This window comes from Aromatoleum toluolicum (assembly GCF_012911005.2).
GTDB lineage: Bacteria > Pseudomonadota > Gammaproteobacteria > Burkholderiales > Rhodocyclaceae > Aromatoleum > Aromatoleum toluolicum.
In genome coordinates, this window is the sequence record NZ_WTVS01000046.1 from 1 (window position 1) to 46,384 (window position 46,384).

The 46,384-nt window shown below is 66.5% G+C and carries 33 protein-coding genes and 1 pseudogene; 7 read left to right on the forward strand and 27 right to left on the reverse strand.

The genetic code is table 11. The features are described 5' to 3' along the window. Positions 1 to 53 precede the first annotated feature (53 nt). Positions 54 to 218 carry a rubredoxin gene (locus GPA27_RS19170; protein WP_169142093.1) on the reverse strand — a complete coding sequence of 55 codons (165 nt, stop codon included), beginning with the start codon at positions 216 to 218 and terminating at the stop codon, positions 54 to 56. Between the two features lie 47 nt (positions 219 to 265). Beyond that, a complete protein-coding gene (locus GPA27_RS19175) occupies positions 266 to 751 on the reverse strand; it encodes a rubrerythrin family protein (RefSeq protein ID WP_169142094.1) in 486 nt (161 codons plus the stop codon). A 285-nt stretch (positions 752 to 1,036) separates the two neighbouring features. On the opposite strand from GPA27_RS19175, the gene GPA27_RS19180 reads away from it, so the two are divergent. Next, entirely contained in the window at positions 1,037 to 1,483 is a 447-nt protein-coding gene (locus GPA27_RS19180; protein ID WP_169142095.1) for a c-type cytochrome, read from the forward strand. 66 nt (positions 1,484 to 1,549) lie between these two features. Here the strand turns inward: GPA27_RS19180 and GPA27_RS19185 are convergent, their stop codons facing one another. From GPA27_RS19185 to GPA27_RS19285, 21 genes are all read right to left on the reverse strand, one after another. Next, complete coding sequence (locus GPA27_RS19185; protein WP_169142096.1) at positions 1,550 to 1,906, reverse strand: toxin-antitoxin system TumE family protein; 357 nt, start codon at positions 1,904 to 1,906, stop codon at positions 1,550 to 1,552. Next, positions 1,903 to 2,175: an MJ0235 family protein gene (locus tag GPA27_RS19190; protein WP_169142097.1), complete on the reverse strand. Its 273-nt coding sequence runs from the start codon at positions 2,173 to 2,175 to the stop codon at positions 1,903 to 1,905. Before GPA27_RS19190 ends, GPA27_RS19185 begins: the two co-directional genes overlap by 4 nt. Before the next feature lie 9 nt (positions 2,176 to 2,184). Then, on the reverse strand, positions 2,185 to 2,721 hold the full coding sequence (locus GPA27_RS19195; RefSeq protein WP_169142098.1) for a nitrous oxide reductase accessory protein NosL: 537 nt from the start codon (positions 2,719 to 2,721) through the stop codon (positions 2,185 to 2,187). Then, entirely contained in the window at positions 2,718 to 3,533 is an 816-nt protein-coding gene (locus GPA27_RS19200; protein ID WP_169142099.1) for an ABC transporter permease, read from the reverse strand. The genes GPA27_RS19195 and GPA27_RS19200 overlap by 4 nt, the downstream gene beginning before the upstream one ends. A gap of 11 nt (positions 3,534 to 3,544) precedes the next feature. Beyond that, positions 3,545 to 4,486, reverse strand: coding sequence for an ABC transporter ATP-binding protein (locus GPA27_RS19205; RefSeq protein ID WP_169142100.1), 942 nt, complete (start codon positions 4,484 to 4,486; stop codon positions 3,545 to 3,547). After that, on the reverse strand, positions 4,458 to 5,756 hold the full coding sequence (locus tag GPA27_RS19210) for a nitrous oxide reductase family maturation protein NosD (RefSeq protein ID WP_169142101.1): 1,299 nt from the start codon (positions 5,754 to 5,756) through the stop codon (positions 4,458 to 4,460). The genes GPA27_RS19205 and GPA27_RS19210 overlap by 29 nt, the downstream gene beginning before the upstream one ends. A gap of 1 nt (position 5,757) precedes the next feature. After that, a complete protein-coding gene (locus GPA27_RS19215) occupies positions 5,758 to 6,192 on the reverse strand; it encodes a transcription regulator (protein WP_169142102.1) in 435 nt (144 codons plus the stop codon). Positions 6,193 to 6,209: 17 nt separating this feature from the next. Next, a complete protein-coding gene (locus tag GPA27_RS19220) occupies positions 6,210 to 8,390 on the reverse strand; it encodes a NosR/NirI family protein (protein WP_169142103.1) in 2,181 nt (726 codons plus the stop codon). Positions 8,391 to 8,614: 224 nt separating this feature from the next. Further along, positions 8,615 to 10,573: a TAT-dependent nitrous-oxide reductase gene (nosZ, locus tag GPA27_RS19225; protein ID WP_169142104.1), complete on the reverse strand. Its 1,959-nt coding sequence runs from the start codon at positions 10,571 to 10,573 to the stop codon at positions 8,615 to 8,617. A gap of 204 nt (positions 10,574 to 10,777) precedes the next feature. Then, positions 10,778 to 11,287, reverse strand: a complete 510-nt coding sequence (locus tag GPA27_RS19230) for a hypothetical protein (protein WP_169142105.1) — start codon at positions 11,285 to 11,287, stop codon at positions 10,778 to 10,780. Positions 11,288 to 11,309: 22 nt separating this feature from the next. Further along, complete coding sequence (locus GPA27_RS19235) at positions 11,310 to 11,999, reverse strand: response regulator (protein WP_169142106.1); 690 nt, start codon at positions 11,997 to 11,999, stop codon at positions 11,310 to 11,312. Then, positions 11,999 to 13,945, reverse strand: coding sequence for a type IV pili methyl-accepting chemotaxis transducer N-terminal domain-containing protein (locus tag GPA27_RS19240; protein ID WP_169142107.1), 1,947 nt, complete (start codon positions 13,943 to 13,945; stop codon positions 11,999 to 12,001). The genes GPA27_RS19235 and GPA27_RS19240 overlap by 1 nt, the downstream gene beginning before the upstream one ends. A gap of 85 nt (positions 13,946 to 14,030) precedes the next feature. Further along, positions 14,031 to 14,738 carry a respiratory nitrate reductase subunit gamma gene (gene narI, locus GPA27_RS19245; RefSeq protein ID WP_169142108.1) on the reverse strand — a complete coding sequence of 236 codons (708 nt, stop codon included), beginning with the start codon at positions 14,736 to 14,738 and terminating at the stop codon, positions 14,031 to 14,033. A 9-nt stretch (positions 14,739 to 14,747) separates the two neighbouring features. Then, positions 14,748 to 15,290: a nitrate reductase molybdenum cofactor assembly chaperone gene (gene narJ / locus GPA27_RS19250; protein WP_169142109.1), complete on the reverse strand. Its 543-nt coding sequence runs from the start codon at positions 15,288 to 15,290 to the stop codon at positions 14,748 to 14,750. Between the two features lie 11 nt (positions 15,291 to 15,301). Then, positions 15,302 to 16,852, reverse strand: coding sequence for a nitrate reductase subunit beta (narH, locus tag GPA27_RS19255; protein ID WP_169142110.1), 1,551 nt, complete (start codon positions 16,850 to 16,852; stop codon positions 15,302 to 15,304). A gap of 192 nt (positions 16,853 to 17,044) precedes the next feature. Continuing rightward, the gene (locus tag GPA27_RS19260; RefSeq protein ID WP_169142111.1) at positions 17,045 to 20,800 is read right to left on the reverse strand and encodes a nitrate reductase subunit alpha; all 3,756 of its coding nucleotides are present in this window, start codon (positions 20,798 to 20,800) and stop codon (positions 17,045 to 17,047) included. Between the two features lie 57 nt (positions 20,801 to 20,857). After that, positions 20,858 to 22,555 (reverse strand): MFS transporter, encoded by a 1,698-nt coding sequence (locus GPA27_RS19265; protein ID WP_211165109.1) that lies wholly within the window; start codon positions 22,553 to 22,555, stop codon positions 20,858 to 20,860. A 38-nt stretch (positions 22,556 to 22,593) separates the two neighbouring features. Next, positions 22,594 to 23,847 carry an MFS transporter gene (locus tag GPA27_RS19270; protein ID WP_169142112.1) on the reverse strand — a complete coding sequence of 418 codons (1,254 nt, stop codon included), beginning with the start codon at positions 23,845 to 23,847 and terminating at the stop codon, positions 22,594 to 22,596. A 216-nt stretch (positions 23,848 to 24,063) separates the two neighbouring features. Further along, complete coding sequence (locus tag GPA27_RS19275; protein ID WP_169142113.1) at positions 24,064 to 25,326, reverse strand: GumC domain-containing protein; 1,263 nt, start codon at positions 25,324 to 25,326, stop codon at positions 24,064 to 24,066. Beyond that, on the reverse strand, positions 25,323 to 25,538 hold the full coding sequence (locus tag GPA27_RS19280) for a DUF2249 domain-containing protein (RefSeq protein ID WP_050415893.1): 216 nt from the start codon (positions 25,536 to 25,538) through the stop codon (positions 25,323 to 25,325). Before GPA27_RS19280 ends, GPA27_RS19275 begins: the two co-directional genes overlap by 4 nt. Next, a complete protein-coding gene (locus GPA27_RS19285; protein ID WP_169142114.1) occupies positions 25,538 to 25,981 on the reverse strand; it encodes a hemerythrin domain-containing protein in 444 nt (147 codons plus the stop codon). The genes GPA27_RS19280 and GPA27_RS19285 overlap by 1 nt, the downstream gene beginning before the upstream one ends. A gap of 300 nt (positions 25,982 to 26,281) precedes the next feature. Here GPA27_RS19285 and GPA27_RS19290 point away from each other — a divergent pair, with 300 nt between their 5' ends. Both GPA27_RS19290 and GPA27_RS19295 read left to right on the forward strand, forming a co-directional pair. Then, entirely contained in the window at positions 26,282 to 30,064 is a 3,783-nt protein-coding gene (locus GPA27_RS19290) for a DUF748 domain-containing protein (RefSeq protein ID WP_169142115.1), read from the forward strand. A 37-nt stretch (positions 30,065 to 30,101) separates the two neighbouring features. Then, positions 30,102 to 30,404: pseudogene (locus GPA27_RS19295) on the forward strand (4a-hydroxytetrahydrobiopterin dehydratase); the annotation flags it as partial. A gap of 38 nt (positions 30,405 to 30,442) precedes the next feature. Here the strand turns inward: GPA27_RS19295 and GPA27_RS19300 are convergent. Then, positions 30,443 to 31,714 (reverse strand): bifunctional O-acetylhomoserine aminocarboxypropyltransferase/cysteine synthase, encoded by a 1,272-nt coding sequence (locus GPA27_RS19300; RefSeq protein ID WP_169142117.1) that lies wholly within the window; start codon positions 31,712 to 31,714, stop codon positions 30,443 to 30,445. A 249-nt stretch (positions 31,715 to 31,963) separates the two neighbouring features. On the opposite strand from GPA27_RS19300, the gene GPA27_RS19305 reads away from it, so the two are divergent. After that, complete coding sequence (locus GPA27_RS19305) at positions 31,964 to 32,326, forward strand: hypothetical protein (RefSeq protein WP_169142118.1); 363 nt, start codon at positions 31,964 to 31,966, stop codon at positions 32,324 to 32,326. Here GPA27_RS19305 and pabB read toward each other — a convergent pair. Then, positions 32,323 to 34,107, reverse strand: a complete 1,785-nt coding sequence (gene pabB, locus GPA27_RS19310) for an aminodeoxychorismate synthase component I (protein ID WP_169142119.1) — start codon at positions 34,105 to 34,107, stop codon at positions 32,323 to 32,325. The genes GPA27_RS19305 and pabB overlap by 4 nt on opposite strands. A 47-nt stretch (positions 34,108 to 34,154) precedes the next feature. Between pabB and GPA27_RS19315 the strand changes: the two genes are divergently transcribed. Then, on the forward strand, positions 34,155 to 35,576 hold the full coding sequence (locus GPA27_RS19315) for a sensor domain-containing diguanylate cyclase (RefSeq protein WP_246261262.1): 1,422 nt from the start codon (positions 34,155 to 34,157) through the stop codon (positions 35,574 to 35,576). A gap of 32 nt (positions 35,577 to 35,608) precedes the next feature. Here GPA27_RS19315 and GPA27_RS19320 read toward each other — a convergent pair whose 3' ends face one another. Beyond that, positions 35,609 to 38,788 carry an error-prone DNA polymerase gene (locus GPA27_RS19320; protein WP_169142120.1) on the reverse strand — a complete coding sequence of 1,060 codons (3,180 nt, stop codon included), beginning with the start codon at positions 38,786 to 38,788 and terminating at the stop codon, positions 35,609 to 35,611. A gap of 157 nt (positions 38,789 to 38,945) precedes the next feature. Here GPA27_RS19320 and GPA27_RS19325 point away from each other — a divergent pair, with 157 nt between their 5' ends. Both GPA27_RS19325 and GPA27_RS19330 read left to right on the forward strand, forming a co-directional pair. Next, positions 38,946 to 42,785 (forward strand): CHASE domain-containing hybrid sensor histidine kinase/response regulator family protein, encoded by a 3,840-nt coding sequence (locus GPA27_RS19325; protein ID WP_169142121.1) that lies wholly within the window; start codon positions 38,946 to 38,948, stop codon positions 42,783 to 42,785. 350 nt (positions 42,786 to 43,135) lie between these two features. After that, positions 43,136 to 44,947 carry a M61 family metallopeptidase gene (locus GPA27_RS19330; RefSeq protein ID WP_169142122.1) on the forward strand — a complete coding sequence of 604 codons (1,812 nt, stop codon included), beginning with the start codon at positions 43,136 to 43,138 and terminating at the stop codon, positions 44,945 to 44,947. 41 nt (positions 44,948 to 44,988) lie between these two features. Here GPA27_RS19330 and GPA27_RS19335 read toward each other — a convergent pair whose 3' ends face one another. Continuing rightward, the gene (locus GPA27_RS19335; RefSeq protein ID WP_373322784.1) at positions 44,989 to 46,353 is read right to left on the reverse strand and encodes an MATE family efflux transporter; all 1,365 of its coding nucleotides are present in this window, start codon (positions 46,351 to 46,353) and stop codon (positions 44,989 to 44,991) included. Between the last annotated feature and the right edge of the window lie 31 nt (positions 46,354 to 46,384).

The following is a 46,384-nucleotide window of genomic DNA, read 5'->3' on the forward strand; positions in this document are numbered from 1 at the left end:
GGGCAGGCTTGAGGGGGCTTCAAGCGTAGACCGCAGCGCGGTCTCGGGGCGGGTCAGATCGCGACCATCTCGAAGTCGGCCTTGGCGACACCACAGTCGGGACAGGCCCAGTCGGCGGGGATGTCTTCCCAGCGCGTGCCCGGGGCGATGCCCTCGTCGGGGAGGCCGGCCGCTTCGTCGTAGATGAAGCCGCAAACGATGCATTGGTAGGTCTTCATGATGTTCTTCCGTTCTTCGTGGGTTGTTGGGGGGAGGGCGGTTCGGGTCAGGCCGAGATCTTGTCCAGGACCTGCTGGTAGTGGTTGGCGTGGCGCTCTTCCACCTTGGCCAGCGCGGCGAAGCGCTTGGCGGCCTTTTCCAGCACGGCCCTGAACTGTTCCGCGTGTTCCTTCGATTCGGTGATCTGTTCGTCGATTTCCTTCACTGCAGCCTCGTTGCCTTCGGCAACTGCGACGTGGCGGAAGTTCGGGTACATCTCGGTGTATTCGTAGGTTTCCCCTTCGATCGCGAATTGCAGGGCGCGCGCCGGGGTCATCCTTTCCTTGGGGAAGAGCAGATCGAGGTGTCCGAAGGCGTGCATCACTTCCTGGTCGGCGGTCGCTTCGAAGGCCTTGGCGGTTTCCTCGTCGCCCATCTCGCGGCACAGCTTGGCGAAGTAGCGGTACTTGATGTGCGCCATCGATTCGCCGGCGAAGGCCGATTCGAGGTTCCTGATCGTGAGCGACTCGGGGTTGTGGAAGGGGCTGGCCATCGTTTCTCTCCTTGTGTCGTTGATGTTGCGTTGAGTGAATGCTACGCACCGACGTATGATTATAAAAATTGAACGTTTCGATGCTATGAATAGTGTGTGGCTATTTATTCGTCCGTAGGAGGTTTCGAGCGTCGCCAACGTCGGTCACCAACGTCGACGAAGTGAAAGGATTTGTAGTCGCGCAAATATTTGGCAGGGCGTTCGCGTCAACGGAGTACATGCTCCCCGAACTGCATGACTTGATGCGGCACGCGGGCGTTCGAATTGATGACGAGGAGATCGAACATGATCAAGACCACCGCAATGAGCGCGATCGCGCTGGCTGTCCTGCTGTCGGCGTGCGGCAAGAGTGGGGAATCCACGCCCGCGGCACCTGCAGCGCCGCCTGCGCCTCCGAGTCCGGCCACTTCCGCTGCGCCGACCCCGGCGCCTGCGCCCGCGCCACCCTCTGCGCCCGCAACGACGGCCGCGGCGGACACTGCGCCGGGGATGAGTACCTACAACAAGGTATGTGCGCTGTGCCACGCCGCCGGCGTGGGCGGGGCACCCAAGCCAGGCGACAAGGCGGACTGGGGGCCGCGCATCGGACAGGGCAAGGACGTGCTGTACAAGCACGCCCTGGAAGGCTTCACCGGCCAGAAAGGGATGATGCCGCCGCGCGGGGGCAGCCCGGCGCTCAAGGACGACGAGGTCAAGGCTGCCGTCGACTACATGGTTTCGAAGTCGGAATGACGCTGTCGGCCTGAAGCGAGCGGGGCGCACGCGCGCCCCGCTGCCGTTCGGTGGGCTGGCGCTTAGCTAGCGCAGACCCAGGCTCGGGTCGGCAAGCAGCGCCTCGATCACGCGTGAGACGTTGGCGACCGGCGTGTCGTCGGGGTGGGTGAGCGGGTCGGGGCGCACCTGTCCGTCGATATCGTGGAGGTGGTTGGGGAAGGTCGCCAGCTCGCGGTGCAGCGGTGCGGTGTCGATGCCCAATTCGGCGTCGCCGAAATTCCAGCGCAGCGAGTAGGCGTCGTTGGCGGCGTAGCGGACCGTCAGCGTCACGCCGTTTCCGAGGTGTACGACGAGGGCGTCCTGCTTGTGCTCGACCGGCTGCGGCAGGCGTGCGCCGAATGTGCGGTCGATGCGGTCGGCGAGTTCGATGTGCAGGCTCATGTCCGTCTGGCCTCCTTCAGGCATTCGGTCAGCATCGCGCGCACGGTCTCGCGCGTGTCGGCGAGGATGCGGGCGCTGAGGTAGTGCTCATACGAGGGATGCTCGGGGATCGCGCCGGTGTAGATCCGCTCCAGCAGTTCGATCTCGTCGGTCGCGCCGTTGGCCTTGAGGATGGCGTCGCGGTTCTCGCGCAGTTCGAAGACCAGCCGCGACAGCTGCTCGAGCTGTTCGGCGTCGGTCGGTTCCACGTTCTCGAAGAAGTTGGCCATGGTCGTCGCTCACATTTTGCTGTCGTGGAGGGCTCCGCCGTCGAGCACCGCCATGTCGGGGGTGATGGCGTCGAAGGCGAGGACCTTGCCGCCGTGCGCCTGGGCGAATTTCTGGGCGTCCGCCTGCTGCGCGAAGGATCCGATCGTCGGTCCCATCGAGCCGTGGCGGGAGCTGCCGATGACGTACCAGGCCGTCTTCGCGTCGATCCACGCGCCGCGCGGCTGCTCCCAGTCGGCCTTGCCCATGTCCTGAACGAAGATCGCCTTCACCGGGCGAATTTGCTCGGGCTTGAGGTAGATGCCGAACATTTCGACCGTGTCGCAGAAGAACTCGGGTTCCGGGCGGTCGGCGTAGACGATCTGCGCCTTCGGGCCGGGGTAGTCGGCGAGCAGCATGCCGTCGAGGGAGCAGGCGGTGCTCTGGTCGATCTCGACCGCGGCGAGCTTGTTGCCGCCGTCGCTGCCGCCCGGCCCGCAGGCGGCGAGGAGGCCGGCCGCGAGGGCCGCCAGCAGGGTCGTTCGGAACGGAAGGATGGGGGACATCATTTACGGAATCTCCATGCGGCAACGCCCAGGGGGGCTGCGATCCACGCGGCCATCACGAGGCTGAGTAGCCAGGGTTCGGCCAGCGCGCGGGGGAATACGGTCGCGAGCCCGTACAGCGTGCGGACGTCGTCGAGGGTGAAGATGTTGAGGATGCGGAAGACGTCGGCGGGGTTGAGCAGCAGCAGGTAGGGGAAGATCTCGCCACCGTACTTGCCGCCGGTGACGACAAGGCCGCCGAGCAGCAGCAGGTCGAACACCAGCACGAAGAAGAACCACAGCGCGATCGCCATGCCGGAGGCGCGCGTGCGGTCGGCGGCGAAGGTGGACACCATGACCGCGAGGCTGAGGAAGGCGAGGCCGAGCAGCACCGAACTCAGCATGAAGCCGAAGAAGTGGAACAGGGCGGTGAGATCGAGTTGCGCGGAGAGCACGACGGCGACGAGGCCGAAGCCGGCAATGGTCGAGAACGCGAGCGCCGCGGCGAGCCCGAGGTACTTGCCGAGCAGCAGTTCGAAGCGCGTGATCGGCATCGACAGCAGCAGGTCGAGCGAGCCGCGTTCGCGCTCGCCGACGATGGCGTCGAAGCCGAGCACGAGCGCGATCAGCGGGACGAGGTAGATCACCAGCGAGACGAGGCTCGCGATCGTGAACTCGATCGAGCGGAAGCCCACCGTGCCCTGCTGCGCGCCGCCGAAGTAGGCGATCACGAGCGCGAAGGCGGTGAACACGAGGGCCACGGCGAGCACCCAGCGGTTGCGGATGCGGTCCCAGAATTCCTTGCCGGCGAGGGTGGCGATCTGGCGGATTTCCATGTGCGTCGCCCTTAGTCTGAAAAGCCGAAGAACACGTCCTCGAGCGAGGGTTCGTGCACGTGCAGGTCGAGCACCTTGTCGCCGAGCGAGGCGAGCGCCTGCATCACGACCATCTTCGATTCGCGTTGGCATTCCACGGCGACGTGGTCCTCGCGTGCCTCGATCGCGAGGACCGGCAGGCCGCCGAGTACCGCGCGGACGTGATGGAAGTCCTCGTGCGCGAGGCGGACGCGGAACCACAGCGGAAGATCCATCTGCTCGCGCAGATCCTGCACGGTGCCGACGGCCTGGACCTTGCCGGCGGCCATGATCGCGAGCCGATCGACGCGCTCCTGGATCTCCGCGAGGATGTGCGAGGTGAGGATCATCGTCACACCGTCGGCCTTGAGGCCGCGCAGGATCAGGTAGAACTCGCGGATCGCCTCGGGGTCGAGGCCGGTGGTGGGTTCGTCGAGGAACAGGATGCGCGGGCGGCCGAGCAGCGCCTGCGCGAAGCCGAGGCGCTGGCGCATGCCTTTCGAGTACTCCCGCACCCGCCGGCGTGCTGCGCTGGAGAGACCGACGCGTTCGAGCGCAGGACCGCACTCGCTTGCCGGGGCTCCCTTGAGGCGGGCGAAGAACTCGAGCGTCTCGTGGCCGGTGAGGTTGTCGTAGAGGACGACGTTCTCCGGCAGGTAGCCGATCTTGCGGCGCACTGCGCGGAAGCCGCTGCCGGTGACGGGCGAGCCGCCGATGCGGATGTCGCCCGCGGTTGCCGGGATCAGGCCCAGCATCATCTTGAAGAGGGTGCTCTTGCCGGCGCCGTTGTGCCCGATCAGGCCGAACAGCTCGCCCGGCGCGACCTCGAGGTCGACGCCATCGACGGCGCGCACGGCGCCGTAATGCTTGGTCGCGCCGCGCACCGCGATCACCGGTGCGGCGCGTTCAGCGGGAGCCTGGGAAGTATCTGCCAAGCCATTCTCTCCAGTTTTCGTTCTTCGGCTGCATGCGCGGTTTCGGGTCGACCACGCTGGGCGCGCGCAGCAGCGGGAACTGCTGGCCGACGAGGCGCAGCGTCTGTATTGCGGGACTTGCGAGCAGCAGTTTCAGCATCGGGTGTTGCCAAGACAGACGGTCGACGAGATCGTTGGCCTGGTAGGGCACGTCTCCCACGGCGTCGCCGTTGCGGTCCCAGCCAAGATAGTTGCTCCAGTGGTTGCCGTCCTTGACGCCCCACAATTCGTCCTTGGCGCCGACGTAGCGGACCTGTTCGCGGTTGGCGATGAAGTCGTTGTTCTCGACTTTGTTGTTCTTGGAGCCGGCCCACAGGTGAGTGCCGACGACGTTGTCGACGACGAGGTTGCCGCGCAGCGTGTTGTACTCCGCGTCGTAGATGAAGAAGCCGCGGTTGTTGCCGGCGATCACGTTGTTCTCGACGATGGCGTCCTGGATGGTGCGCAGCATGATGCCGTGGTCGGAATTGGCCCACACGCGGTTGTTGCGCACCAGCTGGTCGCGCACTTCCATCAGCGCGAGGCCGCCACGGTTCATGTAGACGTCGTTGTCCTCCCACACATTGCGGTAGGAGTTCATGTAGTGGGTGCCGTAGCGGGCATGGTGCAACCGGTTGCTGCGGAAGACGGCGTCATGCGAGACGTCGACATAGAGGGCGTCGCGCACGAAGCTGATCTCGTTGCCGATGATCCGGGCGCCGGTGGTGTTGTACAACTGGATGCCGTTGCCGCGCTGCGACGAGCGGTATTCGCGCTTGCCCGTGATGATGTTGTGTTCGATGCGGACGTCCTTGGCCTTCTCGATCCACAGGCCGAAGAGGTTGTAGGTGAGCTCGCAATTGCGCACGACCGCGCGGTGCGCGCCGGGCCACAGGTAGATGCCGGCGTTCTGCCTGAGGAGGCTGTCGCCGGAGTCGCGCACGATCAGGCCCTCGATGACGACGTCGGGGGCGGTGACGCGGATCGTGTCGTCCTGCATGCCGCCGCTGAGCGTGGGGCGCTCGACCCCGCGCAGCGTGAGCGGCTTTGCGATCAGCAGGTTTTCCGTGTATTTGCCGCGCGCCACCTCGATGACGTCGCCCGCGGCGGCGCGCTCGATGGCGGCCTGGATCGATTCGCCCGGAGCGACCTTCAGCGTCGCGGCGAGGGCCGGCAGCGCGCACAGCAGCGCCGCCACGGCCAGAAAGGCGTGCCGGAACGTCAGTGTGCGCCCTGCCCCGAATATCGGCATGTCACCCCTGGATGATAAGGAAGCCCAGCGATTTCAATGCGATGAAGAGCGTTGCGCCGATCAGCAGGTTCTTGAAGCCGACGTAGCACACCATGTCCATCGCGTTTGCGACGCGGTAGCGGCGACCCCACCACGGGCCGTCCTTGACGTAGGGTTTGGAACCGAGGCGCACGAAGACCTCGAACACGCTCCAGCCGAACCACCAGCCGATCACTGCGCCGACCTGCATCTGACCCATCGCCGCCAGCACCCACACGAGGGTGGCGGCGAGGGCGAGCGCCATGCCGGCGGCCTGCAGTGCGCGTTGGCGCTGGAAGCCGTGATGGCTCCACGGCCACAAATGGTCCCACGCTTCGGCCGCAACGAGGCGCACGAGGCTCGTCGTCTGCGCATAGGGCGGGTTGGCGGGATCGGTCGGCATCGTCGGATTGACCATGTCTTTCTGCTCCGAAATCAGTTCTTCGCCGCGGCGTCCGCGCGGACGGGCACCAGCTTGATCGGGATGTAGTAGCCGTCGGGACCGATCGGCGTGAGCGGCAGGCCAGCCTTGGTGCGGCGCTTGCGTTCCTGCGCGAGCGGCGGGCAGGCGTGATCATCCGTATACAGGACCATGCAGTCGAGGCAATGCAGGCATTCGCGGTGGTCGATGCGGCCGTCCTCGTCGATCGCCTGCGAGCCGCAGCCGACCGCGCAGGCCTTGCAGCTGTCGCATTCCTGCTTTCGCTTGAGGCCGAACCAGCGGAAGGTCGAAGGCATCGCGAGCGACGCGCCGAGGGGGCACAGGTACTTGCAGAACGGCCGCTCGGTGAAGATCGACAGCCCCAGCAGGCCGGCGGCGAACAGCGTGTAGGGCCAGCTGCGGTTGAACAGGCCGACGAGGAAGGTGGTCTTGAACGGTTCGACCTCGGCGAGCTTCTCGGCCAGCCCCATCGAGAAGAAGGACACCGCGAGCAGGCCGAAGAACACGCCGTACTTCACCCACTTCAGGCGGTCGTGCCAGCGCCGCGGCAGCTGGAACTGGAAGCGCTTGAGGCCGACGGCGCCGCCGACCTTGTACAGCAGCTCCGACAGCGAACCGAACGGGCACAGCCAGCCGCAGAACAGTCCGCGTCCCCAGACGAACACCGTGACGATGATGAAGATCCAGAACAGGAAGATGAAGGGGTCGGAGAGGAACAATTCCCACTGCCAGTGGAACAGCAGCGCGTGGAACCACGTCAGCACTTGCGTGATCGACGGTTGCGCGAGCATGCCGAAGCCGACGAAGCCGATGCTGATGACCCACGCGCTGTACTTGAAGGCGTTCACCGGCCACTTGTTCTTGCGCGTCGCGCGGCGCGTGAGCTTTTCGCGAAAGGCATAGACGGTCGCGACGGCGACGAGCAGCGCGGCGAAGAGCGCGATCTCGACTGCGCGCGTCTTCCATACGCGCACCCACGGTGCATCGGGCTTCACGACTTCCGGGCGGCCGCCTTCCAGGTACTGATCCGGGAGCCAGTACTCGACGTCGAAGTTGGCGAAGCTGCGCGCGCCGGTGGCGCGATCGACGCGGTTGCCCAGGAATACGAACTTCCACGGATAGGCGCCGGAGAAGGCCTTCGAGCGGATGATGAAGATCGAGGATTCGCTGTAGGCGGGCGCGCCGGCAGCCTCAATGCCATAGAGGTTGACGGCGTCGAGGTCGCGGAAGGTGAAGGAATCCGCGCCCTGGCGCACCTGCACGCGGTCATAGATGCCGCCGCGCACGAAACCCGAGCCCTTGAAGGACTCTTTCCCGCCGCTGCGGATCACGAAGAGGGCGTGTTCGCCTTCATGCAGGCGCGCCATCAGGTTGCGCCAGGCGCCCTCGCCGAGGATCGCGCGGCCGAGGTCGGGGTGATTGAGGTAGCCGAACCACAGTTCGATGAAGGGCTCGCCGCCGCGTTCCAGGCCGACCTGCTCGGGCTTGACGATGAGGCGCCGCACGGCGCCTTCCTGCACCAGGGCTGCCCAGTCGGGCTTTGCGCCGGTTTCGCGGAATTTCGCCTGCTCGCGGATCGTGGGCTTGAGGATGCCGACCTGGCGGGCGACCGCCGTGCCGGAGGTCATCATCACCTGGTTCTGCGCGATGACCGTCACGGTCGCGCCCGAGATCGCGTCGAGTCCGATGATGTTTTCCTCGGGACGGGACTGGCCGATCTCGATGTTGTTGCCGACGAACTGGCCGAGGTATTGCTGGTTGAAGCGGGTCAGCGCCGACTCGGGGATGCCCAGCAGCAGGATGGGCTCCGAGTGCTTCAGGATCTTCACGCCGACGAAACGCCCGCCGGTGTCCATGCCGATCAGCGTGATGACCGGTTTGCCGGAGTAGGCGGGGGTGTCGGTGATGTCGGTCGAGAGCATCACGTAGCCGATGAGCTTCTTCTTGCCGGCTTCCTCCGCATAGCCCTCGACGTAGCGGGGCTGGCCCTTGCGTTCGGAGAAGGACGTGGCGCCGGGCAGGACCTCGGCGCACGGGGCGTACTTGCACAACTCGGGGGCGGTGTTGATCTCGTCGGGCAGCTTCGCCTCGTAGGTATCGGCGAGCGCGAGCGATGCGGTCGACGTAAGCGCGACGGACAACAGGATATTGCGGAGTGCAGCCAGAAATTTCATGACACTTTCCGATTCGGCGGGACTGGAGACAGTCTACGAACCAGACCTCGTGACGTAATTGTTTCCGATCAATTGGTGCAAATTCATCTGCTGCGCTGCACACATAGTGAAAAAAAGGAGGGGCGCACGGCCCCTCGAATATCACCCATCGTTGCCCCTTTGCAGGGGCGGGATAACCGCGCCGAAACCGTTACGGGTCCGGCGCAGTCCTTGCCGAGAACCCGTCAGGCCTCGACGATCATGCGGCTGCGCATCTCAAGGTGCAGGGCGTGGCAGAAGTGCGTGCAATAGCACCAGAACACGCCCGGCTTGTCGGCCTTGAAGGTGACCGATGCGGTTTCCTGCGGGTTCACGATGAAGTTGACGTTGTACTTCGGGATCGCGAAGCCGTGCGTCAGGTCCTCCACCTTGTCGAGGTTGGTGAGGATGAGGGTGACCTCGTCGCCCACCTTGAGCTTGAACTCGGTGAGGCTGAACGCCGGGGCCATCGAATACATCTTCACCGTGACCTTCTTGCCGTCGCGGAACACGCCGGAGTCCTTCGGATCCTTGATCGCGAGCGGGAAGTCGTCGATGTTGTAGACCTGCTTCGGATTGACCAGCTCGCGCTTCAGGATGATGAAGTCGTGCGGCTCGGGGCGGACCGGGTGGTCGGCCACCAGCACCATCTTCTCGCCCGAGATGTCGATGAGCTGCTCGTTCTCCGGGTGCAGCGGGCCGACCGGCAGGTAGCGGTCCTTCGAGAACTTGCAGCCGACGCACAGCCACTTGCCGTCGGCAGCCGCGGTTTCGGACTGCGAGGCGTTGATGTGGCCCGGCTGGTACTGCACGTCGAGGCGGTCGACGACGTACTGCTGGGTGTTGTCGCCGGCGGAAAACTTGATCGCCTTGTCGACATTCCACTTCACGACCTGGCTGTCGAGGAACAGCGTCGTGTAGGCGTTGCCGCGGCCGTCGAAGGCGGTGTGCAGGGGGCCGAGGCCGATCTCGACTTCGGCGACGATGGCCTTGTCCGCGCTCTCGAGATTGCCTTCGAACCACTCCAGCACCTTGGTGAGTTCGATGACCGTTGCGGTGGGCGAGAGCTTGCCGGCGCAGATGAAGTACTTGCCGTCCGGACTGGCGTTTACGCCGTGCGGGTTCTTCGGCACCGAGACGGTGCAGGTCAGGGCGGTCTTCGGATCCTTGTTCGATTCGCGCGTACCGTCGACCACCGGCACCTTGGAGTCGCCGTAGGTCTTGAACTTGCCGTCCTTCACCGCCTGCTCGATGCGGGCGACGTTGAAGAACAGGCACGCGTCACGCTCGGCCGACATCATGTCGGGGTAGAGCACGCCGCCTTCGGTGTTGTACTGGTTGGTCGCGACGAGCTTGCCGTCATAGGACGTGGCGGCGAGGTCGCAGTTGCCGTCGATCAGCACCTGCCAGCGCACTTCCATCGTCTCGGCGTCGACGCAGGAGAACATCGAGCGGTACTTCGACGGGTCGTTCACGTCCTTGCCGGCATTCGGCAGCGGGATCTGGAACTCCGAGCCGCAAAACACGCGCGTCGTGTAGTTGATCGCGGGATCGACCGGGTCGCGCTTGTCCGGGAAGATGCCGTGGAAGCCCTGCACGTTCGGCAGCTCGGTGATCTTGTCGCAGATGAAGTAATCGAGGCGGATACGGGCCAGGCGACTGTTGATCTTGTCGTTGATCCACGCGTAGCGGCCGTCGTAATTGCCGTCCTTGTACGAGGCGTGGGTATGGTGCGTGTCGGCGACCGTGTACTTCAGGCTGCCGTCGGGCTTGGTGCCCATGATCTTCTTCGATTCGTTCGTGATGCCCCAGCCGGTCAGCGCGTCGGGCACGAAGCACGGCACGCGGGTGATTTCACGACCGGAGGGCAGCCCGAGCACGCGGAAGTCGCCGGTGTGGCCGCCGCTCCAGAAGCCGTAGTAGGTGTCGAGTTCGCCGGGTTTCAGGTGGATGCCGGCCGGGGCGGCGTGGGCCGCCGGTGCAGCCGCGGGGGCAGCAGGGGCTGCCGGAGCCGGAGCGGGTGCCTGCTCCTGCTTGCAGGCGGAAAGGCCGACCGACAGGCCGGCGCCGGCGAGACCGGCGAAGGCTGCGGTGTTGAGGAACTTGCGGCGGCTCGGGTCGGGCTGGCCGTCGAGGTTGTGATCCTTGTTGTGGTCCTGGCTCATGTAATGGGCTCCGTTGTTCAAGCGTCGAGTGATCTGCCTGTGTTCTGCCGTTGCGGGCGGGCCGGGATGACGATCCACCCATGCAGCGCAGCCCGAAGTGGGCGGTAACGTAACTGTATGGACCCGGCCGTGCGGACTCCTTGATCTCGGATAAGGAAAAACGCGTGGCGGTTATGTCGGAGGCACAGCCCCTGCGGCCGGCGTTCAGGCGGGCGACAGCGAGACGAAGATCAGCACGAAGATCGGCGCCCACACTACGGCGGCGACGCTGTAGGCCATGTAGGTGATGTGCAGCGCCTGGATCTCGTTGTCCAGCCGCAATTCGTCGCGGATGTCGAGGTAGAGCCTGCGCAGCGCGACGGCGTGGGCGAGCAGGTGGGCGATGACGAGGGCCCCGAGGCTGGGCACGGCGAGCACCACGGCGGAGGCCCATAGCGGCGCGGCGGCGCGTGCGGCGATCGCGAGCGCGCGCGCGCGGGTGGGGCGCATGGCGTCGGCGGGCGTCGTGAGCCGCAGCATCCCGGCGACAGCCGTCACCGCGACGAGCTCGGCGACGAACACCAGCAGCGCGATCCATTCCCAGTTCGCGCCCGCAGGATCAAGGCGATAGACCGCGGCGTGGTCGTTCATTGCCAGCGGGATCATGACCGGCGGCACCAGCGCGAATGGCAGGACCATGCGGCTGAAGACGCCGCTGCGGGTCGGTGGGGTCAAGCGGGCCTCCGTCCGGCGCCCTTCAGGTCCGCGGATCCTGCACGATTCCCTGTTCGACCGCAAACACGGCCGCCTGGACGCGGCTCGTCAGGCCGAGCTTGCGCAGGACGTTCTGGACGTGGATCTTGACGGTGCTCTCGGCGAGATCCAGCGTGCGCGCGATTTCCTTGTTGCTCTGGCCGCGCGCGACGAGCACGAGGATTTCCCGCTCGCGCGGCGAGAGCTTGTTGAGTTCCGAGGCGACCACGGGCGGTGCCGCCGCTTCGGTGCTGGCCTTGGCCGGGGCGCCGCGCACGCCCTGCACGAGCTTGCCCATCATCTGCGGCGAGATCACCGACTCGCCGGCCGCCGCCTTCGTGATCGCGGCGGTGAGCGTCTCGGCCTCGATGTTCTTCAGCAGGTAGCCGCAGGCGCCCGCGCGCAGGGTTTCGATGAGATCCTCGGCGTCTTCCGATACGGTCAGCATCAGCACGTGCGACTCCGGCGCCTCCTCGGCCATCATCGCCGCGGCGTCGCGGCCGGAGAGGCCGGGCATGTGCAGGTCGAGCAGCACGACGTCGGGCCGCAGCTGCGCGGCGCGCTTGACGCCTTCCATGCCGTCGCCCGCCTCGCCGACGATCTCGAACTCCGGGTGGCGCTGCAGCAGGGACTTGATGCCGCTGCGGAAGAGGGCGTGGTCGTCGACGAGGAGCACTCGGATCGGGGCGGACATCAGTTTGGTTCCTGGTTGATTCGCGGGAGTTCGAGACGCACTTCCGTGCCGCGTCCCGGCGTGGAGCTGAGCGAGAATTTTCCGCCGATACGCAGCGCGCGCTCGCGCATGACCTGCAGGCCGATGTGGTTTTCCTTTTCGCGGGCGGTGCGCGCGCCTTCGTCGAAGCCCACGCCGTCGTCGCGCACGACCAGCGCCAGCCCATGCACGCCGCGGCGCAGGGCGACGTGTACGGATTTCGCCTGGGCGTGCTTGCGCACGTTGGAAAGGGCTTCCTGCAGGATGTACAGCGCCTGCGTCTCGACCTCGGCGTCGAGCGGTGCGCCGCCGCCTTCCAGCTCCAGCTCCGTCGCGATCCCGCTCTGGTCGGCGAGCCGGCGGAGGGCGGCGCCGATCGCGCCGCCGAGATCCTGCTTGGCAACGCGCGTGCGGAAATGCACCAGCAACTCGCGCACGTCGTCGTAGCTCTCCTGCACGCCCTGGCGAAGCATCGCGAGGGTGGCCTGCGCCTGGCTCAGGTCGCTGTGCCGCAGGGCGTCATCGAGCATCTGCACCTGCAGGTTCATGAAGGCGAGCCCCTGCGCGATCGAGTCGTGCAGTTCGCGTGCGAGGAGATTGCGCTCCTCCGACACGGCGAGCTCGCGGCCGCTCGCATGCAGGCGCTGGTTCTCGATCGCGATGCCGAGCTGCTGTCCCAGCGTCTCGAGGAGCTGGCGCTCGGAATCGCCGAGAAGGCGCGCCTCGCGGAAATACAGATTGTAGATGCCCAGCGTCTGCTGGTTCGCGCCGATCGGCGTGGCCGAAACGAGTTTGAAGCCGGCGCGGCGGCAGGCCCCGAGGTCCAGGGCGGTATCGGGTCGTTCCGGTTCGCACGTCAGCGAGTTGCCGCCGCGCGCCGCCTGCCCGCACACGCATTCGCCGCATTCGAGCGTCGCCTCGCGATCGATGAATTCATCGTCCAGTCCGGCATGCACGGTCATGCACAGCTGGAGCGAATCCCGGTCGAGCAGCCGCGCGGAGCTCGCCGCTGCGCCGAACATCTTCTGCACGCGCTGCAGGAAGCCGCGGCACAGGGCGTCCACGTCCTGCGGCTGGCGCAGGAAGGCGGCCATGTCGTAAAGGATCTCGAGCTGGCGGTTCTTCTCCTCGAGGCTGCGCGTCTTGACGTCGACGCGCTCCTCGAGCGTTCCGTACAGGCCCTGCAGGTGGACGGCCATGCGGTTGAAACCGTCGGACAGCTCGCCGAATTCGTCCTTGCCGAGGACCGGGACGCGGGCGCTGAAGTCCTCCTGCTCCATCCGCTTGATGCCGGTCTGCAGTTCCGAGACGGGGCGGATCACGAGCACGAAGAAGAAGCGGATCAGGAACAGGGTGCCGATCACGGCCAGTGCGATCAGGGACACCTGCGATGCGCGCAGGATGTCGGTGTTGCGCGCGTAGCTCTGTTCCATCTTGAGCACGACGTCGTTGATGCCGGACACGAACGTCCGGATCGTGTCGTCGAACGCGGGGGGATCCGCGGGGATGCCGGCCTCATTCGATGTGGCGAGCAGGCCATCCAGTATCGGTCGAACCTGTGTCGACCAGAAGTCCGCCATCCGCTGCATGTCTGCGGGAATGTCGTTGTCGCGGGGGACGAACAGGGGGCGCTGCGGGTTCCCGCGGCGCAGCTCGGCAAAGACGTGGTCGAACTCGTCCAGTTCCGTCCTGAGCGCTTCCCGAATGCGCATCGCCTCGGCGGGCGAAGCCTGCGGGGCGTGGGCGAGAAGGTGGCCGATGCGGTGCGTGCGCATGCGCAGGCTGCCGGCGTCGTTGATGGCCGCGGCAGCCCCCTCGAGCTGCCAGGACATGAACAGCGTGATGCCGATCGCCGTCAGGGCGACGAGGAAGAACACCAGCAGGATGCCGGTGATCTTGGTGCTGAGACTGTTGCCGAGTGGGAGCATGAACGCTCGATGAAGCAGGGTGGCGTGCAGACTACGTCGCCTGCCGCCACCCTGCAAGCCGGGGGCTGCCGCCCCCGGGATGGTCTCACGCCGATGCGGTCGCCTTGACGCGCCGCTTCGAACGCACGATCTGGTAAGCACGGCCGACGTAGCTCAGCGGCGCGGTGAGAATGTGCACGAGACGCGTGAAGGGAAACAGCAGGAACACCGTCATCCCCAGCACCATGTGGAAGCGGAACACCGGCTCCACGGCGGCGAGCAGCTCGGGCTTCGGTTGCAGCGTCAGCACGCTCTGCACCCAGCCCGACAGCGCCAGCATCACGCCGGGGTCGCCGTGGTTCGCATGTCCGATCGACACCGGCAGCGTCGACAGGCCGGCAACCAGGGTCAGCATCAGCCAGCTCAGGATGAAGGCATCCATGCGGCGACCGGCGGCGCGCACGCGCGGATTGAACATGCGGCGCAGCCACAGGATGGCGCCGCCGATCAGGCACATGGTGCCGAACACGCTACCGGCGACGATCGCGATCCACTGGTGCTGCAGGTCCGAAACGCCCAGCCCGATCCATAGCGCATGCGGCAGCACGAGGCCGGCGAAGTGGCCGCCGAAGATCGACAGGATGCCGACGTGGAACAGGTTGCTCGCGATCCACATGTTGCTCTTCGACAGCAGCTGCGAGGAGTCGGTCTTCCACGTGTACTGCTCGTTGTCGTAGCGGATCCAGCTGCCGATCACGAACACCGACAGCGCGATGTAGGGATAGACCCCGAAGAAGAAGTTGATTGCGTTCATGTCGTCTCCTCAGGCAGCCAGGCGCGTCAGGCTGCCCTGTTTTTCCACGATCCGGACCAGCGGCGCGTACGGGCTGGCGGATTTTTCCAGGTTGTCGGCGAGCACCTTGAGCACCTTCGCGACGTCGCCGAGGAAGACCCAGGCTTCGCCGATGCTCAGCGTCGAGCAGAACTCCAGCATCACCGGCAGGTAGTCCGGGAGTTCCTTCTCGTCGGCCTGCAGGCCGTAGCTGCGGTAGAACTCGCCGAGGTCGATCAGCGCGGGGCCGCGCGACTTCTCCTCGCCGAAGATGTGGTGCGTCAGGTGCAGGCTGTGCTCGGCGGTGAGGTCAAAGCTCTGCACATAGGCACCCTGCAGCTCGAGCGGATCGGCGGCGAGCAGCATCGTGATGAAGTCGGCGACGCTGCGGTATTCCTCGACGCTGAGGGCGACTTCCTCGTCGAGCGACTCGACGAAGGCGTACGGATCCTTGGCGGCGAGTTCGCGCAGGGCATCGAGGAAGCCGTCGCTCGGGTAGTCGAGCAGGGCGGCAAGCAGGCGGAAGATTTTCATCGCGTTCTCCTTCAGTCGCGGGGCTCGGCCAGTGGGGCCGGTTCGCGCGGTTCGGCCGACTGGGTGCGGCGCTCGGGGAAAAGGGAGAAGGTGCCGTGGCCCTTGGAGACATCGGCGCCGAAGGTGAAGCCGTTCTGGCCCTGGAAGCCGTGGTAGTCGTCGAGGCGGATCTCCTCGTGCGCGGTCGGCACGACGAAGCGGTCCTCGTAGTTGGCGATCGCGAGGTAGCGGTACATGTCCTTCGCGTTCTGCTCGGTGATGCCGGCGCGGTTGAGCGGACCCAGATCCGGTTCGCCATCGACGTGGATCGAGCGCATGTAGGAACGCATCGCCAGCAGGCGGTTGAGCGCGCTGGTGATGTACTCGGTCTTGCCCGCAGTGAGCAGGTTCGCGAGGTACTGCACCGGCAGGCGCATCGCCTCGGCCTTGGGGATCACGCCGTCGGATTCGGTCGGTAGCTTCTTCTGGTCGATCTGCGACTGCACCGGCGAGAGCGGCGGCACGTACCAGATCATCGGCAGCGTGCGGAACTCGGGGTGCAGCGGGAAGGCGATCTTCCACTCGACGGCCATCTTGTAGATCGGCGACTTCTGCGCGGCGTCGATCCAGCTCTGCGGCACGCCGTCCTTCAGCGCCTGGGCGATGATCGCGGGGTCGTACGGGTCGACGAAGAGGTCGAGGTGGGCCTTGTACAGGTCCTGCTCGTTGTCCGTCGAGGCGGCGTCCAGCAGCTTGTCGGCGTCATAAAGGATGATGCCGTTGTAGCGGATGCGGCCGACGCAGGATTCGGAACAGACCGTTGGCAGGCCGGATTCGACGCGCGGGTAGCAGCCGATGCACTTTTCGGCCTTGGACGATTCCCAGTTGAAGAACACCTTTTTGTACGGGCAGCCGGAGATGCACATGCGCCAGCCGCGGCAGCGGTCCTGGTCGGCGAGGACGATGCCGTCTTCCTCGCGCTTGTACATCGCGCCCGAGGGGCAGGAGGCGACGCAGGCGGGGTTGATGCAGTGGTTGCAGATGCGCGGCAGGTAGAGGTGGAAGGTGTTCTCGAACTGCTTGTACATCTCCTTCTGCATGTTGGCGAAGTTGGCGTCCTGCGAGCGCGCGGCGAATTCGCCGGCGAGGTCGTCCTCCCAGTTCGGGCCCCAGGTGATCTTGTCCATCTTTTCGCCGGTGATCTGCGACACCGGGCGCGCGGTCGGCGCGGCTTCCGACAGCGGCGCGTTGTGCAGGCGCGCATAGTCGTAGGTGAAGGGCTCGTAGTAGTCGTCGATCTCGGGCATGTTGGGGTTGGCGAAGATCTGCACGATCTTCTTCATCTTGCCGCCGGCCTTGAGCTCCAGCTTGCCGTTGACCTTCTCCCAGCCGCCTTTCCACTTCTCCTGGTTTTCCCAGTTCTTCGGGTAGCCGACGCCGGGCTTGGACTCGACGTTGTTGAACCAGGCGTACTCGATGCCCTTGCGGTTCGACCAGACGTTCTTGCAGGTCACCGAGCAGGTGTGGCAACCGATGCACTTGTCGAGGTTGAACACCATCGCGAATTGCGCGCGGATTTTCATTCGTATCTCCAAAATCTCAATGTCTCGTCCCCCGGAGGGAGGCGGGCGTTGCGTCCTTAGCAGGTTCCTTCCCCTTCAAGGGGAAGGACAGGATGGGGATGGGTTTCCAATTGGCGCTGCGGAGTCCACCCATCCCCACCCCAGCCCTCCCCTTGACGGGGAGGGGGCAAAACCTTGCCGACTCCTCGCTGCTTATTTCGCCCCGACCCCGACCGGGTTGCGCTGCGCTTCGCGTTCCGCCGTCAGCGGCCGCTCCAGCCAGTCGATGTCCTGGTCCTCGATCTTGTGCAGCACCACCATCTCGTCACGCTGGCAGCCCACCGTGCCGTAGTAGTTGAAGCTGTACGCGAGCTGGGCGTAGCCGCCGACCATGTTGGTGGGCTTCACGATCACGCGCGTCACCGAGTTCAGGATGCCGCCGCGCTTGCCGGTGGAGGGCGAGCCGGGCACGTTCACCGTCTTCTCCTGGGCGTGGTACATCAGCGCCATGCCGCGCGGCACACGCTGCGACACCACCGCGCGGGCCATCGTCGCGCCGTTGGCGTTGATCGCCTCGATCCAGTCGTTGTCCTTGAGGCCGATCTCCTTCGCGTCGTCCTCCGACACCCACACGTACGGGCCGCCACGGAACAGCGACAGCATGCGCAGGTTGTCCTGGTAGCTGGAGTGGATGCCCCACTTCGAGTGCGGCGTGATCCACGACAGCGTCAGGTGCGGCTTCCTGCGTACCGAGTCCGGGATCAGGTTCTGCGCCTTCATGTCGATCGGCGGACGGTAGGCGCAGAAGCCCTCGCCGAAGTCGAGGAACCACTCGTGATCCTGGTAGAAGTGGGCCCGGCCGGTGAGCGTGCGGAACGGGATGTGCTCGTGGATGTTGGTGTAGCCCGCGGTGTAGCTGACGGTCTCCGACTCGATCCCGGACCACGTCGGCGCGGTGATGATCTTGCGCGGCTGGGCCTGGATGTCGCGGAAGGTGATCTTGTCCTCGTGGCGGCCGGCGTACAGGTGGTGGTGGTCGATGCCGGTCTTCTTCGACAGGGCCGACCATGACTTGTGCGCGACTTCACCGTTGGTCTCGGGCGCCATGCGCATCACCGCGTCGCACACCGAGATGTCCTCTTCCAGCGAGGGCATGCCGAAGGAGACGCCGGGGATCTGCACCGTGTAGTTGCACTTCTTGAGCTCGTCGTACTCCTGCTCGGTGTTCCAGTCCAGGCCCTTGACGTTGTTGCCGAGCTTGGTCATGAGCGGCCCGAGCGCGATGTACTTCTTGTAGGTGTCGGCGAAGTTGCGCTCGACGACCTTCAGCAGCGGCATGGTCTTGCCCGGCACCGGCTCGCACTCGCCCTTCTTCCAGTCGCGCACCTGGCCGAGCGGCTGCGCCAGCTCGAACGGCGAGTCGTGTTGCATCGGCAGCGCGACGACGTCCTTGGCGACGCCCAGATGCTTCTCCGAAAGCTCCGAGAACGTCTTCGCGATCGTGCGGAAGATCTGCCAGTCCGACTTTGATTCCCAGCCCGGCGTAACGGCTTCGGACAGCGGGTGGATGAACGGGTGCATGTCGGTGGTGTTGAGGTCGTTCTTCTCGTACCACGTGGCCGTCGGCAGGATGATGTCGGAGTAGGCGCCGGTCGAATTCAGGCGGAAGTTGATGTCCACCATCAGGTCGAGTTTGCCGACGGGCGCTTCCTCGTGCCACTTCACTTCCTTCGTGCCCTTGCCGTCGCCGCCTTCCTGCAGCACGCCGTTCTGCGCGCCCAGCAGGTGCTTCAGGAAGTACTCGTGACCCTTGGCGGACGTGCCGATCAGGTTCGCGCGCCACACGAAGAGGTTGCGCGGCCAGTTCTCCTCGGCGTCCGGGTCGGCGAAGGCGACGTCGAGCTTGCCCGACTTCAGCTCGTCGACGATGTACTTCGCGATGCCGGCTTCATCGGTCGCGCCGGCCTTCTCGGCCTCTGCGACCAGTTCCAGCGGGTTGCGGTTGAAGTGCGGCGCCGACGGCAGCCAGCCCATGCGCGTCGCGGCGACGTTGTAGTCGGCGAGCTTGTAGCCCTTGTACTTGCCCTTCGCCGCCGGCTGCAGCAGCTCGTCGGCGTCGATGGTCTCGTAGCGCCACTGGTCGGTGTGGAAGTACCAGTACGAGGTCGAGTTCTGGTGGCGCGGCGGGCGCTGCCAGTCGGTCGCGAACGCGATCGGTGCCCAACCGGCCTGCGGGCGCAGCTTCTCCTGGCCCACGTAGTGCGCCCAGCCGCCGCCGCTCTGGCCGACGCAGCCGCACATGTGCAGCAGGTTCATGATCGACCGGTACTGCATGTCGTTGTGGTACCAGTGGTTGATCGCCGCGCCCATGATGATCATGGACTTGCCGCGCGTCTTCGCCGCGTTCTGCGCGAACTCGCGGCCGGTGCGCTCGATGTCGGCGGCCTTCACGCCGGTGACCTTGGAGGCCCAGGCCGGGGTGTAGGCGACGCTGGCGTCGTCGTAGGACTTGGCGACGTTCTTGCCGCCGAGGCCGCGGTCGATGCCGTACTGTGCGACCTGCAGGTCGAACACGGAGGCGACGAACACGGTTTCGCCGGACGCGAGCGTCAGCTTGCGAACCGGCACGTTGCGGTACAGCAGGCCCGGCTCGCCCGGCTGGAAGTGCGGGAAGCCGACCGACGCGACGTCATCGCGCTTGTCGATGCACGACAGCTCGGCATCGATCTCCTGCTGGTTCGCGGCATTCTTCGGCAGCAGGTTCCACTTGCCCTCCTCGCCCCAGCGGAAGCCGACCGAGCCGTTCGGCGCAACGTAGCAGTTCGTGCGCGCGTCGAAGACGATGGTCTTCCAGTCGGGGTTGTTCGTCTCGCCCAGCAGGTCGTCGAAGTCCGACGCGCGCAGGTTGCGGTCCGGCACGAAGGCGCCGTCGTGTGCGCGCAGGATCACCTGCATCGGCAGGTCGGTGTACTTCTGCGCGTACTCGATGAAGTACGGTTCCTGGCGCTCGATGAAGTATTCCTTCAGCGCGACGTGACCCATCGCGAGGAAGGCCGCCGCGTCCGTGCCCTGTTTCACCGGCATCCACAGGTCGGCGAACTTCACGTATTCCGCGTAGTCCGGCGCCATCGACACGATCTTCGCGCCCTTGTAGCGGACTTCGGTCGCGAAGTGCGCGTCCGGGGTGCGCGTCATCGGCAGGTTCGCGCCGGTGATGATCAGATAGGTCGAGTTGTACCAGTCGGCCGCTTCCGGCACGTCGGTCTGCTCGCCCCAAGTCTGCGGGCTCGCCGCGGGCAGGTCGCAGTACCAGTCGTAGAACGAGCCGCAGGCGGCGCCGATCAGCGACAGGTAGCGGGCGCCGGCCGCGTAGGAGATCATCGACATCGCGGGAATCGGCGAGAAGCCGTAGATGCGATCCGGGCCCCACTTCTTGATCGTGTAGATGTTCGCCGCGGCGATGATCTCGTTCACTTCCTGCCAGTCCGTGCGCACGAAGCCGCCCAGGCCGCGCACCTTCACGTACTTGTCGCGCTTGGTGTTGTCGGCCTGGATCGCCGCCCACGCCTCGACCGGATCCTTGCCCGTCTTGCGCTCGGCGCGATACAGCTCGAGCAGGCGCCCGCGGATCATCGGGTGCTTGATGCGGTGCGGCGAGTACAGGTACCACGAGAACGACGCGCCGCGCTGGCAGCCGCGCGGTTCATGGTTCGGCAGGTCCTCGCGGGTGCGCGGATAGTCGGTCTGCTGCATTTCGAACGACACCAAGCCGTTCTTGACGAAGATCTTCCACGAACAGCCGCCCGTGCAATTCACGCCGTGCGTCGAGCGCACGACCTTGTCATGGCGCCAGCGGTTGCGGTAAGCGTCTTCCCAGCCACGGTCCTCGTTGGTGACGATGCCGTGGCCGCCGGCGAAGGTGTCCTTCACCTTGTCGAAGAATTTCAGGCGGTCGAGAAAATGACTCATTGCTTGCTCCTGTGAATCCTGCTTTGCGTTTCGGTCGTTTTTCTGGAAGGGATGGGGTCAGGGGTTGCGGATGTATGCGTTCTTGCGCAGGTAGAACCACCAGTTGATGAGCACGCACAGCCCGTAGAACACCGCGAAGCCGTACATGGCGTTCTCCGGCGTGCCGGCCTTGATCTGCTGGCCGATGACCACCGGCGCGATGAAGGAGCCGTAGCCGCCGATCGCCGAGGTCCAGCCCAGCACCGGACCGCGCTGGTCCTGGTCGAAGACGAAGCCCACGGTGCGGAAGGTCGAGCCGTTGCCGATGCCGGAGGCGGCGAACAGCACGATGAAGAGCAGCATGAACACGAGGAAGTAGCTCTCCGGCGTGGCCGACTGGTAGGCGAGGTGCATCACGTAGCCGGTCACCGCGGAGGTGGCGACGAGCACGAAGGAGATCCACTGCGTGACGATCGAGCCGCCGAGCTTGTCGGAGATCCAGCCGCCCACCGGGCGGATCAGCGCGCCGACGAAGGGGCCGATCCACGCGAACATCAGCGCGGAGGGCGCGTTCGGGTTCTTCGCATGCACCCAGGCGCTGGTCGTCGGATCGAACACGTGCGTGTTGCCGAAGATCACCGTGATCGACAGCGGCAGCGCCATCGAGAAACCGATGAAGGAGCCGAAGGTCACCAGGTACAGCGCCGTCATCGACCACGTGTGCTTGTTGCGGAAGATCGCGAACTGCTTGTCGAGGTTGGCCTTCACGTCGCTCGTCGCGATCGCCTTCATCCCGAACAGCGTGCCGATGGTCACCAGCGGCGGCACCGCCCACATGCCGTTGCCCGACAGTAGGCCGAGGCCGCTGGGCGCGGGCAGGTAAAGGTAGAGGCCGATGCCCGACACCACCAGCGCCACGGTGTAGAGCGTCAGCACCTTGGCCATCGCCGCGCCGGTCGAGCCGATGTTGGGCGACACGGTCTTCAGGTTGTTGAGGCCGAACCAGCCCACCACCGCGAGCGGCACGAGCAGCAGCAACCAGATGAAGCCCGCGTTCTGCACGTAGGTCGGTGTGCCGGCGGCGATCTTGCCGATCAGCGTCGCGGAATCCTTCGCGAGCGGAATCGCGTCGCCACCCAGCGCGCCGAAGAGGCCCAGCGTCATCACGGCCGGGATCAGCAACTGCGAGGTCGTGACGCCGAAGTTGCCGAGACCGGCGTTCAGCCCTAGTGCGGTGCCCTGCAGGCGCTTCGGGAAGAAGGTGCTGATGTTCGCCATCGAACAGGCAAAGTTGCCGCCACCGATGCCCGACAGCAGCGCCATCAGCTGGAACACCCACAGCGGTGTGCTCTTGTCCTGCAGGGCGAGGCCGGTGCCGATGGCCGGGATCATCAGCAGCGCGGTGGTCAGCCACACCGTGTTGCGCCCGCCGCAGATGCGGATGAAGAAGGATGCCGGGATACGCAGCGTGGCGCCCGACAGGCCCGAGATCGCGGCGATCGAAAACAGCTGGTCGGGGGTGAAGGGGAAGCCCGCGTTCGCCATCTGCACCGTGATGATTCCCCACATCAGCCACACGGCGAAGCCGCACAGCAGGCTGGGGATCGAGATCCACAGGTTGCGATTGGCGACGCGCTTTCCTTCGCGCGCCCAGAAGGTCTCGTCCTCGGGACGCCAGTCGGCGATGTCCGCGCCGCGCGGGCGCTCGCCCGGGAGCACCCCCGCGGGCAGCGGGCCCGGGACCGGCGGTATCGGGCGGAGTTTTTCAGGGGCCATGGTTCCTCCTGTTTCAGGATTTCGTGTCGTTATCGGAATCACTTCGCGGTAGCCGCCGCGCCGCCGTGCATGACGTCGGTGCGCCGCACCTCGGTCCAGTACATCCAGATCAGCGACACCCAGGTCACGCCGTAGAGCAGCATGAAGGCGCTGGAGCGCACGCCGGTCAGGTCGAGGAGCGCCCCGAACATGATCGGCAGCAGGAAGCCGCCGAGGCCGCCGACGAGGCCGACGATCCCGGACACCGCGCCGATCTCGTGTGGGAATTCATCCGAGATGTATTTGAAGACGGACGCCTTGCCGAAGGCCCAGGCGACGCCGACGGTGAACATCAGCGCGGTGAAGAACCAGACGTTGTGGTGGATCGCGAAGGTCTTCGGGCCGGCCACGGTCATCACCGTGAATTCGGTGTGCGGATAGGACAGCAGGAACAGGCACACCCACGACACCCACATCACCCACCAAGTCACCTTGTGCGCGCCGAAGCGGTCCGAGAACCAGCCGCCCACGGCACGCAGCACGCCGCCCGGCAGCGAGAAACAGGCCGCGAGCAGGGCCGCCGTCTCGAGGCCCAGGCCGAACTCCGTGACGTAGTACTTGGTCATCCACAGCGCCAGCGCCACATAGCCGCCGAACACGATCGAGTAGTACTGGCAGTACTTCCACACGCGCGGGTTCTTCAGCACGCGCAACTGGTCGGCGAACTTCACGCTCGACGACACGCGGTGCTCGGGGTCTTCGTAGGTAAACAGCCAGAACGCGATCGCGACCGCCAGCATCGCCAGCGCGAACGCCTTGGGCACGAACTCCCATCCGAAGGCGACGACCAGCACCGGCGCGACCAGTTTGGTCACCGCCGCGCCGGAGTTGCCGGCGCCGAACACGCCCATCGCGAAGCCCTGGTTCTTGCGCTCGAACCAGCGCGCGCAGTACGCGATGCCGACCGAGAACGAGCCGCCGGCGAGGCCGACGAAGAGGCCCGCGAGCAGGAAATGCCAGTACGCCGTCGCCTGGCTGATCAGCCAGATCGGCACGACCGTCGCCACCATCAGCGCGAAGAACACCAGGCGGCCGCCGAGCTTGTCGGTCAGCATGCCGAGGGGCAGGCGCACCAGCGCGCCGGTCAGCACGGGGGTCGCCGCGAGCAGGCCGAACTGGGTTTCATTGAGGCCCAGCTGGGCCTTGATCGGAATCCCGATCACGGCGAAAAGCATCCATGCCGCAAAACACATCGTGAATGCGGTCGTGCTCATCACCAGAACGGAGAACTGCTTGCGGCGTTGCGAGGCCATCTTCCTCATCCTCCAGGGCGGAGCGCACTGCGCTCCATGCTGGAAGCAAGGTTATGCCCCGCGACGACCGGCGAACATTCGCCGAAAGCAGGGGTTGAAGAACTAGTGGGGTGTCGGCGGGACTAGTACTTCGGAACTAGTCTGTGGCACTCAAGATAAATCTATGTAGTCCGCTGGGGCACCTTGTTCCTCCCTTCAAGGGGGAGGGAGCAAAGCTCAGGCGGCGTGCGCCCGCCGATAGTTGCCGAGCACCTTGACGATGTTCGCGAGAAGGAAGGCGAACTCGGCGACGACGAGCAGTCCGGCGAGGCGGATGAGCCACGCATTGCCGACGGACGCCGCCACCAGCAGGGCGGCGAGCGCGACGGCGTGCAGGGCCAGATGACGCCGAATCGGCGAGTCCGGCTGCAGCTTCTTCATGTTCGGCGCCTTGCCGACGTCCTGGGTGAGGTGCAGCCACGCCAGGAACGGGATGATCTTGTACAGCATGCCGACGATCACGCTGACGAAGCCGCCGTGCAGGATCAGTATCCCGGCGAGGAGGGGCCAGACCTGATGCTCCGAATGCTGTGCGACCAGCACGCTGGCGAGTCCCGCGATGAAACTCCCCATCCCGATCTGGAAGGCGCGCATCGTCATGTCGGGCACCGAGCGCCGCGATTGCCGCTGCAGCTTCAGTGTGTGCACCGCGAACAGCACGCACAGCGCCGCGAGCACGGCCGACAGCGCGAACTCCGCGGAGCCCAGCTCGCCATACACGGCCGCGCTCCACACCAGCAGTACCGCACCCGTCCCCATCGCCCAGAAGCGGGTGAGGGGCGCCGGGTAGTTCGGTGTGATCTGGAACATCGGCACGACGACCCAGCTCGCCGCCGCAAGCAGGACGCCGGACCCGCCCAGCAGGGCCCAGCCGATGTGCAACTTCAGCACGGTCAGCAGCGGCAGATCGAGTCGGCCGCCGAGCGCCAGCGCCAGGGTGATGCCCAGCGCGACGGCGACCGCGAAGCCGAGCAGCGCGATGCGCAGGTCCCGCGGCGTCGCCTGTGCCACGGGAATCCGCCGCAGCCCGAGAAAGGCCGCGACGACGAACAGCGCGAGCCCTCCCCCGATCAACACCGTTGCCGGCATCAGAAACCCATGCGAGCCGCTGCCCAGCCCCCACGCCAGACACAGCGCGCCGATCGTCATCGCCAGATGCACGATCGTCGAGACCAGTCCCGAACGTGGGATCACCGCCCCCGCGACCACCGGCAAGACCTGGAACAGCGCCCCCAGCATCACCGTCAACATGAACCCGACGGCCACCAGGTGCGTCACAGCCAGCGCACCGGGCGTCCACCGCGAATCCAGCAGTTCCGGCGCGGCCAGCAGGGCCGCTCCGGCCGCGGCGCCGAAGAGCGGGGCGGTGATGAAGAAACGCAGCGGCGTCGAGAAGGCCGGCGCCGCGTCGTAGCTGAGGGTCTGTCCGTCAGGAATCATGGATTCAGGATGTCGATCTCGACGACGCCGTCGTCGCGGATGCGGCTTTCGTGCTTGTAGCCGTCGCGGTCCAGGATGCGGAACAGCGGATGGGGCATGCGGTCGAGCAGCAGCAACAGGCTCTCGCCCTTCGGCAGATCCGCCAGTGCGTCCATCACCAGTTCGAAAGGCTGCGGTGGTTCCAGACCGCGCGCGTCTACAGTTTTCTTCATCAGGCCCTCGCGTGCAGGCGCTCGCTCAACCCGTTCGCGACGTCCGTGCCGGACAGGTGCGAGTCGCACATGGGATAAAGGATATTCTCTTCCTTCATGTTGTGCTGCTGCATCAGGATCAGCAGCGTCTCCGCCTCGCCGGCGTAATCGTCCTTGTCCTTGTTGGCGAGTGCGTCGCGCATGCGGGTGAGCGCGCTGCGCATCTCGGCGTGCTCGCCGCGCATCACCTTCGTCGGGCCCTCGGTCATCCCGGTGGCGGCCTCGAACTTCGGGAAGAGGAGGGATTCCTCGGCTTCGAAGTGACCTTCCAACTCGCTGGCGAACTGCGCCAGGGCAGCGCTCGCCTCGTCCCACTTGCCCTTGGCCACGGCCGTTTCGGCCCGGGCAAAGGACTCGTCGCAGTGGCGGTGGTCGTCGGTCATCAGGGAAGTGATCTGGCTCATGGTCTCGGGTCTCCTGTGTGGGTGGATGAATTCTCCCAATTCCAGCAGGGTGATCCTTGATGCGTGTCAAACCGTTCGTGTGTCCAATCAATTCGCCGCGATGAGCCGCTCCGGCCGCCGGTGAAACCGATGCGATGCCAATGAAATCCGGAAACATTTCGTTCCATGCCGGCAACAAGCAAGCGGTGCAAGATCTAGAAATGGCGCGGCCGCGATACACTCTCGCGCATCGGCCTGCTAGATTGATGTCATGGGTCGAACGGGTGGTCCGGTCATGGGGAGTTCTCTTGGAGGCAGTGAATGTCCGTTGAGGTACAGGCACGCAGTTCGCGATTCGATCCTGCCCGCCTGAAGCGTCTGGCGAAGTGGGCGGTTGGCGCCGTCCTCGTGATCGCCGTGCTCGGCTTCCTGGTGGCACCTCCACTGGTGCGCCATTTCGGGCAGAAGATCGCATCCGACGCGCTTGGGCGCCAGATCACCATCCAGGACATCGACATCAACCCGTTCGCGCTCACCGTCACCGCAACGGGTCTCGACATCGCCGAGGCCGACGGGCAGCCCGGCGCGTTCTCGTTCCGCTCGCTGTATGCGAACCTCGAAGGCGAGTCGATCTTCCGCGGCGCCCCCGTGTTGCGCGAGATACGCCTCGAGGCGCCGCGCGTCAATTTCGTGCGTCTCGACGAAACCCGCCACAACTGGAGCGACGTGCTGGAGCTGCTCGCCGCGCGTCCGAAACCGGAGGATGACGAGCCGGCGCTGTTCTCGCTCAACAACATCCAGCTCGTCGATGGCGCGGTGTACGTCGAGGACCGGCTGGTCGGGGTCAAGAACGAGGTCACCGACCTCACCATCGGCATGCCCTTCGTCTCCAATCTGCCGGTCAAGATCGAGCTCTTCATCGAGCCGGTCGTCTCCGCGCACATCAACGGGCGTCCGCTGCAGCTCGTCGGACGCACCCGTCCCTTTGCGAACGACCGCGACACCATCCTCGAGCTCAAGCTCGACGGCTTCGACTTCACGCCCTATACCGCCTACCTGCCATTCAAGTCGGCATTCCGCTTGCCCGAAGGCCGCGTATCGACCGATCTCGAACTCGCCTTTTCGCAAGCCGCCGACGAAACGCCGAAGGTTGTGCTGAAAGGTTCGGTCGATTTCGCCTCGATCACGCTGCAGGACGCGAATGGCGCCCCGCTGCTCGGCATCCCCACGCTCTCGCTCGGCCTTGCCGACGTGCAGCCCCTCGCACGCAAGTTCCATCTCGACCGCCTCGAAATCGGGCAGCCGACCGTGAACGTCGTGCGCCTCGCCAACGGGCGGCTGAATTTCCAGGAGATCCTGCCGCCGCCATCAGCGGACAAACCCGCCGCAGCCCCGCCTGAGACGGGCGCCCAAGCGGCGGGTAGCCCGCCGGATGCAGCACCTCCCGCACCCCCCGCGGCGGCACCGGCTGCGCCCGAGCCGCTGCTGTTCACCCTCGACAACGCGAAGATCACCGGCGCGACGATCCACGTAGAAGACCGCGCCGCGGGCGGTCCCGACAGCGGCGGCGAGCCTTTCCGCACCGAGATCAAGGATCTGCAGTTAGAGGCACGCAACCTCAGCACCGCGCCGGACGCGGTCGCCGAACTCGCCCTCGACTTCACCACCGACGCCGGAGAAAAGAGCAGCCACCGCGACCGCGTTCGTCTCAACCCGCTCGAAGTCGAGGGGCGTGTCGCCGCCGAGAACTTCCTCGTCTCGCGCTACCTGCCTTACTACGGTGCGCAGCTTCCGGGCGGCGACGTCCGTGGCGGACGCGCCGACGCGACCGTGCAGTACAAGGTGAAGATGGCCGGCGACGAGCCGCAGATCGACCTGCTCGCCGAGGCGCTCGTGCTGCGCGAATTCGAGCTCGCGCTCAAGGGGCAGAAGCAGCCCGTCGCGAAGCTCGCGCGTTTCGCCGCAAGTGACGTCAAGGTCGTGCCGGCCGACCGCGCGGTGAGCGTCGGCAGCGTCGAATCGAGCGGTGCCGCCTTCGCGGCGGTCAGGGACAAACAGGGCAGGCTCGACGTCCTCGGCCTCCTCGGCGAAGCCAGGCCGGACAAGGCCGCACCGGCGGCAAAGCCTGCCAGGACCGCGAAGCCGGCAAAGGGCGGCAAACCGCAGGCCGCCGACGACGGGGCGGCCAAGCCCTGGGCCGTGACCGTGAACAAGCTCGCGCTCGACGACTGGTCGGCGCGCTTCGAGGACCGCACCCAGGGCACGCCCATCGTGCTGCTCGCCGAAGCGATCAAGCTCGGCGCGGAAGGCATCAGCACGGTGAAGGGCTCCACGGCCAAGCTCGACCTCGCCGCGCGCGTCAATAAGCGCGGCAGCGTCGGCGTGAAGGGCGTCGTCGGCATGGAACCGCTCAAGGGCGACCTCAGCCTCGACCTGAAGGCCGTCGACCTCCTCCCGCTGCAGCCCTATGTCGTCGAACAGCTCAATATCGCCATCTCGCGCGGCAACCTCGGCACGCGCGGCAAGCTGGCGTTCGAGCAGGTGCGGGACGGCAGCCTCAAGGCGAGCTTCCGCGGCGATGTCGGGGTCGATAACTTCGCGTCCATCGACAAGAACCACGCCGCGGACTTCCTGCGCTGGAAGAAACTCGCCGTCACCGGCATCGACTTCCGCCTCGCGCCGCTCGCAGTCGCCGTCAACGAGATCTCGCTGAGCGACTTCTACACCCGCCTGATCCTCGACGAACAGGGCCGGCTCAACCTGCGCGAGATCCGTCATCGCGATACGCCCGAAGGCGCGCAGCCTGCCACTGCGCCGGCAGCAGGCGAAGCGCCGACCACTCAGGGGCCTGCAGCATCCGGCAAGGCCGAAGCGACGGTCCCGCCGCCGAGCGAACCGCCGCCGCCGATTTCCATCGGCAAGATCGCGATCAAGCAGGGCAACATCGAGTTCAGCGACCGATTCATTCGCCCGAACTACGATGCCAACCTCACCGGCATGGAGGGTGAGCTCGTCGGGCTGTCGTCGGACCCGTCGACCATCGCCAAGCTCGACCTGCGCGGCAAGGTCGACAATGCCGCCCCCGTCACCGTCACCGGCCAGCTCAACCCCTTCCGGCAGGACCGCTATCTCGACATCGCCGCAACGGTGAAGGATTTCGAACTCACCGCCATCTCCGCATATTCCGGCAAATACGTCGGCTACGGCATCCAGAAGGGCAAGCTGTCCGCCGATCTGCATTACAAGATCGAGGACCGCAAGCTCACCGCGACCAACCGCGTCTTCCTCGACCAGCTCACCTTCGGCGACAAGGTCGACAGTCCCACGGCACTCGACCTGCCGGTGCAGCTCGCGGTGTCGCTGCTGAAGAACGGCCGCGGCGAGATCGACCTCAACATGCCCATCGGCGGCTCGCTCGACGACCCCGAATTCAGCGTCGCCGGCATCGTCTTCAAGGCCATCATCAACCTTATCGGCAAGGCGTTGACGGCACCGTTCGCGCTGCTCGGTTCGATGTTTGGCGGCGGCGAGGAGCTGTCCTATCTTGAATTCGCGCCCGGTCGCGCCAGCCTCGATACGGCAACCACCGAGAAGGTCGCGACGCTCGCGCGCGCCCTGGCCGACCGGCCGGCCCTGAAGCTGGAAATCACCGCCCACGCCGACCCCGCCACCGATCCGGATGGCATCCGCCGTGTGCAGATGGAGCGCAGCGTCAAGGCTGCGAAGCTCAAGGATATGGTACGCAAGGGCGAAGAGGCGCCGTCGCTCGACGAGCTGACGTTGACGCAGGAGGAGTACGCCACCTGGCTCAGGAATGTCTATCGCGACGCCGACTTCAAGCGCCCGCGCAATGCGATCGGCCTGCTCAAGGATCTGCCCGTGGAGGAAATGGAAGCGCTCATCCTCGCCAACACCAACGTGGACCACGAGGCGCTGCGTCAGCTCGCCCTGCAGCGCGGCCAGGTGGTCAAGGACAAGCTGCTCGAGGACGGCAAGGTTTCCGCCGAGCGGATCTTCCTGCTCAGCCCGAAGATCGAGGCGGCGGGCGGCGACAAGGCGGGCGAGGAGGGCGCCTCACGGCGCGCGATGTTCTCGCTGAAGTGACGGGGCTGCGGCACCCGTACGTGCGCAACAACCGGAGACGATCATGATTCCGAAACTCGCTGACGACCAACGTGCTGCCGCGCTTGCTACGCTGCCCGACTGGGCGCTCGTGCCCGGCCGCGACGCGATCACGCGCAGCGTCCGCTTCAAGGACTTCAACGCCGCTTTCGCGTTCATGGCGCGCGTCGCCCTGAAGGCGGAAAAGATGGACCATCACCCGGAATGGTTCAACGTGTATAACCGCGTCGACATCACCCTGTCGACGCACGACGCCGGGGGGCTGACCGATCGCGACATCGCGCTCGCCCGCTTCATCGACCAGGTCATGGCGGGAAGCTGAAAAACGATGCCCCGGCCGAGGCCGGGGCGGTTCGGGGATCAGGCTGCGGCGAGTGCCTGATCCAGGTCCGCGATCAGGTCATCGACGTGCTCGATGCCGACCGACAGGCGGATCATGTCTTCGGTCACGCCAGCGCGCACCAGTTCCTCGGGCGAGAGCTGGCGGTGCGTCGTCGACGCCGGATGGCAGGCGAGCGACTTGCAGTCGCCGATGTTCACGAGGCGCGTCACCAGCTTCAGCGCGTCCTGGAAGCGACCGCCGCCCTCGCGGCCGCCCTTGACGCCGAAATTCAGGATGCCCGAAGCGCGCCCGCCCATGTAGCGCTGCACCAGCGGGTAGTCCTTGTGCTCTTCGAGGCCCGCGTAGTTCACCCAGCTCACCTTCGGGTGATTGGTGAGATGGCGTGCGATCTTCACCGCGTTCTCGCAGATTCGGTCCATGCGCAGCGCCAGGGTCTCGATGCCCTGCAGGATGAGGAAGGCATTGAACGGCGAGATCGCCGCGCCCATGTTGCGCAGCGGCACCACGCGCGCACGCGCGATGTAGGCCGCCGGCCCCAGCGCCTCCGTATACACGACGCCGTGATACGACACGTCCGGTTCGTTGAGGCGCTTGAAGCGTTCCTTGTGCTCGGCCCACGGGAACTTGCCCGAATCGACGATGATGCCGCCGATCGAGTTGCCGTGGCCGCCGAGGTACTTGGTCAGCGCATGCACGACGATGTCGGCGCCATGCTCGAACGGACGGCACAGGTAGGGCGAGGGCACGGTGTTGTCGACGATCACCGGCACACCGTGGCGATGGGCCACTTCGGCGAGCTTCTCGAAGTCGGTGATGTTGCCGAGCGGGTTGCCGACCGATTCGCAAAACACCGCCTTGGTGCGGGCGTCGATCAGGCGCTCGAAGGCGTCGGGATCGCGGTAGTCGGCGAAACGCACCTCGATGCCGTACTGCGGCAGCGTGTGCGCGAATAGGTTGTAGGTGCCGCCGTACAGGGTGCTGGAGGTGACGATGTTGTCGCCGGCCTCGGCGATCGTCTGGATCGACGCGGTGATCGCCGCCATGCCCGAGGCCACCGCCAGTGCCGCAATGCCTCCCTCCATCGCCGCGACGCGCTTTTCCAGCACATCCTGGGTCGGGTTCATGATGCGGGTGTAGATGTTGCCCTGCACCTTCAGGTCGAACAGGTCCGCGCCGTGCTGCGTGTCGTCGAATGCGTAGGACGTCGTCTGGTAGATCGGTACCGCCACCGCCTTGGTGGTCGGATCGGGCGTGTAACCGCCGTGCACGGCAAGCGTTTCGAGTTTCATGCGTTCATCCCGGGTGGTTGGCGAGGTTCGGTTGCAGACGGAAAAGTATAGCCAGCGCGCGAGGCTTGAAAAAGACGGATTTCTGAAATGCTTATGACCATACCCGAATCGGGCAAGTCGGTATGAATATGTTGCAATCCCCCTGTTGAACGCCTATGTTGGATATTGCTAATATGAAACGCTGTTGAAAACAATGATTCACCGGGCTGTAACATCCCGGATGGATACTGAAAAAAAGGAGGGAGAGGAATGGACGCTGCAACGGCGATTCAGGGCAAGGTCGCAACCTGGCTGGAGCTTGCGGTGGCCCCCGACTGGCGTCGGGAGCAATGCAAGATCAAGGTGCACGCGGTCGGACCGCGCGACGGCACCTGCTATGCGATTTCGATGGACGGGCGCTGGCTGTGCGCCGGCTCGGGCGAACTGACGGTATTCCACGGCCTGAGCGCTGCGCTGCACTTCCTCAAGCTGATGCGCATCGAGGACTTCGAGCCGGGCGAGCCGACCGGCATGCCCGCCGTCGGCACGGGGAATCACTACTGCATGTGTACCGACGATGCGCAGCGGCTCCTGCCGTGCAACTGCGCAAACCGGCGCTGCGCCACCCATTAAGGCGCGCTCGCCAGCGCAACGCGAAACAGGCCGCGGGCCGCATTCGACAACAGGATTGCCCGGGCGCGTGACAGGTCCGCCCGGGTCAGGCATTGCTCGCGTGCCTTCCCCTCGTCGAGCAGCTTGCGCCGATACACCCCGTCCAGCACGCCGCAGTGCAGCGGCGGGGTGAGCAGGCAGTCTCCGCCGAGATCCAGATACACATTGGTGCGGGCTCCTTCCGCAAGTTCGTCGCGTTCGTTGAAGAACAGCGTGTCGAAGTGCCCGTGCGCCATCGCGGCGTTCAGTTCCGCATCGTAAAGCTCGCGCGCGGTCGTCTTGTGGTGCAGCAGGGGATCCCGGCTCGATATCCTGCGCTGCGAAATAACGACGGTCGGTGTCGCCGCCGCGCCGTCTCCGAGGGCGCCCGCCGATAGCGCGAAACTGCCGTCGGCGGCGAGCTCGACGCGCACGCGCTGCGGGCCGCTGAGCTCCTTCGCCTTGTCGATCAGCGCGCGCCGGATCGCGTCGATGTCCAGCGCGAAACCGAATGCCGCGGCGGATCGGACGAGTCGTCCGAAGTGACGGTCCAGCAGCGGATAGGGCTCGGCCGCAGCCGGCTCGCAGCGCAGCGTTTCGATGAGGCCGAAGGCCGACCGGAGATCGGTCAGGAAACGACCCTTGAGCAGTGACTCGGCCCATTCGGCAGCCGGCTCGGAATCGGCGACGATGCCGCTGCCCAGACCGAGCTGTGCATCGCCGTCGCGCCCCACCTCCAGCGTGCGGATCGGCACGCTGAAGCGGAAGTCGCCGTCGGGCGCGATCCATCCCAGCGCGCCGCAGTAGATGCCGCGCGGTGCGGCCTCGAGTTCGTGGATGATCTGCATCGCCCGGATCTTCGGTGCGCCGGTGACCGAGCCGCACGGAAACAGCGCGCGGAACACCTCCACGAGGCTCGCCGTAACCGGTTCGGCAACGACCGTCGAAGTCATCTGCCACACACTCGGATAGGGCTCGATCTCGCACAGCCGTTCGACCCGCACGCCGCCGCTGGGTGCGAGACGGCCCAGGTCGTTGCGGATCAGGTCCACGATCATGATGTTCTCGGCGCGATTCTTCTCCGACGAGGCGAGTGCCGCGGGATCGCTGTCACGCGCCGCGGTGCCCTTCATCGGACGGCAGCTCAGGCGATCGCCGCGACGTTCCACGAACAGCTCGGGCGAGCGCGAGAGTATTGCCCCGTCGGTATGTTGGATCAGCGCCCCGTGCCGTACCGGCTGCGCCGCGCGCAGGGCACGGTAAAAGGCCAGAGGGGAGCCGTAGAGCCGTCCGCGCAGCGCGAAGGTGAAGTTCACCTGGTAGCAGTCGCCGGCGGCGATGTAGGCGCGGATCCGTTCGACGGCGCGGCCGTAGTCTTCCTCCGCGATTTCGCGCTGCAGGTCCATCAGCCCGCCAAGTCGTGTGTGCTCGTCGCACCGGGCCAGCGTCGCGGCGATGCGCCCGTCGGTTTCGGCCGCGGACAGCCGTTCGGCCCGGCCGTACACCCATGCCGTCAGGAGCGGGGCGCCGTCGTCGTGCAGCAACCCGCGCAGGCGGGGTTCGAGCGCTTGCCCCAGTTCGTAACAGGCAGCAACCGCCACCCATTTCCCGCGCCGGCGAGCACGCTCGATGGCGTCGAAGGTGTTGTCGAGCTCGCCTGCGCCCATGCAGCGGATGGTCTCCTCCGGCTCGGACAGCAGAAGGTCGCCGTGGCCGTGCTGGTTGTCGTCGAACAGGGCGAATTCATGTGCGGAGTCGATCATTGTTGCGCGGGTTGCGGCGGAGGTCGGGAAGCGGGGCGGGGGAGGGCATGTTAGCGCAACCGCGCTTCCGGTCGCACATGGCGGTTGTTGCCCCACATCTGGAGCGGGTGCGGGTCAAAGTCCCCGTCCGATGTCGTGAAATAATTTATTTGGCATCGCTGGCGGCGTATCTACTATCATTGCGGTATGCGCACGGATTCTCCTCGTTTTCCGGATTTCAAGGGCTGATGGCTTTCCCCCGCAAGTCATTGACGATCTTCCTGGTGGCTGCGTTCGTGTTGCTCACGGCGGTAGGGCTCTGGATGCTCGATGGAGTGTTCGCCGCCGACGGTTTCGGCGATGCCGCGGGGGGAGGGAACATCTTTGTTCCTTTTTTCGGCTTATCCATCGTGTTGCTCGCGGTAGTCGTCGCGTGGGCAGTGTGGCCCCTGTTGCGCCCGGCCGGCGCGTCGCCGCACATCGGCTCGGATGAGCCGGGAACGGTCTTCCCGCGGCCCGTCGACTTGTCCTCTGGCGAGATCCCGGACTTCAGCCATGTGGAGATCCCGGTTAGCGAGTACGCGCTGGAAACCTACAAGGCGGCTGTCGATCACGCACCGGCCGCGATCATGATCACCAACAATCGCGGCCGGATCGAATACGTGAACGAGGCCTTCCTGAAGACGTCGGGGTATTCGCGCAGGGAGATCCTCGGTCGCAGTCCCGCGATGTTCGGCGCCGGGCATACGCGCAGCGAGGTCTATGCCGACCTGTGGCAGACGATCCTGTCGGGCCGCGTATGGCGGGGCGAGGTGTGCAACCGCCGGAAGAGCGGTGAGGAATATTGGGAGAACATGGCGATCTCGCCGCTGCGGGACCGTTTCGGCCGGGTGTCGCATTTCGTCGCGGTGCGCGAGGACATTACCGAGCGCAAGGGGCGCGAGGACGGCCTGCGCCAGCTGGCGCAGGTCGACGCGCTGACGGGCATCGCGAATCGCCGCCATCTGATCGAGCGCGCCGAGCAGGAGCGGCGGCGGGCCGAGCGATTCGGCCAGCCCTTGGCGCTGCTGATGGTGGATATCGATTATTTCAAGACAATCAACGACGAACACGGACATGCCGTCGGCGACCAGGCGATCAGGATGGTCGCGCAGACCTGCGCCGTGAGCGTGCGCGAGATCGACGTCGTCGGGCGCTATGGCGGCGAGGAGTTCGTGATCGTGCTGCCGGGGACGCTGCCGGAGGGTGCGCGCGAACTTGCGGACCGTTTGCGGCAGCAGATCGCGGCCATCGAGATCGTGGGGGCGGACGGCGCGCCCATCGGTGTCACGGTGAGTATCGGCTTCGCGGCTTTCGAATCCGGCGACGAGCTGGAGCAGTTGCTGGCGGCGGCGGATGCGGCGTTGTACCGGGCGAAGAGCCTGGGGCGCAACTGCGTGGTGGCGGTCACGGATTTTCTGCGCAGGGAGCCGCCGGGCGACGTGCAGTGACGTATGGCGGTGCGCGGCAGCGTGCGCCGCCGTCAGTGGAAGTCGCGGCTTTGTGCGTCGAGCGCGCCGAGCAGCGCGGAATGATCGACGACGCGGCTCGCCAGCAGGTGCGTGACATCGCCCTGGCGGCTGATCTGGCCGAACACTCCCAGTAGGCGCGCGCCGAGCAGTTCCCGGCGCTGGCGTTCGATGAGTTCGGGCCGGACGATCACGTTGGCGAGCCCCGTTTCGTCCTCGATGGTCATGAACAGCGTTCCCTTCGCGGTGCCCGGCCGCTGGCGGCAGGTCACGATGCCGGCGGCCCGGGCGAGCTTGCGGTCGGGGCAGGCGGAGATTTCCGCGGCGGTGAGGAAGCGCATCGCGCTGAGCCGCTCGCGCAGCAGCGCGAGGGGATGGCGGCCGAGCGTGAAACCCAGCCGGGCGTAGTCGGCAACCAGTTCCTGTGCTTCGCTCGGCGGCGCGATTGCCGCGGCGCTCTCCAGCACCGGCGCGCCATGCAGCACGCCTTCCTCCGGCTGGCCGCCCGCGGCCTGCCAGAGCGCCTGGCGGCGGTGGCCGGCGAGCCCTGCCAGCGCGCCGGCGGTGGCGAGCAGCCTGAGTTCGCGGGCATCGAGCGCGGCGCGCAGCGCGAGATCGTCCACGCCGGCGAAGGGGTGCATGCTGTGTGCCGCGGCGATCCGTGCCGCGGCGTCGGCGTTGAACCCCTTGATCATGCGCAGCCCCAGGCGCACCGCGGGCAGCTCCGTGCCGTCCTCGGGTTCGAGCGTGCAGTCCCAGTCGCTGGCGCGCACGTCGGTGCCGCGTACCGTCACGCCGTGCCGGCGGGCATCCTGGATCAACTGTGAAGGGGAATAGAACCCCATCGGCTGGCTGTTGAGCAGCGCGCAGAGGAACACGGCGGGTTCGAAGCGCTTGATCCAGGCGGAGAAATACACCAGCAGCGCGAAGCTTGCGGCGTGCGATTCGGGAAAGCCGTAGCTGCCGAAACCTTCGATCTGGTTGCACAGGCGTTCGGCGAACTCTGCCCGGTAGCCGCGATCGGCCATGCCGGCAAGCAGTTGCGCGCGGTAGCGCTCGAGCTCGCCCTGGCGGCGCCAGGCGCCCATCGCGCGGCGCAGCTGGTCGGCATCGCCGGGGGTGAAGCCGGCCGCGACCACGGCGAGCTGCATGACCTGTTCCTGGAAGATCGGCACGCCCAGCGTGCGCTCGAGCACGTGGCGCACGCCGTCGTCCTGCGGTGCACCGGGATCGCGGCGTTCCGGGCGCGGATAGTCGATTTCCTCGCCGCGTTCCTTGCGGGTGCGCGCTTCGAGGTAGGGATGGACCATGCCGCCCTGGATCGGCCCGGGGCGCACGATCGCGACTTCGACGACGAGATCGTAGAAGCGGCGGGGCCTGAGGCGCGGCAGCATGGTCATCTGGGCGCGCGATTCGACCTGGAAGACGCCGACGGAGTCGGCCGCGGACAGCATGTCGTACACGGCATCGACTTCGCGCGGGATGTCGGCGAGGGTGAACGCCCGCCCGTGCCGTGCGGACATCAGCGCGAGGCCGCGGCGCAGGGCCGAGAGCATGCCGAGGGCGAGGACGTCGACCTTGAGCAGTCCGAGGGTGTCGAGGTCGTCCTTGTCCCACTGGATCACCGTGCGTTCGGGCATCGCGGCGTTCTCGATCGGCACCAGTTCGTCGAGGCGGCCGCGGGCGATGACGAAGCCGCCGACATGCTGCGAGAGGTGGCGCGGAAAGCCGATCAGTTCCTCGGTGAGGGCGGCGAGCCGCCGGACGGTCGGGCTGTCGGGATCGAGGCCGGCATCGCGCAGGCGTTCCGGCAGGATACGGCGGCCGTCGAACCAGAAGTGGTCGCGCGTGAGCCGCTCGATCTGCGCCGGCGGGAAGCCGAGGGCGCGGCCGACGTCGCGCAGGGCGCTGCGTGCGCGGTAGCGGATGACCGTGGCCGCGAGCGCGGCCCGTTCGCGGCCGTACTTGGAGTACAGGTACTGGATGACCTCCTCGCGCCGGTCATGCTCGAAATCGACGTCGATGTCGGGCGGTTCGTTGCGCTCCTTCGAGATGAAGCGCTCGACCAGCATGATGCCGAGCCGGGGATCGACTTCGGTGATGCCGAGCGCCCAGCACACGACCGAGTTGGCCGCCGAGCCGCGCCCCTGGCACAGGATCCCGCGGCTGCGGGCGAAGCGCACAATGTCGTGTACGGTGAGGAAATAGGCTTCGAAGCCGAGTTCGGCGATCAGCGCGAGTTCGTGTTCGATCTGTTTTCGTACCCGCGGGGGAACGTCGCCGTCCGGGCGATAACGCCAGCGCAGGCCGTCCTCGACCAAACGGCGCAGCCAGCCCGACGGGGTTTCGCCGTCCGGGACGAGCTCGGCGGGGTATTCGTAGCGCAGTTCGTCGAGCTGGAATCGGCAGCGCGTGGCGATGCGCAGGGTCTCCGCGAGCAGTTCCGGCGGGTAGCGGCGGGCGAGGGTGCTGCGCTCGTGCAGGCGGCGTTCGGCGTTCGCCGCGAGCCGGGAGCCGGCTTCGGCGACGGTGGAGTGGAGACGGATCGCGGCGAGCACGTCGGCAAGCGGCCGTCGAGCGGCTTCGTGCAGCAGCGCGCCCGTGGCCGCGACGGGACGGAGGCCGGCTTCGCGGGCGGCTGCCAGCAGGCTCGCAAGCCGTCCGGCATCGTCCGGTCCGCAGGCGAGTTCGACGGCGAGCCAGGCCGAGCCGGGAAAGCGCCCGTCGAGCCAGCGGCCGTCCGCAACGAGGGCGGCATGGTCGGGCGTCCCCTCGGGCGGCACGAGCAGGGCGAGACAGCCCGGCAGGCCGTCTTCGAGATCGGCGCGGGTCAGGCGATATTCGCCCTTGTCGGCGGCACGCCGCCCGAGGCTGATGAGGCGCGAGAGCCGGCCGTACGCGGCGCGGTCGGTGGCGAGCAGGACGATGCGGGGACCGTCGGCGAGGCGGATCTCGGTGCCGATGATGAGGTGCAGCGGCAGCGCCTGGCGCCGGATCTCCTGGTGTGCGCGCACGACGCCGGCGAGCGAGCACTCGTCGGTGATCGCCAGCGCGGTGTAGCCCAGTCCGGCCGCCTGTGCGGCGAGCTCCTCGGGGTGCGAGGCGCCGCGCTGGAAGCTGAAATTGCTCAGGCAGTGGAGTTCCGCGTATTGCGCTTCGCCGGGTGGGGCAGGAAGGACTGATTGGCTGTACATAAATACAGTATAAACTTCATGCGCCGGATTGCCCGCCTGCATGCCGCGATGCGCTGCCCGCGCCGGATGCGGATGACGATTGGTCGTGCGAATGTCATGTGTTTGGCCTAACATGCCGTAGACTCGGTGTGCAGCGCAGGGACGGAGCCGTAAGCGGATGAGCAAGCGAACCCTGGTGTTTCCCTTGACGGTCATCCTGATCGGCCTGGCCGTTGCCTTGGGCGTCGCCCGTCAGATGGCGGAGACGAACCGGCAGACCGCGAACGCCCGTTTCGACGCGCTCGCCACCCGGACCACCACCGCTCTGGTGGCGCGTTTCCAGACCTTCGAGTACGGCTTGAGGGGCGCGCGCGGCGCGATCATCGGGGCCGGCAGCGAATCGATACCGCGGAAGCGCTTCCTGCAATACACGCAGTCGCGCGAGGCCGACAGGGAATTCCCGGGTGCGCGCGGCTTCGGTTTCATCCGCCGCGTGGATCCTGCCGACGAGGCAGAGTTCGTCGCCGCCGTGCGCCGCGACGGCAGGCCGGATTTCCGGGTCATGCAGTTCGCGCCGCACGTGGGCGAGCGCTTCGTCATCCTGCATGTCGAGCCGGAGGCGAACAACCGCGAATCGATCGGGCTCGACATTGCATCCGAACTGAACCGCCGCACGGCCGCGTTGGCCGCGGTTCGTACCGGGCGGCCCGTGCTGACCTCGCCGCTGACGCTGTTGCAGGCGATGGGCAAGCCCGAGCGCGCCTTCCTCTTGCTCCTGCCCGTTTACCGTGGCGGATACCAGCCTGCGACGCCGGAAGAACGCTGGAATGCGCTGCTGGGGTGGGTCTATGCGCCGCTGATCATCGACGAGGTGCTGGCGGATTTCGACTTTCGCGGCGGCGAATTCGCGGTGTCGATCTACGACGCCGCCTACGCAGAGCAGCCGTTCCGCTTCTACGCATCGCCGGGGAGCGATCACGAGACTGTCGCAGGGCTGATCAGGAAGCTGCCGGTGGAGCTGTACGGCCGCGAATGGTTCGTCGAGGTCAGGGCGCTGGCGCCCTTCCACAAGGCGTTGAGCCTGCCGGATCCGCGCTGGTCTGCGGCGGGCATCCTCGCGCTGTCCGCCCTGCTCGCGAGTCTTGCCTACATCTATCTGCAGAATGTGCAGCGCAGCATCGGTGCGAGTGCCGAGGAAGCACGCCACGCCGCGCTCGTGGAGCAGGGCGCGCGCCAGCAGCGCATCGCCGAGCGGCTGCAGCTCGCGACCGAAGCCGCCGGGATGGGGGTGGCGGAATACCGCTGCGAGGACGGGCGCCTGAGCTGGGATGATCGTCTCCGCGACATCTACGGTCTATCCGCGGACGATTTCCCGATGCGAGTGGAGGACTGGCTGTCGCACGTATCCGAGAATGACCGTGGGGAAGTCGGCGTGGCATTCGATCGAGCACTGAAGGGCGGGACCTTCGACGCCAGCTTCCGTATCGAGCGCCCGGACGGCACGGAGCGCATCGTACGCTCGCTCGGACGCGCACAGCGGAGTGCAACGGGCGAAACACTGCGGGTGGTGAGCGTCACGCTGGATGTGACCGAGCAGCGGCAGAACGAGGAGGCTCTGCGACAAAGCGAGCGTTTCCTGAGTGCGGTCACCGGGAGCATTCCGACGATGATCTCGTATTGGGACGAAAGGCTGCGATGCCGCTTCGCGAACCGCGCGCTGCTGGAGTTTCTCGGCAAGCCTGCCGTTTCGGTGAGCAATGCGCCGATGGAGTTTGTGTTCGAACGCTCCCTGTACGAGACGAGCCGGCCGTACGTCGAGGATGCGCTCGCGGGACAGCCACAGAAGTTCGAGGCGAGCTTGGCCGACGATCGGAGCGGAGGCGTAAAGCACCTGTGGTGGCATCTGGTTCCCGATCACGACGATGGACGCGTTCGCGGCGTGTACGCAGTGGTAGCGGACGTGAGTGAATTGAAGGAGGCGCAGATCCGCCTGGAAGAGCTGAACTTCGAACTCACCCGCCAGTCGGAGCTCGCCGAGGCGGGGAGCCGCGCCAAGAGCGCGTTCCTCGCGAACATGAGCCACGAGATCCGCACCCCGATGAACGCGGTGCTCGGCCTGGCGTACCTGCTGGAACGGGCCGAACTGCCGCCGGCCGCGCGCGAGCTGGCACGCAAGATCCAGCGGGCGGGCCGTTCGTTGCTGGGTATCCTCAACGACATTCTGGACTTCTCGAAGATCGAGGCGCATCGGCTCGACATCGAGGATCAGCCCTTCCGCCTCGCAGAGGTGCTCGACGAGCTGGCGAGCACGATGGCGTACGCGTGCGAGGGTAAACCGGTGGAGGTCGCGGTCTTTCCGCCGCCACCCGGTACGGATTTCCTCATGGGCGACGCGCTGCGCCTGCGGCAGGTGCTGACCAATCTCGCGAGCAATGCCATCAAGTTTACGGAGCGGGGCGAGGTGATGCTGCGTGTCGCGCTGGCGGGCCGCGACGGCGATCGCCTGCGCCTGCGCTTCAGCGTGTCGGATACCGGGATCGGTATCCCGCCCGAGAAACAGGAAGAGATCTTCTCCCCCTTCAGTCAGGCGGATACCTCGACGAGCCGGCGATTCGGCGGAACCGGCCTCGGTCTGGCGATCAGCCGGCAGCTCGTCGGACTGATGGGCGGGCAGCTTGGCTTGCGCAGCGAACCGGGGCAGGGTAGCGAGTTTTTCTTCGAGCTGCCGTTCGCGCTTGCCGAACGGCCTGCCGCGCCACCGCCCGCGCTTCTCCCGCAGCGGGTGCTGATCGTCGATGACCATCCGCTGGCGCGCGAGACCCTGGGGGCGATTGTGATGGCGCTGGGGTGGACGGCTGAATTCGCCGATTCGGGCCCGGCGGCGATCGAGGTTGCGCGGGCGCGCCTGGACGCCGGTCAGCCGTTCGACATCGTGCTGCTCGACTGGCGCATGCCGGGCATGGACGGACTGGCGACGGCCGCCGCCATGCGTGTCATGACCGGCAGCGAAGCGCAGCCGGTCATCGTGATGGTGACGGCGGCCGATCGGGAAGCGCTGCACAGGCATCCGGACAGCCACTTCGCCGACCGCGTCCTGACCAAGCCGGTGACGGGTACGACCTTGCTCGAAGCGGTGGCGGAACTGGTCGCGAACAGGAGCGGCGGCGCGGTCGGCGCGCCATCCCCGACGCAGTCGGGCCGTCTTGCCGGATATCGGGTGCTCGTCGTGGACGACAGCGATATCAACCGCGAAGTCGCGCAGGGGATCCTCGAGGGCGAGGGCGCGCAGGTTGCGCAGGCGGAGCATGGCGAGGCGGCCCTTGCGCTGCTCGAACGACAGCCCGCGGACTTCGATGCGGTGCTGATGGATGTGCAGATGCCGGTCATGGACGGCTACGAAGCGACGCGCCGCATCCGCGCATCGGAAGCCCTGCGGGCCCTGCCCGTGATCGCGGTGTCCGCCGGTGCCTTCCACGACCAGCACGAGGCCGCCCTGCAGGCCGGGATGAGCGGTTTTGTGTCCAAGCCGTTCGCGGCCGAGGACCTGATATCCGCATTGCAGGCGTACGCGGCGAAGCGCACAGCGCCTGCGGCGCCGGTCGTGTCCGTCGCCGCTGCGGCCGGCGCGGGCGAGGCGCTGATCGACGTCGCGCTCGGCCTCAGGCTGTGGCGCGACGCGACGACCTATGCGACCTACCTGCAGCGTTTCGTCGATACCTACGGCGAGGAACCCGCCAGGCTTGGTGCTTTCCTGCAGAGCGGGGATGCAGCGACGGCCGCGGGCGCCGCGCACAAGTTGCGCGGCGCGGCGGGTGCGATGGGCCTGCTGCGCCTCGCGAGCGCGGCCGGCGCGGCCGAAACGGCCTTTCGCGAAGGTCCGGAGCCTCGCGGGGCGTTGGAGCGCCTGCGCGAGGCGATGGACGCGACGCTCGCCGAGATCGGAAGCTTCTTCGCCGCCGCGCAGACGCCTCCCGCGTGCGGGCCGCTCTCCGATCAGGCGTGCGCGACCGCGGATTGATGCCGGCGCGGTGCATTCCCTGGGCTGATCCGTTTATCCCCACGCGGCGTGAGCAGTCCTGTGGACAACGTGTGGGGATGCGCTGCAGGGTACTGATGCACAAGGAAATGTTGTGTCTGCACAAAAATGAGGCATTCTCGCAACACGCGTTGTGGGAAAGTTCCCGCTTATCCCCACCAGGCGTGGGCAGTCCTGTGGACAACTTGTGGGGATGCGTCGCAGAGGACTGACGCGTAAGGAAATGTTGCTTCTGCGCAAAAATGAGGCATCGACACAACGTGCTTGTGGGTCGTCCGATGCGCTCTGCTGCAGCTAGAATCGACGGTTTGCTTCGTTCTGCGGATTTGCCGATGCCCCACCAGCCCCGCGTGTCGTACGCCATCGCTCCTGCGCGTCCGGAGGCCCACGTCTTCGAAGTCAGCTGCACCGTCGCCGCCCCCGATCCGGCCGGGCAGGTGTTTCGCCTTCCCGCGTGGATTCCCGGCAGCTACATGATCCGCGAATTCGCCCGCAACATCGTCACGCTGCGCGCGGAATGCAACGGGCGGCCGGTGGCGGTGGAGAAGCTCGACAAGCATAGCTGGCGCGCGGCGCCGGTCGAGGCCGGGCGAGTATTGACGCTGAGCTACGAGGTGTACGCGTGGGATCTCTCGGTGCGCACTGCCCATCTCGATGCCACGCACGGATTCTTCAACGGCACGAGCGTGTTCCTCGCAGTGGAAGGCAAGACCGACGAGCCCTGCTACGTCGATATCCTGCCGCCCGACGGTCCGGCGCTGCAGACATGGAAGGTCGCGACGACGCTGCGGCGTCCGGCAGGGGATCCGCTCGCGGCGCCGGCGATGGGCTTCGGCCTGTACCGCGCGGAGAACTACGACGAACTGGTCGATCATCCGGTCGAGATGGGCTGCTTCACGCATGCGCGCTTCGAGGCCGCCGGCGTGCCCCACGACGTCGTCCTCACGGGGCGCCACGACTGCGACCTCGAACGCCTGTGCGCCGATCTGTCGCGCATCTGCACGTGGCAGGTCGAACTGTTCGGCACGCCCGCCCCGGTCGATCGCTATCTCTTCCTCACGACGGTGGTCGGTGACGGTTACGGCGGCCTCGAGCACCGCGCCTCGACCGCGCTGCTGACGAGCCGCAACGACCTGCCTTACGTCGGAATGCGCGAGCACACGGACGGCTACCGGACTTTCCTCGGCCTGTGCAGCCACGAGTACTTCCACACGTGGAACGTCAAGCGCATCAAGCCGGTGGCGTTCGCGCCCTACGACCTCGCCACTGAGAACTACACGCGCCTGCTGTGGGCGTTCGAGGGCTTCACGTCTTACTACGACGACCTTGCGCTGGTGCGCTCGGGCGTGATCGGCGTGGAGGACTACCTCGCGCTGCTCGGAAAGACGATGTCCAACGTGCTGCGCGGCAGCGGCCGCCTGAAGCAGAGTGTCGCCGACTCGTCCTTCGATGCGTGGATCAAGTACTACCGGCAGGACGAGAACGCGCCGAACGCAATCGTCAGCTATTACGCGAAAGGCGCCCTGATCGCGCTCGCGCTCGACCTCCAGTTGCGTGCCGCGAGCGCGGGGCGCAAGAGCCTGGACGACGTCATGCGTCTGCTGTGGCAGCGGCACGGCCTGACCGGTGAAGGGGTCGCGGAGGACGGGCTGTTCGCGCTGGTCGGCGAGGTCGCGGAAGCGGGCCTCAAGGGCGCGGGGCGGCGCCTGTCGCGCTGGCTGAAGGACGCGGTCGAGGGTACCGAGGACCTGCCGCTGGACGAGATCCTCCGCCCGTTCGGGATCGAATTCCGTGCCGAGGCGGCAGTGAAGGGAGGATCGCTGGGTCTGAAGCTTGCAGTCGGCAATGGCGAGGCGAAGCTCGCGAACGTGTTCGACGGCGGCCCGGCGCAGCAATGCGGGCTTTCGGCGGGGGACGTGCTCGTTGCCGTCGATGGCCTCAAGGTGACGGCCGCCTCGCTGGACGGGCAACTCGCGCGCCGCCGGCCGGGCGAGCAGGTGACGATCCACGCCTTCCGCCGCGACGAGTTGATGACGTTCACCGCCGGTCTCGCGGCCCCGCCGGCCGACACAGTGAAGCTCGCGAGCGGCAAGCGGGTGTCGGCGCCGATGCGCACCCTGCGCGAGGGCTGGCTGGGAAGCTGAGCGTCCGCCGGCGCGGATCTTGGGCGGACCTCAGGCAGACCTCAGGCTGCCCCCTCCTGCTGGCGCCGCATCACGGCGCGCAGCAGCCAGCCGAACAGCACCGCGGCGACCGTTGTCGACATCACGCCTGCCTCCCAGAAGCCGGCGACATGCGGGCCCGCGGTGCGCCAGGGCGCGTGGAAGCTCGCCCAGTAGCCGCCGGCGAGGCCCACCCCCCAGAAGCACACCGCGTGCATCAGCATCGGCACGAAGGTCACCTTGTAGCCGCGCAGGGCGTGTGCGGCGACGGTCTGTACCGAGTCGAACAGCTGGTAGAGGCAGACGTAGATCAGCAGCATCAGGCCGACTGCGCGCACGGCGACGTCTTCCGAAAACAGGGCGATGAGCGGCTCGCGCGCAATCCATAGCGCAATGCCGATGAGCGACGCGAGTGCGCCGGTGACGATCATGCCCACCCGTATCGTCATGCGCGCCCGGGCCCAGTCGCGTGCGCCGGCGGCCTGGCCGACGAGGACCAGCACGGCGATCGACATCGCCAGCGGCAGCATGTAGATCAACGCGGCGATGTTCGCGACGACGCGGTGGCCGGCGACGGACTCGGCGCCCAGGCGGGCAGCGAAAAGCGCGATCAGCGTGAAGGAGGACACCTCGATGAAGGTCGACAGGCCCATCGGTATGCCCAGGCGCAGCAGCCCGAGGATTTCCGCGGCCTGCGGCCCGCGCCAGTGCGAGAAGAGGCGATACGGCCGGTAGCCGGGATTGCGGGCGAGATAGGTGGCGCCGCAGGCGAAGGCGAGCCAGTTCACGATCGCCGTCGAGACGCCGCAGCCGAGCACGCCCAGCGGCGGCAGCCACAGGTGGCCATACACCAGCGCCCATGCGAGCGGGACGTGGGTCGCGGTGACGACGAAGCTGATCGCCATCAGCACGCGTGGCTTGCCGACGGCGTTGTTGAAGGCATAGAAGGTGCGGTACAGCAGCACGGCGGGCAGGCCCGCGGCCGTCGCGAGGAGGTACTCGCGGGTTTTCGCGTCGACATCGGGCGGGACGCTGCTCAGCTCCAGCAGGAAACCGGGGAAGACCATCAGCGCGATGCCGGGCACGGCGAGCATCAGCGCGAGCCAGAAGCCCTGCTGCAGCGCGGGGCCGATCCGCTCGGTGCGGCCGGCGCCGAAATGATGCGCGACGGTCGGCGCGACGGCCTGCAGCACGCCCACCACCAGCATCACGATGGAAATGTACACGCCGCTGCCGACCGCGACCGCGGCGAGGTCGATGGTGCCGTAGCGCCCGACGATCACGGTGTCGGCGATCATCATGCTCATCGACAGGATCTGCGCGACCAGCACCGGCCACGCATGGTGCAGCAGCTGGCGGGCAATGACGGACGAGGAGGTGGTCGACAAGGCGGACGACGAGGCGGAGGCGCTCAAGGAA

Excerpts from the sequence above, each read along its gene's own strand:
- GPA27_RS19175 (WP_169142094.1), bottom strand. The coding sequence starts at position 751 with ATGGCCAGCCCCTTCCACAACCCCGAGTCGCTCACGATCAGGAACCTC.
- GPA27_RS19305 (WP_169142118.1), top strand. The coding sequence starts at position 31,964 with ATGGACGCTGCAACGGCGATTCAGGGCAAGGTCGCAACCTGGCTGGAG.
- GPA27_RS19215 (WP_169142102.1), bottom strand. The coding sequence starts at position 6,192 with ATGGTCAATCCGACGATGCCGACCGATCCCGCCAACCCGCCCTATGCG.
- pabB (WP_169142119.1), bottom strand. The coding sequence starts at position 34,107 with ATGATCGACTCCGCACATGAATTCGCCCTGTTCGACGACAACCAGCAC.
- GPA27_RS19315 (WP_246261262.1), top strand. The coding sequence starts at position 34,155 with ATGTTAGCGCAACCGCGCTTCCGGTCGCACATGGCGGTTGTTGCCCCA.
- GPA27_RS19235 (WP_169142106.1), bottom strand. The coding sequence starts at position 11,999 with ATGTCCGCCCCGATCCGAGTGCTCCTCGTCGACGACCACGCCCTCTTC.
- GPA27_RS19330 (WP_169142122.1), top strand. The coding sequence starts at position 43,136 with ATGCCCCACCAGCCCCGCGTGTCGTACGCCATCGCTCCTGCGCGTCCG.
- GPA27_RS19265 (WP_211165109.1), bottom strand. The coding sequence starts at position 22,555 with ATGGCCCCTGAAAAACTCCGCCCGATACCGCCGGTCCCGGGCCCGCTG.
- GPA27_RS19290 (WP_169142115.1), top strand. The coding sequence starts at position 26,282 with ATGTCCGTTGAGGTACAGGCACGCAGTTCGCGATTCGATCCTGCCCGC.
- GPA27_RS19300 (WP_169142117.1), bottom strand. The coding sequence starts at position 31,714 with ATGAAACTCGAAACGCTTGCCGTGCACGGCGGTTACACGCCCGATCCG.
- GPA27_RS19180 (WP_169142095.1), top strand. The coding sequence starts at position 1,037 with ATGATCAAGACCACCGCAATGAGCGCGATCGCGCTGGCTGTCCTGCTG.
- GPA27_RS19170 (WP_169142093.1), bottom strand. The coding sequence starts at position 218 with ATGAAGACCTACCAATGCATCGTTTGCGGCTTCATCTACGACGAAGCG.
- narI (WP_169142108.1), bottom strand. The coding sequence starts at position 14,738 with ATGAACGCAATCAACTTCTTCTTCGGGGTCTATCCCTACATCGCGCTG.
- GPA27_RS19270 (WP_169142112.1), bottom strand. The coding sequence starts at position 23,847 with ATGGCCTCGCAACGCCGCAAGCAGTTCTCCGTTCTGGTGATGAGCACG.
- nosZ (WP_169142104.1), bottom strand. The coding sequence starts at position 10,573 with ATGAGCCAGGACCACAACAAGGATCACAACCTCGACGGCCAGCCCGAC.
- GPA27_RS19195 (WP_169142098.1), bottom strand. The coding sequence starts at position 2,721 with ATGATGTCCCCCATCCTTCCGTTCCGAACGACCCTGCTGGCGGCCCTC.
- GPA27_RS19200 (WP_169142099.1), bottom strand. The coding sequence starts at position 3,533 with ATGGAAATCCGCCAGATCGCCACCCTCGCCGGCAAGGAATTCTGGGAC.
- GPA27_RS19325 (WP_169142121.1), top strand. The coding sequence starts at position 38,946 with ATGAGCAAGCGAACCCTGGTGTTTCCCTTGACGGTCATCCTGATCGGC.
- GPA27_RS19275 (WP_169142113.1), bottom strand. The coding sequence starts at position 25,326 with ATGATTCCTGACGGACAGACCCTCAGCTACGACGCGGCGCCGGCCTTC.
- GPA27_RS19260 (WP_169142111.1), bottom strand. The coding sequence starts at position 20,800 with ATGAGTCATTTTCTCGACCGCCTGAAATTCTTCGACAAGGTGAAGGAC.
- GPA27_RS19220 (WP_169142103.1), bottom strand. The coding sequence starts at position 8,390 with ATGAAATTTCTGGCTGCACTCCGCAATATCCTGTTGTCCGTCGCGCTT.
- GPA27_RS19185 (WP_169142096.1), bottom strand. The coding sequence starts at position 1,906 with ATGAGCCTGCACATCGAACTCGCCGACCGCATCGACCGCACATTCGGC.
- GPA27_RS19210 (WP_169142101.1), bottom strand. The coding sequence starts at position 5,756 with ATGCCGATATTCGGGGCAGGGCGCACACTGACGTTCCGGCACGCCTTT.
- narJ (WP_169142109.1), bottom strand. The coding sequence starts at position 15,290 with ATGAAAATCTTCCGCCTGCTTGCCGCCCTGCTCGACTACCCGAGCGAC.
- GPA27_RS19240 (WP_169142107.1), bottom strand. The coding sequence starts at position 13,945 with ATGCTCCCACTCGGCAACAGTCTCAGCACCAAGATCACCGGCATCCTG.
- GPA27_RS19190 (WP_169142097.1), bottom strand. The coding sequence starts at position 2,175 with ATGGCCAACTTCTTCGAGAACGTGGAACCGACCGACGCCGAACAGCTC.
- GPA27_RS19280 (WP_050415893.1), bottom strand. The coding sequence starts at position 25,538 with ATGAAGAAAACTGTAGACGCGCGCGGTCTGGAACCACCGCAGCCTTTC.
- narH (WP_169142110.1), bottom strand. The coding sequence starts at position 16,852 with ATGAAAATCCGCGCGCAATTCGCGATGGTGTTCAACCTCGACAAGTGC.
- GPA27_RS19320 (WP_169142120.1), bottom strand. The coding sequence starts at position 38,788 with ATGTACAGCCAATCAGTCCTTCCTGCCCCACCCGGCGAAGCGCAATAC.
- GPA27_RS19285 (WP_169142114.1), bottom strand. The coding sequence starts at position 25,981 with ATGAGCCAGATCACTTCCCTGATGACCGACGACCACCGCCACTGCGAC.